Annotated in this window: 47 protein-coding genes (1 of these 47 cut by a window edge); 19 read left to right on the top strand and 28 right to left on the bottom strand. The window is 73.0% G+C overall.

The genetic code is table 11. The annotated features are described in order from the left end of the window. A partial coding sequence (locus B100_RS0119415; RefSeq protein WP_024886102.1) for a zinc-binding dehydrogenase occupies positions 1–612 on the top strand: 612 nt, incomplete at its 5' end. A gap of 41 nt (positions 613–653) precedes the next feature. On the opposite strand, the gene B100_RS0119410 is transcribed toward B100_RS0119415, so the two are convergent. Then, positions 654–2,114: a dihydrolipoyl dehydrogenase family protein gene (locus B100_RS0119410; protein ID WP_024886101.1), complete on the bottom strand. Its 1,461-nt coding sequence runs from the start codon at positions 2,112–2,114 to the stop codon at positions 654–656. 165 nt (positions 2,115–2,279) lie between these two features. Between B100_RS0119410 and B100_RS0119405 the strand changes: the two genes are divergently transcribed. Continuing rightward, positions 2,280–2,753: a MarR family transcriptional regulator gene (locus B100_RS0119405; RefSeq protein ID WP_037723080.1), complete on the top strand. Its 474-nt coding sequence runs from the start codon at positions 2,280–2,282 to the stop codon at positions 2,751–2,753. Between the two features lie 81 nt (positions 2,754–2,834). Here the strand turns inward: B100_RS0119405 and B100_RS0119400 are convergent, their stop codons facing one another. The 8 genes from B100_RS0119400 to B100_RS0119365 form a co-directional block, all read right to left on the bottom strand. Next, complete coding sequence (locus B100_RS0119400; RefSeq protein WP_024886099.1) at positions 2,835–3,599, bottom strand: SDR family oxidoreductase; 765 nt, start codon at positions 3,597–3,599, stop codon at positions 2,835–2,837. A gap of 139 nt (positions 3,600–3,738) precedes the next feature. Beyond that, positions 3,739–4,182: a VOC family protein gene (locus tag B100_RS0119395; RefSeq protein WP_024886098.1), complete on the bottom strand. Its 444-nt coding sequence runs from the start codon at positions 4,180–4,182 to the stop codon at positions 3,739–3,741. 85 nt (positions 4,183–4,267) lie between these two features. Then, positions 4,268–5,014: an SDR family oxidoreductase gene (locus B100_RS0119390; protein WP_024886097.1), complete on the bottom strand. Its 747-nt coding sequence runs from the start codon at positions 5,012–5,014 to the stop codon at positions 4,268–4,270. A 63-nt stretch (positions 5,015–5,077) separates the two neighbouring features. Further along, the gene (locus B100_RS0119385) at positions 5,078–5,797 is read right to left on the bottom strand and encodes an SDR family oxidoreductase (protein WP_024886096.1); all 720 of its coding nucleotides are present in this window, start codon (positions 5,795–5,797) and stop codon (positions 5,078–5,080) included. Between the two features lie 166 nt (positions 5,798–5,963). Next, positions 5,964–6,578: an FMN reductase gene (locus tag B100_RS0119380; protein ID WP_024886095.1), complete on the bottom strand. Its 615-nt coding sequence runs from the start codon at positions 6,576–6,578 to the stop codon at positions 5,964–5,966. Next, positions 6,575–7,681, bottom strand: a complete 1,107-nt coding sequence (locus B100_RS0119375; RefSeq protein WP_024886094.1) for a CE1758 family FMN-dependent luciferase-like monooxygenase — start codon at positions 7,679–7,681, stop codon at positions 6,575–6,577. Before B100_RS0119375 ends, B100_RS0119380 begins: the two co-directional genes overlap by 4 nt. A 266-nt stretch (positions 7,682–7,947) precedes the next feature. Then, positions 7,948–8,418 (bottom strand): MarR family winged helix-turn-helix transcriptional regulator, encoded by a 471-nt coding sequence (locus B100_RS0119370; protein WP_024886093.1) that lies wholly within the window; start codon positions 8,416–8,418, stop codon positions 7,948–7,950. A gap of 67 nt (positions 8,419–8,485) precedes the next feature. Next, entirely contained in the window at positions 8,486–9,316 is an 831-nt protein-coding gene (locus B100_RS0119365; RefSeq protein WP_024886092.1) for an enoyl-CoA hydratase/isomerase family protein, read from the bottom strand. 224 nt (positions 9,317–9,540) lie between these two features. Here B100_RS0119365 and B100_RS0119360 point away from each other — a divergent pair, with 224 nt between their 5' ends. From B100_RS0119360 to B100_RS0119345, 4 genes are all read left to right on the top strand, one after another. Beyond that, complete coding sequence (locus B100_RS0119360) at positions 9,541–10,101, top strand: NAD(P)H-dependent oxidoreductase (protein WP_024886091.1); 561 nt, start codon at positions 9,541–9,543, stop codon at positions 10,099–10,101. 134 nt (positions 10,102–10,235) lie between these two features. Next, complete coding sequence (locus B100_RS0119355) at positions 10,236–11,138, top strand: GNAT family N-acetyltransferase (RefSeq protein ID WP_024886090.1); 903 nt, start codon at positions 10,236–10,238, stop codon at positions 11,136–11,138. Positions 11,139–11,180: 42 nt separating this feature from the next. Further along, positions 11,181–12,242: a right-handed parallel beta-helix repeat-containing protein gene (locus B100_RS0119350; protein ID WP_024886089.1), complete on the top strand. Its 1,062-nt coding sequence runs from the start codon at positions 11,181–11,183 to the stop codon at positions 12,240–12,242. A 53-nt stretch (positions 12,243–12,295) separates the two neighbouring features. Beyond that, the gene (locus tag B100_RS0119345; RefSeq protein WP_024886088.1) at positions 12,296–13,324 is read left to right on the top strand and encodes a methyltransferase; all 1,029 of its coding nucleotides are present in this window, start codon (positions 12,296–12,298) and stop codon (positions 13,322–13,324) included. Between the two features lie 90 nt (positions 13,325–13,414). Here the strand turns inward: B100_RS0119345 and B100_RS0119340 are convergent, their stop codons facing one another. The 7 genes from B100_RS0119340 to B100_RS0119310 all read right to left on the bottom strand — a co-directional run bounded on the left by B100_RS0119340 (position 13,415) and on the right by B100_RS0119310 (position 18,729). After that, positions 13,415–13,750, bottom strand: coding sequence for a TcmI family type II polyketide cyclase (locus B100_RS0119340; protein ID WP_024886087.1), 336 nt, complete (start codon positions 13,748–13,750; stop codon positions 13,415–13,417). A 37-nt stretch (positions 13,751–13,787) separates the two neighbouring features. Further along, positions 13,788–14,270 (bottom strand): SRPBCC family protein, encoded by a 483-nt coding sequence (locus B100_RS0119335; protein WP_024886086.1) that lies wholly within the window; start codon positions 14,268–14,270, stop codon positions 13,788–13,790. Between the two features lie 2 nt (positions 14,271–14,272). Further along, positions 14,273–14,533 carry an acyl carrier protein gene (locus B100_RS0119330; RefSeq protein ID WP_024886085.1) on the bottom strand — a complete coding sequence of 87 codons (261 nt, stop codon included), beginning with the start codon at positions 14,531–14,533 and terminating at the stop codon, positions 14,273–14,275. Between the two features lie 26 nt (positions 14,534–14,559). Further along, the gene (locus tag B100_RS0119325; protein ID WP_024886084.1) at positions 14,560–15,804 is read right to left on the bottom strand and encodes a ketosynthase chain-length factor; all 1,245 of its coding nucleotides are present in this window, start codon (positions 15,802–15,804) and stop codon (positions 14,560–14,562) included. Continuing rightward, positions 15,801–17,069: a beta-ketoacyl-[acyl-carrier-protein] synthase family protein gene (locus tag B100_RS0119320; protein WP_024886083.1), complete on the bottom strand. Its 1,269-nt coding sequence runs from the start codon at positions 17,067–17,069 to the stop codon at positions 15,801–15,803. Before B100_RS0119320 ends, B100_RS0119325 begins: the two co-directional genes overlap by 4 nt. Beyond that, on the bottom strand, positions 17,066–17,533 hold the full coding sequence (locus tag B100_RS0119315) for a cupin domain-containing protein (RefSeq protein WP_024886082.1): 468 nt from the start codon (positions 17,531–17,533) through the stop codon (positions 17,066–17,068). Before B100_RS0119315 ends, B100_RS0119320 begins: the two co-directional genes overlap by 4 nt. A gap of 71 nt (positions 17,534–17,604) precedes the next feature. Continuing rightward, positions 17,605–18,729, bottom strand: a complete 1,125-nt coding sequence (locus B100_RS0119310) for a SchA/CurD-like domain-containing protein (protein ID WP_024886081.1) — start codon at positions 18,727–18,729, stop codon at positions 17,605–17,607. Between the two features lie 294 nt (positions 18,730–19,023). On the opposite strand from B100_RS0119310, the gene B100_RS0119305 reads away from it, so the two are divergent. Further along, a complete protein-coding gene (locus tag B100_RS0119305; RefSeq protein WP_024886080.1) occupies positions 19,024–20,670 on the top strand; it encodes an FAD-dependent oxidoreductase in 1,647 nt (548 codons plus the stop codon). Positions 20,671–20,698: 28 nt separating this feature from the next. Here the strand turns inward: B100_RS0119305 and B100_RS0119300 are convergent, their stop codons facing one another. Beyond that, on the bottom strand, positions 20,699–21,658 hold the full coding sequence (locus tag B100_RS0119300; protein WP_024886079.1) for a hypothetical protein: 960 nt from the start codon (positions 21,656–21,658) through the stop codon (positions 20,699–20,701). Positions 21,659–21,799: 141 nt separating this feature from the next. Next, entirely contained in the window at positions 21,800–23,245 is a 1,446-nt protein-coding gene (locus B100_RS0119295) for a glyceraldehyde-3-phosphate dehydrogenase (protein WP_024886078.1), read from the bottom strand. A 210-nt stretch (positions 23,246–23,455) separates the two neighbouring features. On the opposite strand from B100_RS0119295, the gene B100_RS0119290 reads away from it, so the two are divergent. Then, positions 23,456–23,860, top strand: a complete 405-nt coding sequence (locus B100_RS0119290; RefSeq protein WP_024886077.1) for an SseB family protein — start codon at positions 23,456–23,458, stop codon at positions 23,858–23,860. Positions 23,861–23,953: 93 nt separating this feature from the next. Here B100_RS0119290 and B100_RS0119285 read toward each other — a convergent pair whose 3' ends face one another. Further along, on the bottom strand, positions 23,954–24,343 hold the full coding sequence (locus B100_RS0119285; protein ID WP_024886076.1) for a MarR family transcriptional regulator: 390 nt from the start codon (positions 24,341–24,343) through the stop codon (positions 23,954–23,956). A 267-nt stretch (positions 24,344–24,610) separates the two neighbouring features. Here B100_RS0119285 and B100_RS0119280 point away from each other — a divergent pair, with 267 nt between their 5' ends. The 4 genes from B100_RS0119280 (at position 24,611) to crcB (B100_RS0119265) (ending at position 26,164) form a co-directional block, all read left to right on the top strand. Then, the gene (locus B100_RS0119280; RefSeq protein ID WP_024886075.1) at positions 24,611–24,877 is read left to right on the top strand and encodes a helix-turn-helix domain-containing protein; all 267 of its coding nucleotides are present in this window, start codon (positions 24,611–24,613) and stop codon (positions 24,875–24,877) included. Positions 24,878–24,987: 110 nt separating this feature from the next. Continuing rightward, positions 24,988–25,431, top strand: coding sequence for a fluoride efflux transporter CrcB (gene crcB, locus B100_RS0119275; RefSeq protein WP_024886074.1), 444 nt, complete (start codon positions 24,988–24,990; stop codon positions 25,429–25,431). Next, positions 25,428–25,793, top strand: coding sequence for a DUF190 domain-containing protein (locus B100_RS0119270; protein ID WP_024886073.1), 366 nt, complete (start codon positions 25,428–25,430; stop codon positions 25,791–25,793). Before crcB (B100_RS0119275) ends, B100_RS0119270 begins: the two co-directional genes overlap by 4 nt. Then, the gene (gene crcB, locus B100_RS0119265) at positions 25,790–26,164 is read left to right on the top strand and encodes a fluoride efflux transporter CrcB (protein WP_024886072.1); all 375 of its coding nucleotides are present in this window, start codon (positions 25,790–25,792) and stop codon (positions 26,162–26,164) included. The genes B100_RS0119270 and crcB (B100_RS0119265) overlap by 4 nt, the downstream gene beginning before the upstream one ends. Positions 26,165–26,196: 32 nt before the next feature. Here crcB (B100_RS0119265) and B100_RS0119260 read toward each other — a convergent pair whose 3' ends face one another. Next, entirely contained in the window at positions 26,197–27,162 is a 966-nt protein-coding gene (locus tag B100_RS0119260) for an acyl-CoA desaturase (protein ID WP_024886071.1), read from the bottom strand. Between the two features lie 313 nt (positions 27,163–27,475). Here B100_RS0119260 and B100_RS0119255 point away from each other — a divergent pair, with 313 nt between their 5' ends. Then, the gene (locus B100_RS0119255; protein ID WP_078541012.1) at positions 27,476–28,231 is read left to right on the top strand and encodes a FadR/GntR family transcriptional regulator; all 756 of its coding nucleotides are present in this window, start codon (positions 27,476–27,478) and stop codon (positions 28,229–28,231) included. Beyond that, a complete protein-coding gene (locus B100_RS0119250; protein WP_024886069.1) occupies positions 28,231–29,247 on the top strand; it encodes an asparaginase in 1,017 nt (338 codons plus the stop codon). The genes B100_RS0119255 and B100_RS0119250 overlap by 1 nt, the downstream gene beginning before the upstream one ends. Positions 29,248–29,602: 355 nt before the next feature. Here the strand turns inward: B100_RS0119250 and B100_RS0119245 are convergent, their stop codons facing one another. Further along, positions 29,603–30,766 (bottom strand): serine hydrolase, encoded by a 1,164-nt coding sequence (locus tag B100_RS0119245; RefSeq protein WP_024886068.1) that lies wholly within the window; start codon positions 30,764–30,766, stop codon positions 29,603–29,605. A gap of 168 nt (positions 30,767–30,934) precedes the next feature. Here B100_RS0119245 and B100_RS0119240 point away from each other — a divergent pair, with 168 nt between their 5' ends. Both B100_RS0119240 and B100_RS0119235 read left to right on the top strand, forming a co-directional pair. Beyond that, on the top strand, positions 30,935–31,666 hold the full coding sequence (locus tag B100_RS0119240) for a class I SAM-dependent methyltransferase (protein WP_024886067.1): 732 nt from the start codon (positions 30,935–30,937) through the stop codon (positions 31,664–31,666). A 124-nt stretch (positions 31,667–31,790) separates the two neighbouring features. Beyond that, positions 31,791–32,588 carry a thioesterase family protein gene (locus tag B100_RS0119235; protein ID WP_024886066.1) on the top strand — a complete coding sequence of 266 codons (798 nt, stop codon included), beginning with the start codon at positions 31,791–31,793 and terminating at the stop codon, positions 32,586–32,588. Here B100_RS0119235 and B100_RS0119230 read toward each other — a convergent pair. From B100_RS0119230 to B100_RS0119205, 6 genes are all read right to left on the bottom strand, one after another. Continuing rightward, positions 32,558–33,316 carry a GntR family transcriptional regulator gene (locus B100_RS0119230; RefSeq protein ID WP_024886065.1) on the bottom strand — a complete coding sequence of 253 codons (759 nt, stop codon included), beginning with the start codon at positions 33,314–33,316 and terminating at the stop codon, positions 32,558–32,560. The two genes, B100_RS0119235 and B100_RS0119230, sit on opposite strands and share 31 nt — an antisense overlap. A 131-nt stretch (positions 33,317–33,447) precedes the next feature. After that, positions 33,448–34,419, bottom strand: coding sequence for an acetylxylan esterase (locus B100_RS0119225; RefSeq protein WP_024886064.1), 972 nt, complete (start codon positions 34,417–34,419; stop codon positions 33,448–33,450). Positions 34,420–34,662: 243 nt separating this feature from the next. After that, positions 34,663–35,244 (bottom strand): Rv1733c family protein, encoded by a 582-nt coding sequence (locus tag B100_RS0119220; protein WP_024886063.1) that lies wholly within the window; start codon positions 35,242–35,244, stop codon positions 34,663–34,665. A gap of 214 nt (positions 35,245–35,458) precedes the next feature. After that, the gene (locus tag B100_RS0119215) at positions 35,459–36,178 is read right to left on the bottom strand and encodes a ferredoxin reductase (RefSeq protein ID WP_024886062.1); all 720 of its coding nucleotides are present in this window, start codon (positions 36,176–36,178) and stop codon (positions 35,459–35,461) included. Positions 36,179–36,242: 64 nt separating this feature from the next. Continuing rightward, complete coding sequence (locus B100_RS0119210) at positions 36,243–36,848, bottom strand: sulfite oxidase-like oxidoreductase (protein ID WP_024886061.1); 606 nt, start codon at positions 36,846–36,848, stop codon at positions 36,243–36,245. Between the two features lie 135 nt (positions 36,849–36,983). Next, positions 36,984–37,418: a MarR family winged helix-turn-helix transcriptional regulator gene (locus B100_RS0119205; RefSeq protein WP_051490020.1), complete on the bottom strand. Its 435-nt coding sequence runs from the start codon at positions 37,416–37,418 to the stop codon at positions 36,984–36,986. Between the two features lie 290 nt (positions 37,419–37,708). Between B100_RS0119205 and B100_RS0119200 the strand changes: the two genes are divergently transcribed. After that, complete coding sequence (locus B100_RS0119200; protein ID WP_051490016.1) at positions 37,709–38,512, top strand: putative protein N(5)-glutamine methyltransferase; 804 nt, start codon at positions 37,709–37,711, stop codon at positions 38,510–38,512. 105 nt (positions 38,513–38,617) lie between these two features. Here the strand turns inward: B100_RS0119200 and B100_RS0119195 are convergent, their stop codons facing one another. After that, positions 38,618–40,690: a SpoIIE family protein phosphatase gene (locus tag B100_RS0119195; RefSeq protein ID WP_024886058.1), complete on the bottom strand. Its 2,073-nt coding sequence runs from the start codon at positions 40,688–40,690 to the stop codon at positions 38,618–38,620. A 268-nt stretch (positions 40,691–40,958) separates the two neighbouring features. On the opposite strand from B100_RS0119195, the gene B100_RS0119190 reads away from it, so the two are divergent. Both B100_RS0119190 and B100_RS0119185 read left to right on the top strand, forming a co-directional pair. Beyond that, positions 40,959–41,330 (top strand): hypothetical protein, encoded by a 372-nt coding sequence (locus B100_RS0119190; protein ID WP_024886057.1) that lies wholly within the window; start codon positions 40,959–40,961, stop codon positions 41,328–41,330. A 108-nt stretch (positions 41,331–41,438) separates the two neighbouring features. Continuing rightward, positions 41,439–41,952: the 5' end (the start) of an NADPH-dependent 2,4-dienoyl-CoA reductase gene (locus B100_RS0119185; RefSeq protein ID WP_024886056.1), read on the top strand. Its footprint extends 1,502 nt past the window's final position; 514 of the gene's 2,016 nt are visible here — the first part of the coding sequence; it begins with the start codon at positions 41,439–41,441; its stop codon lies off the right edge, out of view.

Here is a 41,952-nt window from a genome sequence, read left to right as displayed (position 1 = left end):
CGCATCCCCGAGGCTCTGACGGCCCCCGACGCGGGACCCATGGCCTGCGCGGGCGTCACCACGTACAACGGGCTGCGGCGCAGCTCCGCCCGGCCCGACGACCTGGTGGCCGTGCAGGGCATCGGCGGCCTGGGCCACCTGGCGGTGCAGTTCGCCGCGGCCATGGGCTTCGAGACGGTGGCCATCGCGCGGGGCGCCGACAAGGCGGACTTCGCCAAGCAGCTGGGCGCCCATCACTACGTCGACAGCACGGCGGGGCCGGTCGCCGAGGCCCTGCGGTCGCTGGGCGGCGCCAAGGTGGTCCTGGCCACCGCGGGCAACTCGGAGGCCATCGCCTCGACGGTGGACGGCCTGACCCCGCGTGGTGAGCTCGTCGTCGTCGGCGCGACCCCCGACCCGATGCCGATCAGTCCCTTCCAGCTGATCCTTCAGGGCCGGCTGGTGCGCGGCCACCCCTCCGGGACGTCGCAGGACGTGCAGGACACCATGACCTTCGCCGCCCGGCACGGCATCCGCCCCCTGACGGAGACCCTGCCGCTGAGCGAGGCGAACACCGCCTACGGCAAGATGATGGACGGCAGCGCCCGGTTCCGGATGGTGCTCACCCCCTGACCCCGCCTGGCCTGAGGGGGTCGGGCGAACCGCCGACCCCCTCAGGCCGCCGTGCCGTCGCTGTCCCGGTACGTCTCCAGGACGCGCAGCCACACCTCGCTGATCGTCGGGAACGCCGGGACGGCGTGCCACAGCCGGTCCACCGGCACCTCACCGGTGACGGCGACGGTCGCCGAGTAGAGCAGTTCCTGCACGCCCGGACCGACGAAGGTCACGCCGACGATCGTGCGGCGCGCACTGTCCACGAGCACCCGAGCCTTGCCCCGGTACCCCGTCGCGTACTGGACCGCGCCCGCGACACTGCCGATGTCGTAGTCCACGACGTCGACCTTCAGACCCGCCTGCTCCGCGTCCCGCGCGGTCAGGCCCACGGACGCCACCTCGGGTTCCGTGAACACCACTTGGGGGACGGCGGCGCTGTCGGCCGTCGGGGCGTGCCGTCCCCACCTGCCGTCGTCGAGCGGCTCGCCCTTGGCCCGCGCCCCGATCACGGCGCCCGCGATGCGCGCCTGGTACTTGCCCTGATGGGTCATCAGCGCACGGTGATTGACGTCGCCCACGGCGTAGAGCCACCCCTCGGGGACGTCCGGGACGCGGTAGGAGTCGTCCACGGGCAGCCAGTCGCCCGGGGTCAGGCCGACGGTGTCGAGGCCGATGTCCGCGGTGTGCGGCGCACGGCCGGTCGCGAACAGGATCTCGTCCGCGACCAGGGAGTTGCCGTCGTCCAGGGTGATCCGTACCGGACCGTCCCCTCCGTCGTCGCGCGCGACGGAGGCCACCGACGTGCCGAAGCGCAGGTCCACCCCGTTCTCGCGCAGCGCGTCCGCGACCATCTCCCCGGCGAACGGCTCCATCCGGCCGAGCAGTCCGCCGCGCCCGCGCACCAGCATGGTCACCCGCGACCCCAGCGCCTGGAACGCCGTGGCCATCTCCACGGCCACCACGCCGCCGCCCACCACCGCGAGGCGTTCCGGCACGTGCCGGGCGGCCGTCGCCTGCCGGTTGGTCCACGGGCGGACGTCCTCGAGCCCCGGCAGGTCGGGGAAGGCGGTGACCGTGCCCGTGCACACCCCGACCGCGTGCCGCGCGGTCAGCCGTACGGTCTCCCCGTCGGGGGTGTCCACGACGACCTGGCGCGGGCCGTCCAGCCGGCCGTGCCCGCGCACCAGGTCCACGGAGACGGAGTCGAGCCACTCCGCCTGGTCCTCGTCCTGCCAGTGCGCGGCCATCTCGTCGCGGTGCTCGAAGACGGCCGCGACGTCCAGGGGGCCCTCGACCGCCCGCCGGAGCCCGGGGACGCGCCGGGCGTCGGCGCGCGCCAGCACGGGCCGCAGCAGAGCCTTGCTCGGCTCGCACGCCCAGAACGAGCACTCGCCGCCGAGCAGTTCGTTCTCGACGATGACCGTGGTGAGTCCGGCGGCGCGGGTGCGGTCGGCGAGGTTCTCCCCCGTCGGTCCCGCACCGAGAACCACCACGTCGTAGGCCGGGGAAGTGCCGTTCATGCCCGCTCCCGTGGTCGTCGGCTGGTCGGCTGGGCCATGTCCTCCCAGTGTCCCCCTCCGGGCACGACATCGCCCGGCGTGCGGGGACGTACCGCCGGCCGCTCCCGGCCCGGTATCCGCCCGGCCGCTCCCGGCCCGGTACCGCGCGGCACGTAGCATGGCGCCATGTCACGCGTCGCGCGGAAGGACCCCGCTGAGCAACGGCCCGAGCCCCTCACCCCGGACGAGGAGGCCGTGGTGCGCTCGCTCAGCCGTGTCATCTACGCGCTGCCCCGCGCCATCGACGCCGACATGCTGCGCGAGCAGCGCATGTCGCTCGTCGAGTACCTGGCCCTCGCGCGCCTGTCGGAGGCCCCGGACCGGCAGCTGCGCATGAGCGAACTCGCCGCCTCGGTCGAGATGTCCCTCAGCGGCATGACCCGCCTGGCGACACGGCTGGAGACACAGGGGCTCATCCGCCGGATCCGGTCGGAGGAGGACGCCCGCGGCCTGAACGCCCGGCTGACGGACGCGGGCCTGGCCCGGCTGGAGGAGGCGTGGCCCAGCAACCTCGCCTCGGTGCGGCGCCACTTCCTCGACCACCTGACGGAGCTGGACCTCGGGAAGCTCGCCGCGGCACTGCAGAACGTCGGCACGTGACCGTGCGGCGGACCCGCCGGGTCCGCCGCACGGTCACGTCCGGGAGCGGGGGTCGCGTCACCGTTGTGGCGTCCGCGTCCGTCACCAGGCGCTCGAGCCGCCATCGACGGCGTAGTTGGCGCCGGTGATGTACGACGCCCGGTCCGAGGCGAGGAAGGCGGCCAGCTCCACCACCTCCTCGGGGCGCCCGAAGCGCTTGAGGAGCGTCTTGGCGGTGATCGCCTCGCGCAGCGCCTGGTTGTCGCCGAGGTCCCGGTCGCTGGCCGGGGTGAGCACCGGGCCCGGGCTGACGGCCACCGCGCGGATGCCGTGCGGGGCGCCCTCCAGGGCCATCTGCCGGGTCATGCCGATCACTCCGGCGTTGGCGGCCGTGTGCGCCACCATCGGGGGGTGCGCGCCGGCGATCATCCCCGCCTCCGACGCCACGTTGATCAGCACGCCGCCGCCGCGCGCGACCAGATGCGGCCAGGCGTACTTCGACACGAAGAACGGGATGTCGAGTTCGCCCGCCACGGTCGTTCGCCAGTCGTCCACGGAGAAGTCCGGCAGGGGACCGAAACGCTGCAGGGCGGCGTTGTTGTAGACCACGTCCAGGCCCCCGTACACGCCCACGGCGTTCTCCACCAGCTCACGCACCTGCTCGGGATCGGTGAGATCGACCGGCGCGAAGCCCGTCATCAGGCCGCCCGCGGTGCGCACCATGTCGACCGTCTCGGCGTTCCCGTCGGCGTTGATGTCGGCGCCGACGACGCGTGCGCCCTCCCTGGCGAAGACCAGGGCGGCGACCCGTCCCATGCCGCCGCCGGTTCCGGTGATGAGGACGATCTTCTCGTCGAGTATGCCCATGAGAACAGCTCCAGGTCCGATGTCCGCGCCACATGCCGGACATGTCCTTGCTTGACGAAGCAAGTGTGCGTCGGACCGGTCCGGGCGTCAAACGACGTTGTGAACAGGGGGGGAGCCGGCGTCGCCGGTGGGGCGTGGGTCAGCGGCCGGGCAGGCGCTCCGTGATCTCCTGCACGATCCAGCCGTTGCCGTCCGGGTCGTCGAAGGACAGGAACGAGCTGTAGCTGCGTCCCTCGGGGTCACGGCCCGACAGCCGTGCCTTCGTGCCCCCGTGGTGGAAGACCCCGCCGGCGTCGTGGAACACCTCGCTCACGGTGACGCCCCTGCGGGCCAGCTCGTCGCGGGCGGCCTCGATGTCCCGCACGACGAGGTGCAGTCCCTCGGCCGATCCGGGCGCGGCCTCGCCGACCTGGTCACCGAAGATCACCGAGCAGGCGGACCCCGGCGGTGTCACCTGCACCACGCGCAGGCCGTCGTCGGCGGTGAAGTCGGCGTCGAGCCGCCAGCCCAGACCTTCGTAGAAGCTCTTCGCACGGTCGACGTCGGACACCGGAACCACTGCCACCTCAAGCTTCATGTCCATGGTGGACCCTTCCTGTTCTGCGTCGGTCACGCCGGCCGGGCGGCGGGCGTCCGGGGCGGCGGCTCCGGACGGAACCGCCGTGCGGTCACGGGGGCACCAGCTGCTGCCCGCCGTCGACGTCGTACGTGGCGCCCGTCACGGCCTCGTTGCACATCAGGTGCACGGCCAGCGCGGCCACGTCGTCCGGACCGACGACCCGCCCGATGGGGAGGGCGGCGCGCAGCTGCTCCCGCCGCGCCTCCAGCCCGTCGCCCAGCAGCGACGCGGACAGGGGCGTGTCGACGAAGCCGGGCGCGACGAGATTGACGCGCACCGGTGCCAGTTCGAGCGCCAGATTGGCGGTCAGGGCGGGCAGCGCGGCGGTGAGGGCCGACGTCACGGCCCCGCCGACGGAGGGGCGGCGGCCACCGGTGCCGCCGACGAACACCAGCGTTCCCGCGTCACGGACCACGGCGGCGCCGTACTTGGCGACGCCGACGGTGAGGGCGAGGCGCTGTCCGAAGACGGCACGCGCCTCGTCGACGTCCATCTCCGCCAGCGGCATGTACCAGGGGGCGCCGGCGGTCGAGACGACGTGGTCGACCGGGCCGGGCAGGTCCGCGAAGAACCGCCGCAGGGCGTCGGAGTCGGCGGCGTCGACGGTCGCCGTACGCTCCGCACCGACGTCCGTCGCCGCCCGGGCCAGTCGTTCCCGGTCGCGTCCGGCCATCACCACCCGGGCGCCGTGCCGGCGTGCCCGACGTGCCGTCGCGAGTCCGATGCCGGAACTCGCGCCGATCACCACCACGGTCTGGCCCGCCAGGTCACGGGGGAGAGGGGCGTCGCTCGCCATGGGTGCCTCCGGCTTCGGTGCGCGGGACGGCCCGGTCACGGACCCGGGCGGCAGGGTCCCGCATCAGACAAAGGACGGCCCGCCGCGCAACTGGGGGTACAGCCCGGCCGGCCCTTCCGGCAGGGCCGCCTGGACCCGCCGGCTGACGTCGTCGCCCAGTACCTCTGGCAGCCCGGCCGCGGCGCCTTCCAGGGCGGTGCGGGCCACCTCGCCGGGGTCGGCCTTCGGCCCCTGCACGGCCGCCGCCATGTCGGTCGCCAGATAACTGACGTGCAGGGCGGTGACCTGCGTGCCCTGGTCGGCGAGGGCCAGGCGCAAGGCGTTGGTGACCGACCACTCGGCGGCCTTCGCGGCGGCGTACCCGGCGGTGACCGGGATGGACACCCAGGACAGCACGGAGAGGACGTTGACGACGGCGCCGCCGCCGTTGCGTCCGAGCACCGGGGCGAAGGCCCGGCTCATCGCGAGCGTGCCCACCACGTGCGTCTCGAACTCCCGCCGGAACGACTCCAGATCACCGTCGAGGATGTGGGCGCGGGTCGTCGACCCCGCGTTGTTCACGAGCAGCGTCACGTCCGGAGCCGCTCGGGACGCCGCGGCCACGGAGTCGTGGTCGGTGATGTCCACGGCCACCGGGACCGCCCCCGGTACGGCGACCTTGCCGGGGTCACGGGCTCCCGCGTAGACCTTGGCCGCCCCGGCGTCGAACAGGGCGCGTACGAACTGCTCCCCGAGTCCGCGGTTGGCGCCCGTCACGAACGCCACACACTCTTCGAGCTTCATGGAGACCTCCCCCAGCGCGGGGACAGCCGCCACGGGCCACCGGTCGGCAGGCGGTTCGAGGCCGTGAACGGCCGTTCCGACGCTACAGTGCGGGGCTGTGCGCCACCACTCGAACGGCCGAGCGGGCGCCCGGCGTCCAGGCGCCCACGGCGCGTCGGGCCAGGCCTCACCCTCCCTGGAGCAGACGGTCGAACGGCTGGGGGTCGTCGTACGGGTGGCCGGCGGGTGGTGCCTCCTCCCGCCGCCCCACCTCGCGGGCCAGTTCCCGCGCCGCCCGCCCGACGCGCGCGGCCAGTGGCCCTTCCGCCTGCCCCACGCCCCAGTCCTCCGGCGCGGCGAACACGGCGGTGGACATCACCACGGCGTGCAGGTGGCTGAACAGGGGCCGCAGCGCGTGCTCCAGGACGAGCGAGTGCCGTCCGGTGCCGCCGGTGGCGGCGACCAGAACCGGTTTGCCCGCCAGCGCCGGCTCCTCGAGACAGTCGACGAACATCTTGAACATGCCGCTGTACGAGGCCGCGAAGGTCGGCGTCACCACGATGAGGCCGTCGGCCCGCGCCACGGTGTCGAGTGCCCGGCCGAGGCCGGGTGACGGATAGCCGGCGATCAGGTGGTTCACCAGGTCGTGCGCGAGGTCCCGGACCTCGATCACCTCCACGTCGGTGTCGTCCCCCAGCAGGCCCAGCTCCCGCCGGGCGGCGTCGGTGAGCCGGTCGGCCAGCAGACGGGTGGACGACGGCTGCCGCAGCCCCGCCGAGACGACGGTGAGCCGGCGCTTCACCGTGCGCCTCCCTCTCCGGGGACCGGCGCCGCCTGGGCGGCCGCGACCCGGGAGGCGTGGGTGGGGGCGTCCGGGACGTGCGCGGGCCGCCCCTCGGCGGACTCCGCGCGCAGGACGGGCACGATCGCGCCCAGGGCCTCTATCTGTTCGAGCACCGCCCGGTGCGGGACACCGATGCCGTCGACGTTGAACAACTGGCGCTGATAGTGTCCCGCCGCCTGCTCGCGGTAGGTGAGCACCTGTTCGATCACCTGCTGCGGGCTGCCGACCAGCATGGCGGTCTGCGCCATCGTGTCCTCCAGCGACGGACCTCCGCCGTACACGGGCGAGTTGTCGAAGTAGGGGCGGAACTCGCGCACCGCGTCCTGGGAGTTCTTCCGCACGAACATCTGCGCCGCCAGCCCGACGACCGCCTGGTCGGCGGGTCCGTGCCCGTAGTGCTCGAAGCGGCGGCGGTACAGGTCGACCAGCCGCCTGACGTGCTCCTTGGGCCAGAACAGGTTGTTGTGGAAGAAGCCGTCTCCGTAGTAGGCGGCCTGCTCGGCGATCTCGGGCGAGCGGATGGAGGCGTGCCAGACGAACGGCGGCACGCCGTCCAGCGGGCGGGGCGTGGAGGTGAAGCCCTGCAACGGAGTGCGGAACTTCCCCTCCCAGTCGACGACGTCCTCGCGCCAGAGCCGCCGCAGCAGGGCGTAGTTCTCCACGGCGAGTGCGAGACCGTCACGGATGTCCTGCCCGAACCAGGGGTACACCGGGCCGGTGTTCCCGCGCCCCAGCATCAGGTCCACCCGGCCGTCCGCGAGGTGCTGGAGCGTCGCGTAGTCCTCGGCGATCTTCACCGGGTCGTTGGTGGTGATCAGCGTGGTGGAGGTGGACAGCAGGATGCGCCGGGTGCGGGCGGCGATGTGGCCGAGCAGCGTGGTGGGGGAGGACGGGACGAAGGGCGGGTTGTGGTGCTCGCCGAGCGCGAAGACGTCCAGGCCGACGTCCTCGGCCAGGCTCGCGTACTCCACCAGCGCCTTGATCCGCTCGTGCTCGGTGGGGGTGCGTCCGGACAGCGGGTCGCGTGCCACGTCCCCCACGCCGAAGATTCCGAAGTGCATCGGGTGATTCCTGTCTGTGATCTCGATCGGTCGGTCCGCGCGGCCCGCCGGCCGCCCGCCTGCGGGGGCGTCGACTCGCGCCGCACGGTGGTTGCTATGCGAAGCAAGCAAAAGCCGAACATTGTTCCCCGCCGTTTCTTCACTCGCCGTCGCTGCCGCTGCCGCTGCCGCCGTCGCCGATCGTGCCGGCTGCCGGCGCGCGGTGGTGCGGACCGGGTGTGTCCGTGTGCGTCGTGGGTGCCGCTACCGCCGGTGGGCGGCTCGGCTCAGGTCGCGACCTTGTGCAGCGCCGCGGCCAGCTGCCCGAGGTCCATGCCCGCCAGATGGTCCAGGAAGTGCCGGCGGACGGCGGCCAGGTTGGTGGGCCACGCCTCTTCCAGCCGTCGCAGGCCGGCGCCCGTGAGGGCCGCGTTCCAGCCCCGGGCGTCCTCCGGGCAGCGGGTCCGCCGGACGAACCCCTGGCTCTCCAGTCGCTGCACGACGCGCGTGGTGCCGCTCAGTGACATCTCGCAGGCGTCCGCGAGGTCACTCATGCGCAACCGGCGCTGCGGGGCCTCCGACAGGTGCATCAGGGCCAGGTACTCGGTGTTGGGCAGCCTTTGCTCGCGCATCATGTCCGCGTCGATGGCGCGCGGCAGCGCGTGGATGAGCCGGGGGAGGGCCCGTACCACGGCTTCCTCGTCCGGGGTGAGGGGCCGCGGTCCGGCCGGGGCGGGATCTGGTGTCGCGGTCGCCATGCCCAGATGGTTGCACGGCGAAGTACCTTCGGCAAACGTCGCGCCGTTCCGGGGCGCACGCCCGCCGTCAGGCGTCGGGAGGGATGCCGACCCGCCGGCCGAGGTCGAGTTCGACGCCGTCCGGCTTCTGGAGCCCGGCCTCGAGGAGCCGCTCGACACGATGTGCGTTCTCCGGGCGGCCGGAGGTGCGGAAGAACGCCGCGAGCGCGGCGCCGAACTCCTCGACGGGAGGCTCGGTGACCGCGTCGACGAGCGACTTGGTCTCCCGTACGGCCGTCCTGTCGAAGCCGGCGATCCTGCGGGCGAAGCCGTCGACGAAGTCTTCCAGCTCACCGTCCGGCAGGACGCGGTTGACGTAGCCGTACCGCTCGGCGAGGTCCGCGGGGAAGTCGTCGGCGCCCAGAAGGATCTCCAGCGCGCGCCCCCGGCCCAGCATCCTGGCGAGCCGTCCCGTGGGATCGCCGCCGGGCACCGACCCGACGCCGACCTCGAAGTGACCGAGGACGGCGCCCGGCCCGGCGAACCGGATGTCGGTGGCCAGCGCGAACTCGCTGCCGGCACCGCGGGCGCGGCCGTTGATCTCGCTGACGGTGACGGCGGGGACCCTGGCCAGGCGGTACACGTTGTCGGCGTAGGGGTGCAGGCCGGAGGCCGCCGGCTTCATGGCGGCCACGCGCGAGCGGTCCGCCAGCATGTCGTAGTGCGCCATGAAGAAGTCCGGGTCGGCGCTGCGGAACACCACCACCGTGAGCTCGGGAGTCCGCTCGATGCGGGTGATCAGCTCCGCCAGCTGCTCGATGGTGTCAGGGTCGATCAGATTGATCTCCCCGTTGGAGAAGGTGACCCGCCAGTAGGAGGGGCTGATCTCCCGGACGTCGAACTGTGTCTCGCCGCTCATTCGGCTGCTCCCGTCTGCGGGGGAGGGGGCGGACCGGAGTCCACTGCCCAATCTAGGACCATACCCACCGAATGCCCCACGTGGGGGTCTGCACCGGCGGGCGTCCACCCCCTCACCGACTTACTTGACTCGGCAAGTACATAGCCGTACCTTCGCCATGAAGTTGCTTGGCGAAGCAAATTCTCCCTTGATTTCCCACGCTGTTTCCGTACGAAAGGTCGATCATGACCAAGATTGGCATCATCCTCGGCAGCACCCGCCCGGGCCGCAACGGCGAGGCCGTGGCCCGCTGGGTGCACGAGGTCGCCGCCCGGCGCACCGACGCGGAGTTCGAGATCGTCGATCTCCTCGACTACGAGCTCCCGGTCCTGGACGAGCCGTACCCGGCGTCCCTGGGCAACTACACCCGGCCGCACACCGGGCCCTGGGCCGAGAAGATCGCGTCCCTGGACGGGTTCGTCATCGTGACGCCGGAGTACAACCGCTCCGTGCCGGGCGCCCTGAAGAACGCCATCGACTACCTCTACGCCGAGTGGAACAACAAGGCCGTCGGGTTCGTCAGCTACGGATCGGTCGGCGGCACCCGTGCCGTGGAGCACCTGCGCGGCATCGCGGGGGAGTTGCAGCTGGCCGACGTCCGCTCGCAGGTGGCCCTCTCCCTGTTCACGGACTTCGAGAACTTCAGCACCTTCAAGCCCGCGGAGGTCCAGCACGCCACCCTGACCGCCACCCTGGACCAGGTGGTCGCCTGGGCCAAGGCGCTGGAGCCGCTGCGCGCCGCCTGAGCGAGGCCCCGGTCCCGCCCGGACGGGACGTCGGTGCCGGCCCGGGACAGCCCCGGGCCGGCACCGACGGCCGTGTTCCGGCGAGATGTGCCGTACGGCCCGCGGGCCGCGGCGTGATGGTGTGTCATCGGGGCATGGCGGTCGAGGTGGGCGGGGCGGGAGCCGGCGGGCTGGACGAGGTCGTGCGGGTGCTGCGGGAGTGGCAGCACGAGAGGGCGCCCGTACAACTGCACCCGGGGGACGTGGGCTGGTTCCTGCGGTTCGGGGACGGGGCGGCCGCCGATGCGGTCAGGGTGTGGCGGCGGGACGGAGGGATCGTCGCCGTCGGCCTGCTGGACGGGCCCGACCTGCTGCGTCTGGCCCTCGCGCCCGACGCCCGGCGGGACGAGGACGTGGCGCGGCGGCTCACCGCGAACCTCACGGAGCCCGGACGGGGTGTCCTGCCCGAGGGGACGGTGTACGTCGAGGCCCCGAGGGGCGCGCTGGTCCGGGAGACCCTCGCCGACGCCGGCTGGAAGGACGACGAGCCGTGGACACCGCTGCACCGTGACCTCGCCGCTCCGGTGCCCCGCCCGGGCGTACGGATCGAGGTGACCGGACCGGACGGGGCGCGGGTGCGCAGCGCCGTGCAGCGGGCCGCGTTCGCCAACTCGGCCTTCTCGGAGGAGGCCTGGCACACGATGGCCGTCGCGCCGACCTACGCCGACGCCCGCTGCCTGGTCGCCTACGACGAACGGGGCGAAGCGGTGGCGGCGGTGACCGTGTGGTCGGCCGGACCGGGGCGTCCCGGGCTGCTGGAACCGCTGGGGGTGCACCGGGACCACCGCGGCCGGGGCCACGGCCGGGCGGTCACCCTCGCAGCGGCGGCCGCGCTCCGGGAGCTGGGCTCGTCGAGCGCCGTCGTGTGCACCCCCAGCTCCAACACGGCCGCCGTCGCCACCTACGCGTCGGCCGGTTTCCGGCGTCTTCCCGAGCTCCGGGACCTGCGCCGGGACGCGGCACCCCACCCCGCCGCGGCACCGCGCCCAGCTGGGTGATCACCGGTGGCGGGGCACAACGCCCGCTCATAGCTTCGGCTCATGAACAAACGTCACATCGCGTACCTCGCGTGCACCACCGCCGTCGTGGCCGCGGGGATCGGTGCCGCCCCGTCGTCCCATCTGACGACCGTGCACCGCGTACAGCCGGGGCAGTCCATCCAGAAGGCCGTGAACGCGGCCAAGTCGGGGGACACCGTCCTCCTGGCCGCCGGCACCTACAAGCAGAGCGTCGACATCAAGAAGTCCGGCATCACCCTGCGGGGCGACGCCGCGGGCCGCACCGTCCTGCAGCCGGCCGCGAAGGCGGGCACGTCCGCCTGTGCCAAGGCCGGCAACGGCGTCTGCGTCACCGGCACCGACAAGAAGCCCCTCAAGGACGTCTCCGTACGCCACCTGACGGTGCGGGGATACGCCAAGAACGGGGTGTGGGCCACCGCGACCGACAACCTCAAGGTCCGCCATGTCATCGCCGAGAAGAACGGCCAGTGGGGCATCGCCCAGGAACGCTCCGTGCGCGGCGTGCTCAGCCACAACGTCACCCGGAAGAACGGCGACGCCGGACTGTTCGTGGCCAACACCGTCGACACCGAGGAAGGCGCGCGCGACGCCAAGAGAACGGTGATCCGCTACAACAAGACCGCCGAGAACCGCGTCGGCGTCACCGTGCGCCGGCTGCGGAACGTCAGCGTCGACCACAACGAGGCCACCGGCAACTGCGCCGCCGTGTTCGTCGTGGGCGACGAGTCCAAGCCCCGCGCCGGCCACCTGAGCGTGTCCTGGAACAACATCCACGGCAACAACAAGTACTGCGCCAAGACGCCCCGGCTGCCCTTCCTCCAGGGCTCGGGCATCGTCCTCACCGGCGTCGAGGAGACCCGGGTGGCGTTCAACCGGGTCGAGAACAACAAGGGCACCTCCCCGCTGTCCGGCGGCATCGTGCTGTTCAAGAGCCTCGTCGGCACGCCCAGCGAGCGCAACGACGTCCGCGACAACCTGGTGACCGGCAACAGCCCCGCCGACCTGGCCAACCGCGACACCGCGAAGACCAACACCTTCAGCCGCAACACCTGCACCCTCTCCGAACCCGCAGGAATGTGCTGACCCGTCAGCCCCCCACCCCCACCCACGGCACAACAGCAGAAGCGAGGCAACGGATGACCACCGTTGATCCGGCTCCCCCGCCGCCCATGCGGCTGAGGGAGCTCGTATTCGGGGCGGCCTGCGCGGCCGCCGTTCGCGCGGCCGTCCGCCTGGGCGTGCCCGACGCGCTGGACGACGACCCCATGACCGTCGACGACCTGGCGGCGGCGGTGAAGACCCAGCCGCACACCCTGCGCCGGCTGCTCCGCGCGCTGTCGTGCCAGGGCGTCTTCACCGAGAACCCCGACGGCAGCTTCGAGCACACGGAGATGTCCCGGCTGCTGCGCGAGGACGATCCGCACAGCCTGCGCTACATCGCCCTGTGGTGCACCGAGCCCTGGACCTGGAACGTCTGGTCGCGCCTCGACGAGGCGGTGCGCACCGGCGGCAACGTCTTCGAGGACGTGTACGACCAGGAGTTCTTCACCTACCTCAACGAGTCGGCCCCCGAGTCCGCCCACGTCTTCAACCGGGCCATGACCACCTCCAGCGAGCAGTCCGCGCGGGACGTGGCCAAGCTGCTCGACCTGGACGACGCCTCCTCCGTGGTGGACATCGGTGGCGGCCAGGGACACGTCCTGGCCAGCCTCCTGGAGAAGCACCCCCACCTCCACGGCACCCTGCTCGACCTGCCGGGCGTCGTCGAGAACGCCGACCCCAGGCTGCGCGGAGGCGGCGCGCTCGCGGACCGGGTCCGCGTCGTGCCCGGCGACTGCCGCGAGGACGTGCCCGTCCAGGCCGACGTGTACATCATCAAGAACGTCCTGGAGTGGGACGACGACAGCACTCGCCGGGTGCTGGCCGCCATCCGCCGCTCGGCGCGGCCCGGGGCCCGGGTCGTCGTCATCGAGAACCTCGTCGACGACACCCCGTCCATGCGCTTCACCACCGCCATGGACCTGCTGCTGCTCCTCAACGTCGGCGGTGCCAAGCACACCCGGCAGAGCATGGTGGACCGCCTCACCGAGGCGGGGCTGACCATCGGCGAGATCCGCCCGGTCAACGCCTACCTGCACGCCTTCGAGTGCACCGTCGCCGGCTGACACACGACGGCACGGGCCGCACACCCCGAGGCCGCCGGCCCCGCGTCTGACGCGGGACCGGCGGCCTCGGGGTTCTCCAGGTGCGGCGGCTCAGGAGCCGGCGCCGCGCTCCCAGCGGTAGAAGCACTGGGCCATGGCGTCCTTCGGGCTGCGCCACGTGGCCGGGTCGTACGCGCTGACGTACGCCTCCAGCTCCTGGCTGACGCGGCGGAACTCGGGGTGCGAGGCCACCTTCGCGATGGCCGGCGCCGGGTCCTGCTCGGACTCGATGAGGTGCAGGTAGACGTCGTCCCCGAACTGGAAGAGACTGCGCCGGCTGACGCCGACCAGGTGGGGGAGTTCACCGCGGTCCGAGGCGGCGAACACGTCGGCGATCTGCGGTGCCGAGCCGGGCTTCATCCGGGCGACGATCAGGGCGTGGTGCATGGGATGTCCTTCCGTGTCCCGCGGGCGGGAGCGGTGCTCAGCGCGAGGACGCGACGGACGCGCTCTCGGTCTCGCGGGCGGCCTGCTCGATCTTGTCCCGGATGAGCGCCATCTGAGTGCGGGAGTTGCGGTTGATGTTGTCCGTCATCCACGCGTCGTCGACCGGAGCGTCGGGCTTCATCGCGAAGTCCTGCGTCCAGCGCATCTCGATCCCGCCCGGCACCTCCTCGTACTCCCACAGGATGTCCATGTGGGCGAACGGGCCGGTCTCGACGCGGCGGGCGCGCACGCTCCGCTTCCCGCGGTCGGGGGTGCGCTCCGACACCCAGCTCCACACCTTGCCGTTCTCGTCCGGGTGCATGGTCAGCCGGAACGTCGTCGTGGCGCCCTCCCGGGAGATGACCTCCACGGACGCGTACTCGCTGAACAGCCGCGGCCAGTTCTCCAGGTCGTTGGTCATCTCCCAGACGAGGTCGAAGGGAGCGTCGACGGTGATGCTGTTCTCCGTGTGTCCGGCCACTTTCAGGCTCCAGCCGTGAGGGTGCTGTTGACGAGGTTCAGGAACTCCCGGGGCGTCCTGCAGCGCTCCGAGTCGGGCGGCAGCGACACGCCGTACCGGTTCTCCAGCTCGCCGACGATGCCGAGCAGGCCGAGCGAGTCGAGGCCGAAGGAGTCGAAGGGGGACTCCGCGGCGTCCTTGAGTTCCTTGGGGTCGACGGTGATGCCGGCCGCCTGCTTCATCAGCGCGGCCAGTTCGTCGAAGGTCACTTCGGTGGTGATCATGGGTGACTGCTCCTTCCCCGCCCGGATCACCGGGCGGATTCGTCGCCGCGGCGCACGACCAGCGCCGCGTTGGAGCCCATCAGTCCCCGGCTGAGGACGAGGGCGGTGCGCAGCTCGGCGGGCCGAGCGTGCGAGGTCACCAGATCGATGTCGTGGCAGATGTCGAACACGTTGGGCGTGGGCGGCACCAGGCCCTGCTCCATGGCCAGCAGCGCGGCCACCGTGTCCAGCACGGGCGCCCCGCAGTACGCCCGGCCGTAGCCGGTCTTGGGCGCCGTCACCGGCACCCGCGTGCCGTGCGCGCCGAGGGCGTCGGCGATCGCCAGCGCCTCCGCGCGGTCCGCCTCGGGCACGCCCAGGGCGTCGGCGAAGACGACGTCGATCTCCTCCGGGGCGACGCCCGCGTCGTCGAGGGCGCCGGTGATCGCGTGCGCGAGGCCCTCACGGGACTCCGCCCAGCGGGAGGCCCCGGTGAACGTGGCCGAGTGACCGGCCACCACACCCCGTACGGGCACCCCGCGCTCACGGGCCCGCTCCTCGTCCTCGACGACGAGCAGCGCACCGCCCTCCGCGGGCACGAACCCGCACGCCTTCTCGGTGAACGGGCGGTAGGCACGGTCGGGGTCGTCGAGGGTGCTGAGCTCGGGGTAGCCGAGCTGGCAGACCATCGAGTACGGGGCCAGCGGTGCCTCCGCCGCCCCCACGACCATGACGTCGGTGCCGCGCCGTACCGCGCGGGCCGCGTGCGCGAGGGAGTCCAGACCGCCCGCCTCGTCGCTCGCGACCACCCCGCACGGCCCCTTCAGGCCGCCGCGGATGGAGATCTGCCCGGTGCTCGCCGCGTAGAACCAGGCGATCGACTGGTACGGCCCGACGAACTTGGAGCCCTTGCTCCACAGTTTCTGCAGCTCGCGCTGGCCGAACTCGCCGCCGCCGGAGCCGGCCGCGGTGACCACGCCGACCGAGTACGGGTCGGCGGGCTCGCCGCCCAGCCCGGCGTCGTCGAGGGCGAGCGCGGCCGCCGCCATCGCGAAATGGCTGAAGCGGTCGGTCTGCACCAGGAAGCGGTCCTCGATGAGGGCCGCCGGGTCGAAGGACCGCACCTCGCCCGCCACCCGCAGCGGAAGGTGCTCACAGCCCTCCCGGGTGATCAGGTCCAGTACGCCGAGCCCTTCGCGCACCGACTTCCAGTAGGCGTCGGTGCCCAGTCCGCCGGGCGCGACCACACCGATGCCGGTGACGGCCGCACGCCCGGAACGCCGCTTGCTCATCGTGTCCTCCCGCCTGCCCCGGACAGCAGCACCGCGGACTGGAAGCCGCCGAACCCGCTGCCGACGGAGAGCACGTGCTCCAGCTTCCGCGGACGGGCGGTGCGCGGCACGTAGTCCAGGTCGCACTCCGGGTCGGGGGTCTCGTAGTTCGCCGTCGGCGGCACGACCTGGTGTCGCAGCGCGAGCACGCAGGCGGCCACCTCGATGGCGCCGATGGCGCCGAGCGAGTGCCCCACCATCGACTTGATGGAGCTCATGGGCGTCTCGTACGCGTGCGCGCCCAGCGACCGCTTCACCGCGGCCGTCTCGTGCCGGTCGTTCTGCCGGGTGCCGGAACCGTGCGCGTTCACGTAGTCGATCCGGGTGGGATCGATACGGGCCTGGTCGAGGGTGCCGTCGATGGCCCGCGCCATCTCCAGACCCTCACTGGTCAGTCCGGTCATGTGGTAGGCGTTGCCGTAGGTGGCGTAGCCGCTGATCTCGCAGAGGATGTCCGCGCCGCGCGCCCGCGCGTGCTCGTACTCCTCCAGCACCAGCACCGCCGCGCCCTCGCCCATCACGAACCCGTCGCGGTGGGCGTCGAACGGCCGTGACGCGTGCTCCGGGTCGTCGTTGTTGGGCGACGTCGCCTTGATCGCGTCGAAGCAGGCCATCGTGATCGGTGAGATCGGCGAGTCCGACGCCCCGGCGATGCAGACGTCGGCCCGGCCCTCGCTGACGGTGTGGAACGCGTAGCCGACGGCGTCGAGTCCGGAGGTGCAGCCGGTGGAGACCGTCTGCACCGGGCCCCGGGCGTCGAACCGCTCGGCCACGGTGGAGGCGAGGGTGCTCGGCGCGAACGCCAGGTGCAGCTTCGGGTCCGCCTTGGTGTGGTCCACGTCCCAGCGCCGGCCGCTCTCGCTGACCAGCACGTAGTCGTGTTCCAGCCGGGTGGTGCCGCCGACCGCGCTGCCCAGGGACACCGCGGTGCGCCACGGGTCCACGGCCCCGGTGTCCAGCCCGGACTGCCGGACCGCCTCCTGGGCCGCGACCACGGCGAACTGGATGTAACGGTCGGCGTGCTGGCAGAGATCCGCGTCCAGGCCGTGCTCGAACGGGTCGAAGTCGCACTCGGCGGCGATGCGTGAGCGCAGACCCGCCGGATCGAACAGGGTGATGCCGCGGGTCGCGGTGCGGCCCGCGGCCAGCAGGTCCCAGAACGCCGTCGCCCCGATGCCGCCGGGAGCGACCACACCGATTCCGGTGACGGCCACCCGCCGGGTCATTTTATGGCCTCGCTCGGCTCGGCCGGGTGGGCCGCCTCAGGTCCGCCCACCGTCAACTGCGGTCCGGAGAGCGCGCTTTCGGTCTCCTCCGTGTCGACGTGCCCGAGGCTCGGGTGGGGCGCGAGGGGACCGAGGTGGAACACCATGCGGGCCTCCTCGTCACCGACGTTGCGGAAGCGGTGCCGCATGTCGATCGGGATCATCAGCCCCTGCTCGGCGCGGAGCGCGAACGGCTCGCCGTCCAGGTCCACTTCGAGCGCGCCGTTGACGACGTACACGAACTCCTCGGAGTACGGGTGGTAGTGCTCGGCGATCCGCTCGCCGGGCTTGATGACGGCCAGCCCCATGAAGCCGCTCGTGGAGCCCACGGTGGCCGGGGTGAGCAGGGTCCTGAGGTCACCCCCGCGCCGGCGGTTGGGTTCCGTCTCGCTCAGGTCCACGATGCGTGGATGCTGCTTGGACATGGTTGATACCTCCGGGTGTACCGGTGACGTCCGGGCGCTCGGGCGGCCGCGGACGTCACCGCGGTTGACCGTCAGGAAGCCGCCGCGCTGCGGTCGGTGACGGGCAGCATGTCGGCGTGCGACAGCAGCCGGTTGAGGGTGCGTTCCGAGTCCAGGGAGCCCTCGACGCCGATCGCGGCGCCGTCCAGGAGACGCTCCAGCTCCGCCGCCTTGCCCGGGCCCGTGATGCCGAGGGCGGCGAGCGGGTCCAGGTCGAGGTCGCCGGTCACGTCGACGAGGCGGACGACGATGTCGTCCCGCTGGAACACGGTGCTCGCGAACACCGGGCTGTCCGGGTCGCCGGCCGCGGTCTCGTCCTGCTGGGCGAGGAAGCGGGCCAGCTCCATGCCGCGGCCCGCGACGGCCGGGTAGTACAGCGCGTGCCGCCGCAGCCCGGCGGGCTCCGGCCGGCCGGACGCCACATGGTGCACGGCGGGCAGCGCGGCCCGGGTGAAGAACAGCCGCGCGGACTCGGGATCGGTCAGGTCCCGGTCCTGCTCCAGATAGGGGTTGATGGCCTCCTCGACCGCCCGCACCTCCGGCTGGCGCGCCACGTGACGCAGCGCGGCGAGCAGGTCGCCCTCCACCTCGACGGCCCGCACGACCCGGTTGCCGTGCATGAACAGCGAGGTGCGGCGCAGCCGCGTGGTGTCGTCGACCTGGGCCTTGGGCGACTCGTAGCCGGCCAGCAGCTCCGCGACCTTGGACTCGGAGCCCGGCTTGACGGTGAAGGTGAGGGCGTGGCGCGCCACACCGTCGCCGACCCGCACGGACGACTGCAGGCCCGCCCTGGCGGACTCGGAGCCCAGGGGGCGCTCGGGCATGGTCTCGCGCACGACGCTGTAGCGCATCGACCGGGTGTCCCGCACACAGCTGTGCATCGGCCGGACCGTCTCCACGTGCTCCTCGCTGTTCACCCACGCGAGGAACGGCGGCGCGCTCTCCCACTCGCTGGTGATCAGCCACTGCGAGGGGTTCTCGATCGACTGGCACAGCTGGTCGCTGATGTGACCGGGCACGGACGCGACCTTGCTGCGCATGTGCTCGTACGCCTCGAGGAACTGCTCCTGCGCCCCCTCGTACAGGTCGAGCAGCAGGATCACCCGCAGCCTGGAGCCGTCGAAGGCCGACTGCGATATGCGTCCCGACATGGTCATCCGGCGCACCTCTCCTCTAGTTCGGGAAACCCCTGTGGCGAGGTCTCCTCCGGAAGCTCTTCACGGAAGGTCAGGAACGACCGCCGTGTCCGATGGGCAGGGGGTCGCCATGTGTCGATGGTCGGCGCGGCCCGGGAAGCGCGCGAGCGACACGGGGCACGCGGGTGAACCGCGCGCCAACCGGGTGCCGCCCGGACGCGAAGGGGCCCGCACCCGGGATGAAATCGACACCCCGGGGATGACATCGACGTCCCGTTCCTCAACGGGACCCGGGCGAACGCTGGAGGCGTTTCAATGAACCGATCGGGTACGGCCGGCGAGGCGGTCCACCGCACGCCCGTCCTCATCGTGGGGGGCTCCCTGGTGGGCCTGTCCACGTCCCTGTTCCTGGGGCGGCTCGGTGTGCCGCACACGCTCGTCGAGCGTCATGCCGGCACGTCGATCCACCCGCGCGGGCGCGGCAACAACGTCCGCACCATGGAGCTGTTCCGCGCGGCCGGCGTGGACGGCAGGATCGTCGAAGCCGCGTCGGTGCTGGCGGACAACCACGGCATCCTGCAGACACCGAGCCTGGTGGAGGACGCGGGGGAGTGGCTGTTCCGGGAGATCGACCCGGGCGGCGGACTCGCCCGCTTCAGCCCCGCCGGCTGGTGCCTGTGCAGCCAGAACGACCTGGAGCCGGTGCTGCTGCGCAGCGCGCGGGAACTGGGCGGCGATCTGCGCTTCAGCACCGAGATGATGTCCTTCGACCAGGACGCCGACGGAGTGACGGCCCTGGTCAAGAGCCGGGAGACCGGCGAGCACACCACGGTCCGGGCGGACTACCTGGTGGCCGCGGACGGCCCGCGCAGCCCTGTGCGTGAGGCGCTGGGCATCGGGCACACCGGTCCCGGCGACCTGTTCCACAACGTCAGCGTCACCTTCACCTCGCGCGACCTCGCCGCCGTCGTCGGCGACCGCCGGTTCATCGTCTGCTACCTCACCAGCCCGGACGGCGACGGGGCGCTGCTGCCGGTCGACAACTGCGAGCGCTGGGTCTTCCACGCTCCCTGGCACCCCGAACACGGCGAGACGATCGAAGAGTTCACCGACGAGCGGTGCGTCGCGCACATCCGGCGGGCCGTGGGCGTCCCCGACCTGGACGTGACGATCACCGGCCGGGCCGCCTGGCACGCCGCCGAGCGGGTCGCCGAACGGTACGCCGACGGACGGGTGTTCCTGGCCGGTGACTCGGCCCACGAGATGTCGCCCACCGGCGCCTTCGGCTCCAACACCGGTATCCAGGACGCCCACAACCTCGCCTGGAAGCTGGCCGCGGTGCTCGGCGGCTGGGCCGGACCCGGCCTGCTCGACACCTACGACCGCGAGCGCCGGCCCGTCGCCGAGGCGACCAGCGCCCGCGCCTCGTCCCGCTCGGTGGAGCACAGCCATCCCGGGTACACGCCCGCCGAGGACACCACGGCGTCCACCGGCCGCAAGGGCGGCATCCTCAACGTGGCCCTGGCCTACCGCTATCCGCGCGGCGCGGTCCTGGGTGCCGACCCGGCGACGCCGGTGGTGCCGGACTCCGTCGCGCTGACGGGCGAGCCCGGCAGCCGCGCGCCGCACCTGTGGCTGGAGCGCGCCGGCACCCGCGTCTCCACGCTCGACCTCTACGAGCGCTCGCTGGTCCTGCTCACCTCGCCGCACAGCCCCTGGCAGGCCGCCGCGGCCGAGGTGGCGGCCGGTCTCCCGGTGCCGCTCGACGTGTACGGCATCGGCGAGGGCGCCGACCTGGTGCCCGAGCCGGGCACCGACTGGGCGGCCGCCCACGGCGTCACGCCGGACGGCGCGGTGCTGGTCCGGCCCGACGGCTTCGTCGCCTGGCGTCACGAAGGTCCGGCCGCCGACCCGGCGGGGGCGCTGCGGGAGGCGGTCGGCACCCTGCTGTCCCGCGCCTGACGGGGCACGGCCGCCGGGACGGCGCGGCTCAGCCGCTGCCGATGCCGCCCTGGCGGCCGCGTTCGGACTTGGCCAGATGCTGCTCGAAGCGCTGGAGCGCCGGACCGTCGACGTCCCAGGGCCACGGGGTGACGACACCCTGGAGGGCCTGGAACACCGGGTGGGCGTCCGCCGCGCGGCCGGCCGCGCACAGCGCGTACGCCAGGACGTTGAGGTCGGCGGCGGCCGCGGCGTGCTGGAAGAACCCGGGCTTCTGCCACAGCGTGGCCGCCTGGTGCAGTGCCGCCGCCATCTGTCCCCCCTCGAACAGCTGGCTTGCCGTCATCGCCCGCACCCCGCCCTGCGCCAGGATGCTCTGGTACTGCCGTACGGCCGCGGTGAGTTCGATCGCCGCACACGGCGCGTTGGCCGGGATGTGGGCGCGCACCGCGTCGACGAAGTCCAGTACCGAGGCGCTGGACCCGCCCTCCTCGGGCGACAGGTGCGCGAGCATCTGCAGGTAGGCCTCCCGGTGGTAGCGGTCCCGTCCGGTGGCCTCCCGCCAGAGCGCCTGGACGTCCCTGCTGTCGTACCGCTCCATCCGCGCGGTGCCGAGCAGGACCACCCACGGCAGCGGGTCCTCCGGTGCCAGCTCGGCGGCCCGGTGGCACCGGCCGACGACCTCCCGGGCGTCCTCCAGATGTCCGTCGCGCAGCCCCCGCGTCAGCTGGGTCCAGGAGTGGAACACCAGCGCGTCCGGCGCGTCCGGCTCCCGCTCCAGCCAGGCCGCCGCGATCCTGGTGCCGGCCGTCGCCTCGGCCAGCACGGACATCCGGTGGGAGCGTCTGTCCCAGTCGTCGCCGGTCTCCTCCAGGAGCTCGGAGATCAAGGTGGCGTCGGTCGCGCTGCCCTTCTTGCTCAACTTTCCAAGGACACGGGAGAGTTGATCGTCGCCGAGGGAACGGGAGATGCGGGGGCGTCTGCTGGTGCGGGTGCTGAAGAGGGGCATGCCGGAAGACTAGGAAGCCGTGGTGCCCGGGCAACCGTTTCCGGGTGATCGTTATCGATCTGGCCCTTACCGCAGGTCTTTCGGGCAGACCGGGGCGGGGCGGGGCAACCGGCCCCGCCCCGCCCCGCGGTCACCGCCGGCTCAGACCGCCGGGGCCGGGTACGTCGGGTACTCCACCCCGGAGACGTACTGGACGACGCGGACGACCTGGCAGGAGTAGCCGAACTCGTTGTCGTACCAGAGGTAGAGGATGGCGTTGTCGCCGTCGACCTTCAGCGCGCCGGCGTCGACGATCGAGGCGTGCCGCGAGCCGATGAAGTCGCTGGAGACCGCGTCGGGCGCGCTGATGAAGTCGATCTGGCGCTTCAGCGGCGAGGTCAGCGAGACGTTGCGCAGGTAGTCCAGGACCTCCTCGCGGTTCGTCGCGCGGGCCAGATGGAGGTTGAGGATGGCGATCGACACGTCCGGCACCGGTACGCGGATCGAGCTGCCGGTGATGGGTGCCTTCAGGTCGGGCAGCGCCTTGGCGACGGCCGACGCGGCACCGGTCTCGGTGATCACCATGTTGAGCGGCGCGGACCGGCCGCGGCGCTCGGACTTGTGGTAATTGTCCAGCAGGTTCTGGTCGTTGGTGAACGAGTGCACCGTCTCCACGTGGCCGCGCAGCACGCCGTACTCGTCCGCCATCGCCTTGAGCGGCGGCACGATCGCGTTGGTGGTGCAGGACGCGCAGGACAGGATCCGCTCGTCCGGCTTGAGGGTGTCGTGGTTGACCCCGTGCACGATGTTGGGCACGTCGCCCTTGCCGGGCGCGGTCAGCACCACCTTGTCGACGCCGGGGCGCAGGTGCTGCGAAAGGCCCTCGCGGTCACGCCACTTGCCGGTGTTGTCGATGAGGATGGCGTTGTCGATGCCGTACGCCGTGTAGTCGATCTCGGACGGGTCGTTCGCGTAGATCACCTTGACGGTGTTGCCGTTGGCGACGATCGTGCTGTTCGCCTCGTCGACGGTGATGGTGCCCTGGAACTGGCCGTGCACGGAGTCGCGCCGCAGCAGCGAGGCCCGCTTGACGATGTCCTGCTCGCCGCCCCGGCGCACGACGATCGCCCGCAGCCGCAGGCCGTTGCCGGAGCCGGCCTTCTCGATGAGCAGACGGGCGAGCAGCCGGCCGATGCGGCCGAAGCCGTAGAGGACGACGTCGCGCGGCTCGCGGCGGTCGATCTTGTCCGCGCCGGTCGCGCCGGCGACGGCCTCGGCGGTGAACTCGGCGACGGACCTGCCCCGGTCGTCGGCACGGTAGGACTCGGCGAGCAGACCGATGTCGATCTGCGACGGGCCGAGGTCCAGCGTGGTGAGCGCCTGGAGGAACGGCAGCGTCTCGGTGACGGACAGCTCCTCGCCGGCGATCTGCCGGGCGAAGCGGTGGGTCTTGAGGATGCTGACCACTGACTTGTTCACCAGGGAGCGGCTGTGCAGCAGGACGGTGACGTCCCGCTCCCGGTGCAGCTTCCCGATGATCGGGATCATCGACTCCGCGATCTCCTCGCGGTGCTTCCAGTTGGTGAACGAGTCTTCGTTGACAGTCACAGGATCATCTTTCGAGCTAGAGGGTGCTCATATGATAGCCATGCCGCTCGAAGGGTCCCGAGGGGGTCCGCCCGCAGGCTCGCAGGGGCTCGTCGGCGGGTACGTCCCGCAGGGTTGCGTGACGGGTGAACGGGTACGCGTCCCCTGCTGTGCCCGGGTTCGTACCAGTCCCGGGCGGGCCCCACGACCGCCGCTACCAGGGAATCTGCCATGGAGACACCCGCGCACGAGAACAACGCCCCCACGCCCGCGCAGCGGGCCCTGGACACGCTGTCCGAGAACACGGAGGACACGGCTGCGCTGGACGCCCTGGCGAACAGTGACGTGCTGATCCCCGTCCCCGACGACGCGGGCGACCAGGAGGCCGCCGACCCCGGAGCCGTCGCGCTGCCGGTGCTGGAACAGCCGGGCGGCACCCAGGTGGTGCCCGTGTTCACCTCCGAGCTGGAGATGGCCGGACTGCTCCCGTTCGTGTCCCGCTACCGCCTGGTCCCGCTCGGCGCCCTCGCCGCTCAGTGGCCGGCCGAGGACCTCTCCCTCACCATCGACGGCAGCTCCGACCACCGTCTGACCCTCACCTCGGAAGGGGTGCGCACGCTGCTCGCCCGCCCGTAGGGGCGCCTGCGTGCGTCAGCCCCGGCCCGTTCCGCCCGACATCGGGCAGGACGTGGGCCGGGGCTTCGTCGTCGATGTGCCCGGCGGAGGCGTTCAGTCGCCGAGAGCGCGGGCCAGGGCGGCGCGCTGGACCGGGAGTGTCTCGGCGTACAGTTCGCGGCCCCGCTCGGTCAGCTGCACGTAGACGCCGCGGCGGTCCGTCGGGCAGGTGCTGCGCTCGACCAGGCCGTTCTTCTCCAGCCGGGCGATGAGCCGGGACAGCGCGCTCTGACTGAGGTGGACCCGGCCGACCAGGTTCTGCACCCGGCACTGCTCACCGTGCGGGGGAGTGCTGGACGCGAGCAGGTGGAGCACCTCGAAGTCGGAGGCGCCCAGGCCGTAGGGGTGCAGAGCGCGGTCGATCTCGCCCTGGGTGCGGGCGTGCACCGCGAGGATGTCCCGCCACCGTTCCTCGAGCCGCGCCTCGTCGGCCATCCCTGCCATACCGGCACCGTAACACTTGTTCGATATTCAATGAACGGGCCCGTCGGCCTCAGGTCGAGGCCGCTGCACCCGGCGACGGCGTGGTTCCGTCACCTGTGACACCGGCACGGTTGCCGGGAGTCAGGGCCCCGGCCACCGCTTTCACGTTCAACTTCCTTACTGGGTAAGGGGGTTGAGTCAGGACAAGGTGCCCGCGGTACGGGACACGGGGACCCCGGGCGCGGCACAGTGGGAGGGCGCCGCGAGACACGGAAGCCCGGCGTGGAGGTGGACGACATGCTGAGCACTCCCGCCGACGGGACACGACTGCGCATCCTCGCGTGGCTGGGCGAACCCGGCACCGCCGAACGCGGCCTCACCGCGGACGACGTCGCCCGCCGGCTGGGCGTGCCCCGCCCCGCCGCCGTCACCCACCTCCGGCTGCTCACCTCGCTCGGCCTGCTCCGCACCACCGTCCACGACGACAGCCCCCGCTACCGACGCGACGAGATCCGCGTCGCCGAGGTGACCCAGCTCTTCGCGAAGGGCTGGTAGCGGGCGGCAGCGGGCCGTGCGCCCCGCAGCGGATCGGGACCTTGCGCGGGTCCGCCGCGCCGCCGTTCGCCGGACTAGACTGATCACATGCCAGTGGGAGACGCGCGACCGTGACAGCCCCGGACACCGCGCGCCCCCCGGCCCGTCACCGCGTACGCGCCCAGGCCCCCGTCGTCGGCGCGGTCGCGGCGGGCGGCGGCCTGGGAGCGGCGGCCCGGTACGCGGCCACCCTGTGGTGGCCGATGCCGGGGGACTCCTTCCCCTGGACGATCCTCTGGGTCAACGTCCTCGGCTGCGCCGTGATCGGCGCGTTCATGGTGATCGTGGCCGAGGTACGCACCGCGCATCGCCTGCTCCGTCCGTTCTTCGGCACCGGCGTCCTCGGCGGTTTCACGACCTTCTCGACGTACGCGGTGGACATCCGGGGTCTGTTCGAGGCCGGCCGCCACGGCGCCGCGTTCCTCTACCTGGCCGTCACGCCTGCCGTGGCCCTGACCGCCGTGTGGGCGGCCACCGCGGTCACCCGCCGGGCACTGATCAGGAGGCAGCCATGACCACATCGACCCAGGGCGCCCTGCGCCTCACAGTGCTGGTCGGCGAGTGCGACACCTGCCGCCACCGGCCCCTCTACTCGGAGATCGTCCACCGGGCGCACGCGGCCGGGCTCGCCGGTGCCAGTGTGTTCCGAGGGATCGAAGGTTTCGGGACCTCGTCGCTCGTGCACACCTCCCGGCTGCTGTCGATGAGCGAGGACCTGCCGGTGGCGGTCGTCGTCGTCGACACCGAGGAGCGGGTGCGGGCCTTCCTGCCGGAGGTCGACGCGCTCGTCACGGAAGGGCTGGTGCTCCTCGAGCGGTGCGAGATCGTTCCCCGGAGCGCAAGCGGCTTCGACGCGACGGGGCAGAAGCGCGGGTGAACTGGCTGTACGTGGTGGCCGGTGCGATGGTCGGGGCGCCGTTGCGGTATCTCACCGACCGAGCGGTGCAGTCCCGGACCGGCTCGGGGCTCCCCTGGGGGACCCTCACGGTCAACGTCGCCGGCAGTCTGATCCTCGGCCTGGTCACCGGTGCGGCGGCCGCGGGCGCCGCGGGGCCCGATCTCCAACTGCTGCTCGGCACCGGCCTGTGCGGGGCGCTGACCACCTACTCGACCTTCTCCTACGAGACCCTCCGCCTGGTGGAGGGCGGCGCACGCGGTCACGCGGTGGCCAACGTCGTGGTGAGCACGGCGGCCGGCCTGGGCGTCGCCTACGCGGGGGCGGCGCTGGCCGGGGCGGTGTGGTCGTAGCGGAACCGGACCGGTCCCGGAGCCGGCGGGGGTCAGCCGCCCGCCGTGCGCAGCGGCTCACCGACGTCCCGCAGATGGCGCAGCGCGGTGCGATGCGAGGCGAGCAGCCCCGTCCGGCAGTAAGGGATGCCCAGCTCGGCGCAGTACCGCTCGGTGACGACCTGCGCCTCGGCGAGGGCGGGCGTCGGCATGCTGGGGAAGAGGTGGTGCTCGATCTGGTAGTTGAGGCCGCCCATGAACACGTCGGTCAGCGGGCCGCCGTCGACGTTGCGGGAGGTGAGCACCTGACGGCGCAGGAAGTCCAGCTCGGTCCCCTCCTCGATCATCGGCATGCCCTTGTGGTTCGGCGCGAACACCGAGCCGAGGTAGAGACCGAACAGCCCTTGGTGAACGGCGAGGAAGACGAGCGCCTTGCCGGGGGACAGGACCGAGAAAAGGCCGCCGAAATACACGGCGAAATGCGCGACGAGCAGCGTTCCCTCCAGCACCGGCCGTTTCATCGACGGGCTGCGCAGCGCCTTGAAACTGCTGAAACTCAGGTTCAGTCCCTCAAGGGTCAGCAGCGGGAAGAAAAGGGCTGCCTGGTGTTTCCCGATGAACCGGGCAGGCCCCTTGGCCCGGCGTGCCTGTCCCCGTGACCACACGATGATGTCCGGCGCGACGTCCGGGTCCTTGCTCTCGTGATTCGGGTTGGCGTGGTGGCGGGTGTGCTTGTTCATCCACCAGCCGTAACTCATCCCGAGGAGCACGTCGGCCACCAGCAGACCGCCGATCTCGCTGGGGCGCCGGCGGGAGAACACCTGGCGGTGGGCCAGGTCGTGCGCCGCCAGCCCGAGCTGCCCGGACACCAGGGCCAGCACGGCGGCGACAAGCAGCTGACTCCAGCTGTCGCCCAGGACGAGGAAGGCGGCGACGCTCCCGGCGAGCGTCAGACCCACGGCGGTGAACCGGACCGTGTAGTACAGCGGACGGCGCCGGAGCAGGCCCGCGTCGGCCATGCGCCGTGACAGCTCCGAGAAATCACTCCCTCGCCCCGCTCCTTCTTTCCGCGCGTCCTTCCGCGCGTTTCCCTGTCGCCCTGTTTCCTTTTCCCCTTCACTCGAGGAGGGGATGCCGGTCAGTACCGTCGAATTGGCCATACGGCCCAGTATGGGAACGATCTTGCCTCCGAAGAATGGCGGTGGCCCCCCAGGGGTACGTGGGCCACCCCCCGGGGGAAGGGGTGGTGACCCCCGTGCCGGGGGTGTGGTTCGCCTCACCCCTGCCCGTCCTCGCTTGACAGTGCCGACGGCCGCCGCGCACCATCGGCTCGTGAACCTGTCAGACAGCCAGACAGGTGGTGCGGTACCCCGTCGCGTCGGCGCGATGGAGGCGGTGCTCGCCCACCTCCGTGACGCGATCGAACGCGGCGAGTACGCGATCGGCGAGAAGCTCCCCTCCGAGGCGGAGCTGTGCCGCGGCCTCGAGGTCTCCCGCCCGGTGCTGCGGGAGGCGCTGCGGGCCCTGCAGACCATGGGCCTGACCGTGTCCCGCACCGGCAAGGGCACCTTCGTGGTGGCCGACGCGGTCCAGGACGCCACCTTCGGCGACTACACGGCCGGGGACCTCATGGAGGTGCGCCGGCACATCGAGATCCCGGTCGCCGGGTACGCGGCCCTGCGCCGCACGTCCGAGGACGCGGACCGGCTGCGGAACCTGCTGGAGCGGATGGAGCGGGAGACCGACACCACCGCCTGGGTGGCCATGGACACCCTCTTCCACCTCACCGTGGCCGAGGCCGCCCACAACCCGGTGTTCCGGCGGGTCCTCGAGGAGATCCGGGACGCGCTGGCCCGCCAGTCCGCCTTCCTCAACGAGCTCGGCGGGCGCCGCGCGCAGTCCGACTGCGAGCACCGGGCGATCGTCGAGGCGCTGACCGACGGCTCCGAGCCGGACGCCGTCCGGGCCATGACCCACCACCTCGACCGTGTCGAGACGACCCTGACCGACCTCGTGCGCTCCGCGCGCACGCCGGGCCCGCGCACCACCCCCGCGCCGGTCCACCACCACAACACGCAGGCAGTGTGATGCTCAGCAGTCTCCCCGCGGACGCACCCCCGATCCGCGAACCCCTCCACGCCCCCGTCGCCCACCTGATACGCGGCGGCGTGGTGGAAGGCGTCCATTACGGCTCCGTCGTCGTGCTCGACGGCGACGGCCGGGTCCGGTTCCGCCTCGGTGACCCCGAGGCCGCCTTCTACCCGCGCTCCGCGCTCAAGCCCCTGCAGGCGGTCGCCATGGTCCGCGCGGGCCTCCCGCTCGACGGCGAACTGCTGTCGCTGGGGGCGGCCAGCCACTCCGGCGAGGAACGCCACCTCGCCGGCACCCGGCGCATCCTCGCGCGCGCAGGGCTGGCCGAGGACCGTCTGCTGAACGTGCCCGACCTGCCCTTCGACCCGGTCGTCCGGGACACCTGGGTGCGTGAGGGCAGGGCCCCGTCCCGGCTCGCCCAGAACTGCTCCGGCAAGCACGCCGCGATGCTGTACACGGCGAAGCTGAACGGCTGGTCGCTCGGTGACTACCTCGACCCCGCGCACCCGCTGCAGCGGGCGATCGCCGAGACGGTCGAGGACCTCACCGGCCGGCGCGTCGCGGCGGTCACCGTCGACGGCTGCGGCGCCCCCCTGTTCGCGGTCTCCCTGGAGGGCCTGGCCCGCGCCGCCGCCCGCATCACCACGGCGGCGCCCGGCACCTCCGAGGCCAGGGTCGCCGACGCGATGCGCGCGCACGCCGAGATGGCGTCCGGCTCCGGCCGGGACGTGGCCGCGCTGATGCGGTCCGTGCCGGGGCTGCTCGCCAAGGATGGCTTCGAGGGTGTCCAGGTGGCCGCGCTGCCCGACGGCCGGGCGGTCGCCGTCAAGATCGCCGACGGCGCCGGACGCGCCCGCATCCCGGTGGCCGCGGCGGCCCTCGCCCAGGCGGGCGTGGACCCGGCCCTGCTCGCCGACTTCACGGGCGAGACGGTCCTGGGCGGCGGCAGGCCGGTCGGCGGCATCCGTCCGGTCCGCGCACTGGACGGGGCGGGCGCCCCGGTCTGCGCCTGAAGCCTGTTCGGCGGAGCAAGCCGGGGAAGACGGCGGGACCGTGCAGCCCGGGCGAGCGGCGTGCCCGCGCCGGTTCGGGCAGCCCGACCGGCCAGGTGTTCATGGCGCCGCCTTTCCGGACGGTCGCGTCACGAGGCGCTGCAAGGCCTGGACGGCCGCCTCGGGTGCTGCCGCGCCGGGAGGGACGGCCGCCCCCCGGCGTCATGCGCGTGGCAGCCATGGGGCTCGGGGCGTCCGTCGCAACGACGTACGGGCTCGGGGCGGTGCCGTGGACCGGACGGGCGTGGCCGGATGACGCAGGCCGCCCGGCCCGCCGTCGTCCGGTGTGGCCCGCGGAGGCGTGCGGCGGCGGTCGTCAGTCCTTCGGGACCGGGCCCCATCGCAGGCGCAGGAACACCGCCACCCCCGCTCCGCCCAGCAGGGCGGCCCCGGCGATCGTCCAGGTCACCGGGCGGTCGTCGGCGTCGTTCCGGCGGGGCGCGGGCAGGGCCACGGTGTCCGCCTCCGGGCCGCCCGGCGGGCCGGCGCGCAGGGCGTCCAGCGAGCCCACCGGCTGGACGTGTCCGGCCGCCTCGAAGCCCCAGTCCAGGAGCGAGCGCGTCTCCTCGTACACCGCGTGCCCGTCGTCCGACCGGGGGTTCATCACCGTGGCCACCAGCGTGCGACCCCCGCGTCGCGCGGCGGCTACCAGCGTGTTGCCGGCGTTGCTGGTGTAGCCGTTCTTGACCCCGATCAGCCCTCGGTACGGAGTGACCCCGTCCGCCCCCGTCAGCAGGCGGTTGGTGTTCACGATCGGGTAGTGCCCGCCGTCGCGGGCCGGAAAGCTGGCCTCCGCCCTGGCGCAGTACGTCGCGAACTCCGGGCTGCGCAGCCCCGCGCGGCCGAACACCGCGAGGTCGAACGCGGAGGACACCTGGCCCGGAGCGTCGTACCCGTCGGGCGACTTCACCCGGGTGTCCCGGGCCCCCAGGGCACGCGCCTTCTCCTCCATCCGTTCGGCCGTGACCCGCCACCCCCCGCTGAGCGCCGCCAGCACCCGCACGGCGTCGTTGCCGGAGTTGAGGAAGACCCCGTTCCACAGGTCGGAGACGCGGTACGACCGGTTCTCGGCGACCCCGACGAGACTGCTCCCCGGCCCGATGCCCTCCAGTTCCTCGGGGCGGACGCGGTGCCGGATGCCGGACGGCAGGGCCGGCATCACGGTCAGCGCGAACAGTGTCTTGAGAGTGCTGGCCGGAGGCAGCCTGCGGTGCGCGTCGTGCGCCGCCAGCACCTCGCCGGTGCCTGCGTCGGCGACCAGCCACGAGCGGGCGGACAGGTCCGGGACCTCGGGCGTCCCCGCACGCGGGCGGACGTGTGTGCCGGGCCGGTACAGCAGGGACGCGGGCGCGTCCGTCGTCCGCGGCCCGGGGTCGGCACCGGGCCCGGTCGTCGCCGCTGCGGGCGCCAGCGCCAGCAGGCCCGCGGCGCAGAGCGCACACCCCGACACGGCAGCCCGCGAAGCAAATCCGATAGTCATACCGCAAACGTAGGAATCGGCGCCCCGGACACCGTGCTGCCCCGGCCGCGAGCCGCCCGCGAGCACCCGGATGCCCCACACGGCGCCCGCCCGGCCAGGCGTGACCGCACACGGGCAGCCCGGCGCCGCTCCGGGGCGGCCGTACCGATCAGGCCCTAGGCTGAGCGGATGTTCAGCCCCGAAGGCCCTCGTCTGAGCGAACTCGCCGTCCAGGCACTGTCGTCCGTGGAGCGCGGCTACGACCTTCTCGCCCCGAAGTTCGACCACACCCCCTTCCGCACTCCCGACCCGGTGCTGGACGCCACCGTCTCCGCGCTGCTGGACTCCGGGCCCTACGGCACCGGCCTGGACGTGTGCTGCGGCACCGGCGCGGGCGTGGACGTGCTGCGGCAGGTGTGCCGGGAGAGCGTCACCGGCGTGGACTTCAGCGCCGGGATGCTCGACGTCGCCCGCGCGCGCACCCGGCCGGCCGGACCCGAGGTCTCCTGGGTGCGGGCGGACGCGCGGGCCCTGCCGTTCGGACCGGAGTTCGACCTCGCGGTCAGCTTCGGCGCGTTCGGCCACTTCCTGCCGCGCGAGATGCCGCGGCTGTTCGCCCAGGTGTACGGGGTGCTGCGGCCCGGTGGCCGGTTCGTCTTCCCGGTGGTCGCGCCGCCCCGGCCCGGCTCCGTCACCCAGGCGATGCTCCTGGGGTTCGACACCGCCATGCGGGTGCGCAACGCCGTGTGGCGGCCGCCGTTCGTCATGTACTACCGCGCCGTCCGCTTCGGTGACCTGTGGCACGGGCTGGATCGCACCGGGTTCCGCGTCGCGTTCTGGCCGCTCCCCGAGTTCGGCCGACGGCGGGACGGAAGCCCGAAGGTGCGCCTGATCGTCGCCGAACGGCCGGAGAAGGACTGAGGGACCAGGGGTGGACGGGCCGGGGGAGCGGCGGACAAGGATCCTCCGCGTCCGTGGGTTGGTTTTTCCAACTCGACCCTTCGTTGCGTTGGATTTTCCAACTCACCTGGCTAGGGTGGGTCGCGTGACGACGACTTCGTATGACGCGACGCGCATCGACTCCCGCTGGTGGTCCTGGGAAGGTATGCACGGGGGCTGGGTCGCCGGCGCGGCACTGACCGCCGTACGGGACTCGTTCGCCGGCGGGGCGCAGCCGGTCCGCTCGCTCACCACGCACTTCCTGGCCCCCGTCGGGACCGGACCGCTCAGTTTCTCCGGGACGGCGCCCGCGACCGGCCGGCGCACCTCCACCTGCGTCTTCACCGGGCATCAGGACGGCGAGCCGGTGGTCCTCGGCTCGGCGCTGTTCGGACCGTCCCGCCCCGGCCCCGCGTACGCCGGGCTCGCCGCCCCGGAGGTGCCCGGACCGGACGACTGCCTCCCGCTGGAGCTGCCCGCCGACCTCGCGCCCTTCGCCCGCCAGCTGGAGATTCGTCCCGGCACCGGCGACCTCCCGCTGGCCGCGGGACCCCGCGCCGAACTCGTCGCGTGGGTGCGTTTCCGGGACGACCGGCCCCTGGACGCGGCGGCCGTCACCACGCTCACGGACGTCATGCCGCCCGCGCTGTACGCCCACTGGAGCACCCCCCGGCCGGTTCCCACCGCGGAGCTGACCGTGCACTTCTCCGACGCCCTGGATGACGGGGCGCCGTACGGCTGGAGTCTGGTCCGCATCCGCTGCGACCACGCGGGCGGCGGCTGGGCCGTGGACGACAGCGCGGTGTGGTCACGGGACCGGACCCTGCTGGCGGCGGCCCGGCAGGCGCGCGTGGTGCGCGGCCCGACGCCCCCTCAGGCGGCGGCCGGCACCATGAACTCGTAGACCAGCACGTCCTGGTGGGTGTCCATGGCCAGTTCGGTGAGCTCCAGCGGCCGGGCGTACTGGTCGTGCACCCGCCGGGTCACCCGGACCGACGGGGTGCCCGCGAGCCGGGTGATCGTGTCCCGGTGGTGCAGCGACAGACCCGCCCGGCGCATCCAGTCGTAGGCCCGGCGCAGCTCGGCGGCGCCGGTGCCGTCGGCCCGGTCCCGGTAGCGCGCCAGTTCCTCGACCTCCGCCAGCACCACGGCGGAAAACGATGTCACCGCGGTCCGCTGCTCACGCCCGTCGGCCGACGAGGACCAGTATCGGTGCATCAGGGTCGCCCGGCCCGGCGCGAGCCCCAGCGGCTCGGCGTGCCCCGCCGGCGGGACCTCCCAGGTGACGGTGGCCCGGGCCACCGTCTCCCGCCCGGCGCACCGCGCCCCGAGCGGGAAGCCTGCGGCGGCCGGTGCCTCCGCCGGCTCGCCGGGCAGTGCCGCATGGCTGCCGCGCCGGTCCGTGGCGACCAGCCCGTCCCGCCGCAGCACCTGCAGCGCCTGCCGTACGGTCTCCCGGCTGACGCCGAAATGCTCGGCCAACTGCCGCTCCCCGGGCAGCCTTTCACCGGGTGGGACGGTGCCGGTGCGCAGCTCGCCGAGCAGTGCGGTGGCGATCCGTTGGTACAGCGGCTCCCCGTCGGTGGGCGGGTGGTCGCCGACGACGTGATCGTGCGGGGTGGTGCGGGCCATACCGCGCCCTCCTGTTGGTGACGTACCGTGGCCGTGCGGGCTCGTTGAGCCACCACATCTACCATTGGTCTACACCAACAGGGAAGGTGGTCCGGCAGTTCGGCCGGAACCGTGCGGTGCCCCCGGGTGCGTCAGGCGTACGCGCGCATCCAGCGCACCTTCGCCGCCTCCTGGTAGGGACCGCCGCCCTCGTGGTCGTTGAACTCGTACACCTCGATGGTCTTGTCCTCGTGCGCCCACGCGTTGAAGGCGCCGAAGACCGTGGACGGCGGACAGGTCTGGTCCTCCAGGGCAGCCGAGAACAGGGCGGGGGCGTTGCCACGGGCGGCGAAGTGCACGCCGTCGAAGTAGGACAGGGTGCGCAGCACGTCCGCCGTACGGCCCCGGTGGGTCTTGAGGAAGGAGCCGATCTCCCGGTACGGGTTGCGGTCGGTGAGCGTCGTGGCGCGCGGGAAGTCGCACAGGAACGGCACGTCCGGCGCGACGGCCGCCAGATCCGGGACCAGGCCGCCCACCGCGAGCGTGATGCCCCCGCCCTGGCTCCCGCCGACCGCCACGGTGCGGCTCGCGTCCGTCAGCGGGTGCGACCGCGCCGCCTCCACCGCGCGCACCGCGTCGGTGAACACCCGTCGGTAGTAGTAGTTCTCGGGTGCCTCGATGCCGCGCGTCATGAAACCGGGGAACGCCGGTCCGCCGCCGCCGACCGGGTCCGCGGTGCCGCCGCCCCCGCCCCAGGCGCTGCCCTGCCCGCGGGTGTCCATCACGAAGTGCGCGCGGCCCGTGGAAGCCCACAGCAGGTGCTCGTGCGGCAGGCCCCGGCCGCCGCCGTACCCGATGAACTCGACCACCAGCGGCAGCGGCGCGCCGGCCCCGGCGGGCAGGACCAGCCAGCCCTTGACCGGGTGGCCGCCGAACCCGGCGAACGTCACGTCGAAGACCTCCACGGTGGACAGTCCCGTGTCGACCGGCTCGAAACGGGCGTCCAGGCGGTGCCGGCGTGCCTCCTCCAGCGTCGCGGTCCAGAACGCGTCGAAGTCCTCGGGCGCCGTGGACGTGCTGCGGTACGCGCGCAGTTTGTCGAGGGACAGGTCGAACAGGGCCATCAGGGACCGCCTTCGTGAAGGGACCGTGCGAAGCGAGGACACGTTACGTGGATCATCCGGCGCGTCGCCAGGGTTGCTTGAGAAAGGGCCAGGTAAGGGGCCTAGAAAGCGGTTGCCGTCCGGCCGTCTCGCGAGCCGGGACGGCTCTGTTCGGCGCGTCGGACGCCGTGGTGGGTCGGACGCCGCGGGGGGTCAGACGCCGGTGGGGGGCGGACGCCGTGGTGGGTCAGACGCCGGTGGGGGTCAGACGCCGCGGTGGGTCCACCGCGGCCCGGTGCGGGCCCAGGCGCGGTCCCACTCCTCGAGCCTGCGGCGCAGCGCCACCCGCCGCACCGCGCGGTGCGCGAGCAGCAGCACCGCCGCCGTGCCACCGCCGGCCAGCGTGCCCGTGCCGACGCCGTACTGCCACACCGACGCGTCGTCGACCGGCGGCAGGACCTCGCGGCCCCGGGAGTCCAGCCAGACGTGCACCGTCTCGCCGGGGCGTACGTGCGCCGGGACGCGGGCCACCGTCGTACGCGTCCCCTCGTCCGGCGCCTCCCAGCGCACGGTCGCCCGGACGGCGCTCCGTCCACCCGAGCCGGACGCGGGGCGCGCCCTCGACGGACGTTCCACGACCTCGGCGCGCACCCGCTGGCGCTCGGCGCGCTGCTCGTCGGCGGCCGCCCGTGCGTCCCCGTACGCCCACCGGGTGGTGAGCACCCCCGCCAGCGGGGCCGCCAGGCACAGCAGCACGGCGACGGCCAGTGCCGTCCACGCCTCGACGACGTCCGAGCGGCGGCACAGCGGCCCGCGCCGCCGGGCGCTCAGCACTCGCGTCAGCATCTCGACCTCCCCTGCCGTCCACGGCGGCCGAGGGGACGAAGGCCGAGCGGGGCGGCGGACCCAGCGGCTCCGGGACGCGGCTCATGGCACGCGCGGAACAGTGCGGGGCGGGTGCCCCGGCGGCGGGCGCGCGAAACGACGGCTGCCCGGCCCCGGCGGCAGGGACGGACGGCCTGAGGGACGGCCGCCGGCTGAGGCCCGCGGCCGGCCCGGGTCAGCCGAAGCGCTCGATGCGGATGCGCTCCACGGGCTGCCCGGCGGCCACCAGCAGCCGGGAGGCGTGCTCCGCGAAGGAGTTGGAACCGCACACATAGGCCTCCCAGCCACCGGGAGGCTGTTCGGCCAGGAGCGGCGCCACATGTGCGGCGGCCATACGTCCCACGGGCACACCCGCCGGGGCGCTCCGGGTGAACACCGCGGTGGTCTCCGCGCCGTACTCGCGTGCGTAGATCAGGTCCTCGGGGCCGCGCGCCGACACCAGCAGTCGCATCGGGAGGGTCAGGCCGCGGGCGCGGTGGTGCCGCACCATCGACATCAGGGGGACCACGCCCGATCCCGCCCCCAGCAGCAGCGCGGGCCGGTCGCCCGGCCAGGCGAAGAAGCCGCTGAGCGGGCCGCGCATCTCGATCCGGTCGCCCGGGCGGGCCACCGTGTGGAACCAGCCCGAGACCTCGCCGTCCGACACGTGGTCCAAGGTCAGCTCGATGTGCCCGGAGTCGTCCGGCGCCGAGGCGATCGAGTAGTGGCGCTGTGCCGTGTAACCGTCCCCGGCGGTCAGCCGCACCATCAGGTGCTGGCCGGGCACATGCCCCGGCCAGCCCGGTACCGCGAACCGGAAGGTCGACGCGCGGGGCGTCTCGTGGCGGATCTCCGTGAGGGTGGCCGTCCGCCACACCGACGAGGTCTGCTCGCTCACCCCGATGCGCCCGGGCACCGCGAACCGCGTCGCCGGGGTCCGAGGCCCGGTCGCTGCCGGAGTGATCCGCTGTGTCAGTTGTTCAGTCACCGGAGTACCGCTGCTCCTCCCACGGGTTGCCCCGCGCGTGGTAGCCGTTGCCCTCCCAGAAGCCCGGCTCGTCGTGGTCCAGCAGCCGCAGCCCGGCGATCCACTTGGCACTCTTCCAGAAGTACAGGTGCGGCACGATCAGCCGTGCCGGTCCGCCGTGCTCGGCGGGCAGCGGCTCACCGCCGTACTCCCAGGCGATCCAGGCGCGCCCGTCGGTCACGTCGGCGAGGGGGAGGTTCGTGGTGTACCCGGTGTGCGCGTACGCCACCACGTGCGTGGCCGACGGCAGGGGCCGCACCCGCTCCAGGAACGCGTCCAGCGAGACACCGCCGAACCGCACCCCGAACTTCGACCAGCTCGTCACGCAGTGGATGTCACCCTCGTACGCCGACGCGGGCAGCGCGTGGGCCTGCTCCCAGTCCCAGGTGCGGGGCTCGGCGACCAGGCCGTCGATCCGGAAGGTCCAGTCCTCGGGGGCCAGGTCGGGGGTGACCTCGGCGGACAGGACGGGCCACTCGTCCCCCGCGTCGTACTGGCCGGGCGGCAGCCCGGGGTTGTGCACGCGAGGACGGCCGGTGAAGCCTCGGGTGATGTTCACGTGATCGGCGTTTCCGTTGCGACTGGTGCTCAGTGTTTCCGCTGACCAACGGTACGCGGTGTCCGTGCCCCGCACGGCACGGGGCGGTGCGCCCCGCGGGGCGCACCGCCGGGCGCTCGTCGTCCGGTGCCGGGGTCAGTCCTCCCGTGCCGCGCGGCCCGGACGGGCGACCGGCTCGGCCGTCCCCAGGCCGGACCGGGCGTTGTAGCGCACGAGGTACCCGGCGAACCGGCGCAGATCTTCCTCCGGCCAGTCCGCCAGCCGTTCCCCGAAGGCCGCGCGCCGGCGCTCGGTCACATCGGCCAGGATGCTCCGGCCGGCCGCCGTCAGCCGCACCACCTGCACGCGGTGGTCGGCGGGGTCCGGGCGCCGCTCCACCAGACCGGACCGCTCCAGGGCGGTCACCTGGCGGCTCACCGTCGACTTGTCCAGCGCGTAGTAGGCGGCGAGATCGGTGGCCCGGCAGCCGCCGCTCGTCTCCAGATGCCCCAGCAGCGTGTACGACACCAGCGACAGCTCGGGGTGCATGCGCCCGGCCGAGGCGCGGGCCCGGCGGGCGAACACCGTCATCTCCCGCTGGATGGTCTCCACGGCGTCCCGCGCGTCCCCTGACTTTTCCGCCTCGTCCGCGTCCACCACGCACCTCCCCTCCACCCTGCCCGAAACGGTCCTGAAGGCACCGTACCGCCGTGGAGATCGTCGGGTAGGGTGGCCTCCGGCCGCGGACCGACCCGGCCGGGAGTCGAGGAGGTGAGACCCATTACCGCTTGTCAGGTCGGGTGCTCTCACCTCGGAACGACACGGTCCGCCCGTAACGGGTGACCGGGAGAGCGCCCTTCGGCTCCCGAAAGGCCAGGCTCTTGCCGCACCGTTCCTCCCCTTCCTCCCTCTCCTCGCCCCGTGACGCGGTGGCCGCCACGCTGCGCGCGGCGGGCTGCGTGTTCGCCGAGGACGAGGCCGAGCTGATCTTCGCCGCCGCCGAGGGCGATCCGTCCTCCGTCGACGCCATGGTCGCGCGCCGCGCCGCCGGACTGCCCCTCGAACTCGTCGTCGGCTGGGCCGAGTTCGGCGGGCGCCGGATCTCCGTTGAGCCAGGCGTCTTCGTGCCGCGCCGCCGCACCGAGTTCCTCGTCGAGCAGGCGCTCGCGCAGGCACCGGGCGCGTCCGTCCTGGTCGACCTGTGCTGCGGGTCCGGCGCCGTCGGCGCCGCGCTGGCGGCCGCGCGCGACGGCGCCGAGCTGCACGCCGCCGACATCGACCCCGTCGCCGTGCGCTGCGCCCGCCGCAACGTCGCGGGCCTCGGCGGGCAGGTCCACCAGGGCGACCTGTTCGACGCGCTCCCCGAGCGGCTGCGGGGCCGCGTCGGCATCCTCGCCGCGAACGTGCCGTACGTCCCGAGCGACGAGATCGCCCTGCTGCCGGCGGAGGCCCGCGACCACGAACCGCGCGTCGCCCTCGACGGCGGCGCGGACGGTCTCGACGTGCTGCGCCGGGTCGCCGCTGACGCCCCGGCATGGCTGGCCCCCGGCGGCTGCCTCCTGATCGAGACCAGCAGCCACCAGGCCCGGTCCGCCGTCGCCGCCTTCACCCGGGCCGGCCTGCACACCCGCCTCACCACCTGCGAGGAACGCCACGCCCACGTGGTGACCGGCGTCCGCCGGTGACGCCGTGCACGGGGCGGCCCGTCGCGGCCGGCTGCGACGCCCCGCGCGGCCCCCGGAGTGCGTCGCCTGCGCCTGGTCCGCCGCGAGGGGGAGGTGCTCGAGCGCCTATGTCCCCGGTGCCGTCACCCGGGCGATCAGGAGGGCGACGTCGTCGAAGTTGTCCGGTTCGTGGAGGGTGCGCAGGAGTATTTCGCAGACCTCGTCCAGGGAGTGGCCGGGCTGCTGGTCCAGCAGCGAGAGCAGCCGGTCCAGGCGTTCGTCCAGCGGGTCGCGGCGCGTCTCGACCAGGCCGTCGGTGTAGAACACCAGCCGGTCGCCCGGCTCCAGGTCGACCGTGGTCGTGGAGAAGGCGACCCCGCCCACGCCGAGCGGCACCCCCGTGGGCAGGTCGAGCAGCTCGGGGGCGTGCCCGGCGCGGATCCGGGCCGGGGGCAGGTGCCCCGCGTTGGCGATGACGCAGCGCCGCTCGTTCGGGTCGTGGACGGCGTAGACACAGGTGGCGATCGCCTCGTCCAGCTCGACGGTGATCCGGTTCAGGTGTTCCAGAAGCACGGCCGGGTCGAGCCCCAGGGAGGCCAGCGTGTGGGTCGCCGTGCGCAGCCGTCCCATGGTGGCCGCGGCGGGGATGCCGCTGCCCATGACGTCGCCCACGACCAGGGCCGTGCGGTCGCGGTCCAGCGGGATCACGTCGAACCAGTCGCCGCCCACCTCGCTGGTGGCGCCCGCCGGCTGGTAGCGGGAGGCGACCTCCAGGCCGCCCGTCACGGACGGATGGCTGGGCAGCAGGCTGCGCTGGAGCGTGAGCGCGGTGTCCCGGGCGTTCTGGTACCAGCGGGCGTTGTCGATCTGTACGGCCGCGCGCGAGGCCAGCTCCCTCGCGAGCAGCAGATCGTCCTCGTGGAACGGATGGGGAGTCCGCGTGCGGATGAGGTCCAGCGCGCCCAGCACCTCCCCGCGGGCGATCAGCGGCACGGCCAGGTACGAGTGGACACCCGCCCGGGCCAGCACCTCGGCCGACTCGGGGGAGCGGGCGATGCGGAGCAGGTCCTCGTCCTTCACCTGCGGCACCATCACCGGCAGGCCCGTGCGGACGCACTCGGTGATCAGCCGGTCCGGCGCGTACCGGGCCACCTGCCCCGGCGGATCGGCCGCCGGCAGCACGTCGGACGCGTCGACCCAGCGCACGGCCAGCGCCCGCATCAGCGCCGGCTCGGCCGGGCCGATGACGCTGCGCCGGCCCTGTACGACCGCGTCCAGGAGGTCCACCGCGGCCGCGTCGGCCAGTTCCGGCACGGCCACGTCGGCGAGCTCGCCGGCCGTGCGGTCCAGATCCAGCGTGGTGCCGATCCGGGCGGACGCGTCGGCGATCAGGGCGAGCCGGCGGCGCGCCGTCTCCGCCTCGGCGTTGGCCCGGTACTGCTCGGTGATGTCGACCACCGACACGGCGACGCCCAGCACGGTGCCGAGCGCGTTCTCCAGCCGGTACAGCGACACGGCCCAGGTGTGGTCCGCGTCCGGGTCGGCCGGGGTGCGGCCGGTGACCGACCGGTCGACCAGGGGCCGTCCGGTCCGCAGCACCTCCTCGGCGGCCTGCTCGATGGTGGCGGCGTCCATCAGCGGCAGCACCTCGCGTACGGTGCGGCCCCGGTGCTCGTCGGCGGACAGGCCGTTGATCTGCTCCAGCGCCGGGTTCACCGACACGTACCGCAGGCCGGAGTCGAGGACGGCCAGCCCGATGGGGGACTGGGCGACGATCCGGGTGGACAGCGCGACGTCCTGTTCCATCCGGCGCACCGTCGTCCGGTCGACCGCGAGACCGAGGGCGTACACGTCCCCCCGGTCGTCCAGCAGCCGCATGTTGCGGAACTCCACCAGCCGGGTGCCGCCGTCCTTGCGCCGGATCGGGAAGGCCCCGGCCCAGCTCCGCCCGGTGCGCATGACCTCCGCGAACAGCTTCCGTACGAGGTCGAGGTGCTCCTCGTGCACCATGATCCGGGCGGCGTACCTGCCCAGCGCCTCCTGCGCCGGGTACCCGAACAGCTCCTCCGCCTGGGGGCTCCACAGCACGATCCGCCCCTCGGAGTCCAGGACGACCGAGGCCACGCGCAGTACGTCGAGCAGACCGCTGGGACGTACCGGCCCGTCCCCGCCGGCCGGGAGTGATGCCGCTGCACTCATCCCACGCCCCGCCTTCGCCGAGTCCGCGGCACGCCGTCGCCGCGCCGCCATTCCCCTGTTGTACCGCGCGCGAGGGCGATTTCGCGCCGCTCCTGTCGTCCCGTTCCCGCTTCTCCCGCGATCCTGGGCGGTGTCCTCCCACCATCCTGGCCGGTGTCCGCGACCGCGCCACCGCGGGAGGGGCGCGCGGGTAGTGCTTCCCGGCGTCCGGTGCTTTGCTGAGGGAGGGGTGGGGGACGGCGACGTGACCACGAGAGGAGCGATCACGATGGTCAACGAGCCCACGCACCCGGAGTCCGTCTCGGTCGAGATCAGCGGATGCAGCAAGGACGACGCCCGGATCGTCTTCGACACGCTGTGCGCGTGCTTCTCGTCGGACCGGTGCTCCGACGACGTGCCCGAGGAACTGCACGAGACCCGGCCCACGGTCTGGCTCGGCACGTTCGACGTCGCCGACGCCCGCGAGGGGGAGGCCCGTCCCGCGCGGCTGTCCTCCTCGGTCGACGCCGACGTGCACGGCGGCTACTGGGCGATCGACCGGTTCCGCACCACCCTGGACGACCTGTTCCGGGTCAGCGAGCTGAGCAAGGTCTCGGGCGACCAGGAGCGCGAACTGCACGTCCGGCTCGAAAGCGGGTGACGCCGACCGGAACGCTGTGCCCTCCGTCACCTCGTTTATGCAACTAGTTGCATAAGCCGGTGCGCGTGCCCTACAACTACAGGCACCACACCGCGCACGGAGGGCCCGATGAGCCGTTACCCCCACCTGCTGACCCCCCTGGACCTGGGCTTCACCACCCTGCCCAACCGCGTTCTCATGGGTTCCATGCACGTCGGTCTCGAGGAGGCCGAGGGCGGTTTCTCCCGCATGGCCGAGTTCTACGCCGCGCGCGCCCGCGGGGGAGTGGGCCTCATCGTCACCGGCGGCATCGCCCCCAACGACGAGGGCCGCCCCTACGAGGGCGGCGCCAAGCTCACCACCGACGAGGAGGCCGAGCAGCACCGGGTGGTCACCGCGGCCGTCCACCGCGAGGGCGGCCGCATCGCCCTGCAGATCCTGCACTTCGGCCGCTACGCCTACCACCAGGACCTGGTCGCCCCCAGCCCCCTCCAGGCGCCCATCAGCCCCTTCCCACCGCGCGAGCTGACCGACGCCGAGGTCGAGCGGACCATCGACGACTACGTCCGCGCCGCCCGCCTCGCCCGCAAGGCCGGCTACGACGGCGTCGAGATCATGGGCTCCGAGGGCTACCTCATCAACG

This window comes from Streptomyces sp. CNH189, from assembly GCF_000527195.1.
The sequence above is the reverse complement of the archived record's forward strand: the minus strand, read 5'-3'. Positions and strand labels throughout refer to the sequence as shown.

Excerpts from the sequence above, each read along its gene's own strand:
- B100_RS0119410 (WP_024886101.1), bottom strand. The coding sequence starts at position 2,114 with ATGAACGGCACTTCCCCGGCCTACGACGTGGTGGTTCTCGGTGCGGGA.
- B100_RS0119405 (WP_037723080.1), top strand. The coding sequence starts at position 2,280 with ATGTCACGCGTCGCGCGGAAGGACCCCGCTGAGCAACGGCCCGAGCCC.
- B100_RS0119400 (WP_024886099.1), bottom strand. The coding sequence starts at position 3,599 with ATGGGCATACTCGACGAGAAGATCGTCCTCATCACCGGAACCGGCGGC.
- B100_RS0119395 (WP_024886098.1), bottom strand. The coding sequence starts at position 4,182 with ATGGACATGAAGCTTGAGGTGGCAGTGGTTCCGGTGTCCGACGTCGAC.
- B100_RS0119390 (WP_024886097.1), bottom strand. The coding sequence starts at position 5,014 with ATGGCGAGCGACGCCCCTCTCCCCCGTGACCTGGCGGGCCAGACCGTG.
- B100_RS0119385 (WP_024886096.1), bottom strand. The coding sequence starts at position 5,797 with ATGAAGCTCGAAGAGTGTGTGGCGTTCGTGACGGGCGCCAACCGCGGA.
- B100_RS0119375 (WP_024886094.1), bottom strand. The coding sequence starts at position 7,681 with ATGCACTTCGGAATCTTCGGCGTGGGGGACGTGGCACGCGACCCGCTG.
- B100_RS0119370 (WP_024886093.1), bottom strand. The coding sequence starts at position 8,418 with ATGGCGACCGCGACACCAGATCCCGCCCCGGCCGGACCGCGGCCCCTC.
- B100_RS0119365 (WP_024886092.1), bottom strand. The coding sequence starts at position 9,316 with ATGAGCGGCGAGACACAGTTCGACGTCCGGGAGATCAGCCCCTCCTAC.
- B100_RS0119360 (WP_024886091.1), top strand. The coding sequence starts at position 9,541 with ATGACCAAGATTGGCATCATCCTCGGCAGCACCCGCCCGGGCCGCAAC.
- B100_RS0119355 (WP_024886090.1), top strand. The coding sequence starts at position 10,236 with ATGGCGGTCGAGGTGGGCGGGGCGGGAGCCGGCGGGCTGGACGAGGTC.
- B100_RS0119350 (WP_024886089.1), top strand. The coding sequence starts at position 11,181 with ATGAACAAACGTCACATCGCGTACCTCGCGTGCACCACCGCCGTCGTG.
- B100_RS0119345 (WP_024886088.1), top strand. The coding sequence starts at position 12,296 with ATGACCACCGTTGATCCGGCTCCCCCGCCGCCCATGCGGCTGAGGGAG.
- B100_RS0119340 (WP_024886087.1), bottom strand. The coding sequence starts at position 13,750 with ATGCACCACGCCCTGATCGTCGCCCGGATGAAGCCCGGCTCGGCACCG.
- B100_RS0119330 (WP_024886085.1), bottom strand. The coding sequence starts at position 14,533 with ATGATCACCACCGAAGTGACCTTCGACGAACTGGCCGCGCTGATGAAG.
- B100_RS0119325 (WP_024886084.1), bottom strand. The coding sequence starts at position 15,804 with ATGAGCAAGCGGCGTTCCGGGCGTGCGGCCGTCACCGGCATCGGTGTG.
- B100_RS0119320 (WP_024886083.1), bottom strand. The coding sequence starts at position 17,069 with ATGACCCGGCGGGTGGCCGTCACCGGAATCGGTGTGGTCGCTCCCGGC.
- B100_RS0119315 (WP_024886082.1), bottom strand. The coding sequence starts at position 17,533 with ATGTCCAAGCAGCATCCACGCATCGTGGACCTGAGCGAGACGGAACCC.
- B100_RS0119310 (WP_024886081.1), bottom strand. The coding sequence starts at position 18,729 with ATGACCATGTCGGGACGCATATCGCAGTCGGCCTTCGACGGCTCCAGG.
- B100_RS0119305 (WP_024886080.1), top strand. The coding sequence starts at position 19,024 with ATGAACCGATCGGGTACGGCCGGCGAGGCGGTCCACCGCACGCCCGTC.
- B100_RS0119300 (WP_024886079.1), bottom strand. The coding sequence starts at position 21,658 with ATGCCCCTCTTCAGCACCCGCACCAGCAGACGCCCCCGCATCTCCCGT.
- B100_RS0119290 (WP_024886077.1), top strand. The coding sequence starts at position 23,456 with ATGGAGACACCCGCGCACGAGAACAACGCCCCCACGCCCGCGCAGCGG.
- B100_RS0119285 (WP_024886076.1), bottom strand. The coding sequence starts at position 24,343 with ATGGCAGGGATGGCCGACGAGGCGCGGCTCGAGGAACGGTGGCGGGAC.
- B100_RS0119270 (WP_024886073.1), top strand. The coding sequence starts at position 25,428 with ATGACCACATCGACCCAGGGCGCCCTGCGCCTCACAGTGCTGGTCGGC.
- B100_RS0119260 (WP_024886071.1), bottom strand. The coding sequence starts at position 27,162 with ATGGCCGACGCGGGCCTGCTCCGGCGCCGTCCGCTGTACTACACGGTC.
- B100_RS0119250 (WP_024886069.1), top strand. The coding sequence starts at position 28,231 with ATGCTCAGCAGTCTCCCCGCGGACGCACCCCCGATCCGCGAACCCCTC.
- B100_RS0119245 (WP_024886068.1), bottom strand. The coding sequence starts at position 30,766 with ATGACTATCGGATTTGCTTCGCGGGCTGCCGTGTCGGGGTGTGCGCTC.
- B100_RS0119240 (WP_024886067.1), top strand. The coding sequence starts at position 30,935 with ATGTTCAGCCCCGAAGGCCCTCGTCTGAGCGAACTCGCCGTCCAGGCA.
- B100_RS0119230 (WP_024886065.1), bottom strand. The coding sequence starts at position 33,316 with ATGGCCCGCACCACCCCGCACGATCACGTCGTCGGCGACCACCCGCCC.
- B100_RS0119225 (WP_024886064.1), bottom strand. The coding sequence starts at position 34,419 with ATGGCCCTGTTCGACCTGTCCCTCGACAAACTGCGCGCGTACCGCAGC.
- B100_RS0119220 (WP_024886063.1), bottom strand. The coding sequence starts at position 35,244 with ATGCTGACGCGAGTGCTGAGCGCCCGGCGGCGCGGGCCGCTGTGCCGC.
- B100_RS0119205 (WP_051490020.1), bottom strand. The coding sequence starts at position 37,418 with ATGACGGTGTTCGCCCGCCGGGCCCGCGCCTCGGCCGGGCGCATGCAC.
- B100_RS0119195 (WP_024886058.1), bottom strand. The coding sequence starts at position 40,690 with ATGAGTGCAGCGGCATCACTCCCGGCCGGCGGGGACGGGCCGGTACGT.
- B100_RS0119190 (WP_024886057.1), top strand. The coding sequence starts at position 40,959 with ATGGTCAACGAGCCCACGCACCCGGAGTCCGTCTCGGTCGAGATCAGC.